A 41,025-nucleotide genomic window follows, 5' to 3' on the forward strand; every position below is an offset into this window, starting at 1 on the left:
TCGGCAAGGCCGTCCTCCGCCATGTGGAACACGGAAGGACAGGTTCCTTCACACAGGCCGCAGGAAATACAGCCGCCTCGTTCGATTGTAATGTGCATACCGATACACTCCTTTCGGAGATTCAGTTTGCCCCGTTTCCGATGATTTATGCGTTCCTGCGCGCGAGACAGCGATGGCGGATACCGCCGAAGCCTCCTGCAGCTACGGCGCAGTCCTTCACGGTGATGGTCTGTCCCGGCCGGGCAAACTGCTCCACCCGATATACCTTATCTATATTCAGCGAACCGAAATTGATGATACGCATAGCTTCGCTCTCCTTCTCTTTTTCTGTCAGTATAGCATATCCATCCTCCAGCTGCCACTGCAAGCAGCTTTTATTGGTATTTTCTCCAAAATCACTGAGTTGCAATTGACTTATCCGCCCAAAAGTTCTATTATTTTTTATATGTTTTTACAAGAAAGGGAGGGGACTTTTTTGAGTCGTTTATCCATTGAAACGCCGGGCAAGGCTGAGACCGTCATTGCCGGCTTGTACCGCGATATCGAGCGGCGCATCAGCGCCAGTCCTCCGGGTCTGTGTCCGGTGGATATGTCGCTGTCGTTCCTGCGTCTGTGCCATGCACAGACCTGCGGCAAATGTGTTCCGTGCCGCATCGGTCTGGGACAGCTGACCACTCTGCTCGAGCAGGTGCTGGACTCCACCGCAACACCGGAGACCATTGACCTGATCGAGAAAACCGCCCGTGTCATTCAGGATACGGCGGACTGCGCCATCGGCTATGAGGCTGCCCGCATGGTTCTGCAGGGCGTGCAGGGCTTCCGCGATGACTACCTCTCCCATGTGGAAAGCGGCCGCTGTCTGTTCGGCTGGGATCATCCGGTACCGTGTGTAGCACTGTGCCCTGCCGGTGTGGATATTCCGGGCTACATTGCACTCGTGCGTGCCGGCCGCTACAACGACGCCGTGCGCCTGATCCGCAAGGACAACCCCTTCCCGACCGTATGCGGCTATGTCTGCGAGCACCCGTGCGAAGCACACTGCCGCCGCAGCATGGTGGACGATGCGGTCAACATCTGCGGCATCAAGCGCTTCGCGTGCGACCACGCGGACAACACCACGCCGCCGGATTCCGCACCCTCGACCGGCAAGCGAATCGGCATCATCGGCGGCGGACCGGGTGGTCTGTCGGCAGCGTATTTCCTGTCGCTGATGGGTCATCAGGTCGTAGTCTATGACCAGCGTCCCAAGCTCGGCGGTATGCTGCGCTACGGCATTCCGGATTATCGTCTGCCGCAGGACAAGCTGGATGCGGATATCGACTTCATCCTGTCCACCGGCATTGAGGTGCACACCGGCGTTTCCATCGGCCGCGATATTTCGTTCGCTGAGATTGAGAACCAGTACGACGCGGTTTACATCTCCATCGGTGCGCATAACGACAAGAAGATCGGCATTCCCGGCGAGGACGCAGTCGGCGTACACTCCGCGGTGCAGCTGCTCCGCGACATCGGCGAGGGCCGCGTGCCGGACTTCAAGGGCAAGCGCGTCTGCGTCATCGGCGGCGGCAACGTGTCGATGGATGCAACCCGAACCGCAATCCGTCTCGGTGCCTCCGCAGTAACGTGCGTCTACCGCCGACGCGTGACCGATATGACCGCACTCGCAGAGGAGATCGAAGAAGCACAGAGCGAAGGCTGCCAGATTCTCTCACTGCAGGCGCCCGATCACATTGAGACCGATGAAACGGGCCGCGTTACCGCTCTGTGGACACGTCCGCAGGTCATCGGTGCCTACGGCAAGGACGGTCGTCCGCGTCCCTATGATGCCGATCAGCCGCTGCTCCGCACACCGTGCGATGTCGTTATCGTAGCCATCGGCCAGTCCATCGACGCAAAGCCGTTCGAGCAGATCGCTCCGGTCGTGCGCGGCAAGATTCAGGCCGAATCCGACGCATTTGTGCCGAACACCCCGCATGTATTCGCGGGCGGCGATGCCGTTACCGGTCCGGCGACCGTTATCCGCGCGGTAGCCGCCGGCAAGGTGGCTGCAGCCAACATTGACGCGCACCTCGGCTTCCGTCACGTTATCAAGAGCAATGTTGAGATTCCGGCACCGCATCTGACCAATATGCCGGCCTGCGGCCGCATCGAGCTGCGCAGCAGACCCGCCGAGGAGTGCGTCGGCAACTTTGATCTGGTAAAGTGCGGCATGACCGAGCAGGAGGTTCATCAGGAGACCTCCCGCTGTCTGCGCTGTGATCACTTCGGCTACGGTATTTTCAAGGGAGGGCGTTCTTCTAAATGGTAAATCTGACGATCAATTCTATTCCGGTGACTGTACCGGAAGGCACCACCATTCTGGATGCCGCCGCCTCTGTCGATATCGAAATCCCCAGCCTGTGCTACTTAAAAGAGCTGAACGAAATCTCCGCCTGCCGCGTCTGCTGTGTTGAGGTAGAGGGCGAGGGCAAGCTGGTTCCCTCGTGCAACAACGTTGTGCGTGAAGGCATGGTCATCCACACCAATTCTCCGCGTGCACTTGAGGCGCGCCGTGTCAATATGGAGCTTATCCTCTCGCAGCACGACAACAAGTGCGCGACCTGCATCCGCTCGGGCACCTGCCAGCTGCAGAAGATCGCAAACGATATGGGCATTCTGGGTGTTTCCTACCCCACCGACCTCGCACACGGCAAAAAGGCCGACTGGACGACCACGTTCCCGCTCTACCGCGATGTAAATAAGTGCATCAAGTGCATGCGCTGCATTCAGGTATGCGACAAGGTGCAGTCGCTGTCCGTCTGGGATATCAGCGGCTCTGGTGCGCGCACCACCATTGATGTTTCGGAAAACCGCGTAATCAAGCAGGCGGACTGCTCGCTGTGCGGTCAGTGCATTACGCACTGCCCGACCGGCGCTCTGCGCGAGCGCGATGACACGCAGAAGGCGTATGCTGCGCTCGGTGATCCGGACCGCGTGACCATTGTGCAGATTGCTCCGGCCGTGCGTGCTGCATGGGGCGAAGCCTTCGGCATGCCGACCGGCAAGGCAACTGTCGGTCAGCTGGTGTCCGTTCTGCGCAAGCTGGGCGCGGATTATGTGTTCGACACCACGTTTTCCGCCGATCTGACCATCATGGAGGAGGGCACCGAGCTGCTCCAGCGTCTGCAGGCGGGCGATCTGGACAATCAGCCCATGTTTACCTCGTGCTGTCCGGGCTGGGTGCGCTTTTTGAAGTCGCAGTTCCCGGAAATGACCGGTCGCCTGTCCACCGCCAAGTCGCCGCAGCAGATGTTCGGCGCGGTCGGCAAGACCTGGCTGGCACACAACCTCGGCGTGGATGCGGACAAAATTTACAGCATCTCCATCATGCCGTGCATCGCAAAAAAGGCCGAGCGCGAGCTGCCGAGCATGGATTCGGCCGGTCACGGCAGCGATGTCGATCTGGTCATCACCACCCGAGAGCTGGCGCGCATGGCGCGTGCCGAGCACCTTGATGTGGAAAACATCGCGGAATCCGCGTTTGATTCTCCGCTGGGTGACGGCACCGGCGCAGGCGTTATTTTCGGCGCGACCGGCGGCGTCATGGAGGCTGCGCTGCGTTCGGCGTACTTCCTCACCACCGGCGAAAATCCGTCGCCGGATGCGTTCCGCGAGGTACGTGACGACGGCACGATCTCTCCGCTGCCGTGGCGCGAAGCGACGTTCGAGCTGGCAGGCCGGACTGTGCGCTGCGCGGTAGCGAGCGGACTGGGCAACGCACGTCAGCTTCTGCGCTCGCTGCAGCGCCGTGAGGTACACTATGAGTTTGTGGAGATCATGGCATGCCCGGGCGGCTGTGCCGGCGGCGGCGGTCAGCCGGTGGACGGCACCGACCGCGAAAAGGCCGCCGACCGCGGCAAGGTTCTGTTCCGACTCGATCAGAATGCACCGCTGCGTTTTTCGCATGAAAATCCGGCGGTTCAGGCACTGTACCGCGAGTATCTGGATGAGCCGTGCTCGCACAGAGCGGAGGAGCTGCTGCATTGCGACCATTTCGCCTGGCAGATGCCGCAGAATCCGCGATAAAAGCCGGTTCTGCAATCCCGTAGGGCGGACTGCCCTCAGCCCGCCTCATTTGGCGGAGTTCTTATCGCATAACGACAAAAACACCCCGAACAAGCAAAAAAGACGCTGTATCAGCTTGATACAGCGTCTTTTTTGCGTTATTCGATATTCTGTGCGCAGATAATGGAAATTTCCGACCCCTTATTACTGTTTTCCGGCTGAATATTCTTCTGCAGCAGGTCTGCGAGCAGACGCAGCGGCTGGCTGCCCTGCCGGAACATATCCTGTGTGATGGTCAGATCAAGCGAGCCGTCGAGCAGCATTTGCTTGCGGCGCAACGACATATCATGTGCGATCACACGCACCTGCTGATCCATGCCTGCAGCTTTGAGCGCGTCCACGCAGCCGGTAACGCTGCGGTTTGCCATATAGATGGCCGCCGGCGGATTGTCCGACTGCAGTGCTGCCGTGACGCGGTTATAGGTCAAACGGTAGTCGTTATAGGTCTCCTCAATCTCGATCTGCGAGGAAGAGAAGCCCTTTTTCTTCAGATGCTCGCAGAAGCCGTCTAAACGGGTGCGGTGGCCGTCGTACTCCAGATTGCCCGCCATCGCCAGCACACGCGCGTTTTTCGGCACGCACTTGCTGAGCAGCTCGGCGGCGATACGGCCGCTTTGTGCGTAATTTTGACCCACAAAGCACAAACGGCGGCTGTTCGGCAGATCCGAGTTGAACGTGATGCACGGAATGCCCTGTTCGGCCAATTCTCCGATGCGTGCTTCGATCGAAATATCATTTAATGCACACAGTGCGATGCCCTGCGCGCCCCAGTTTACCAGCTCGTCCAACAGTTCGATGGTCTCGCGCGGAATATCTGTATCACAAGTGCACACACGCACCTCAACATCGCGCTTTTCCAGCTCAGAACGCGCAGCCTGAATGCCTCTCGGGACGTCCTCGTGGAACGGTCCGCTCCAGTTTGGCAAAAGCACACCCAAACGCACAGGTTTGAGCGGCAGCTTTGCCTCTGCGGCCTGCCGATGCGCCTCCTTCGGAGAAAGATAACCGGTCTCCTGAATGGCATTCAGCACGCGCGCACGCACATCCGCGCGCACATACGAACGATTATTTAATACACGGTCTACCGTGCCGCGGGAGACGCCCGCAAGCTCGGCAACCGTTTGAATGGTTGGTCTTTTGTTCATAATCCTTCACCTTTTCGTAATTGCTCTTTATACTATCCTGCATCTCTCTGCGATGTTTCTTTTCTCTGTGCTTATTATACCATATTTCTGTGCTTTGTGAAGACGCAATCTGTGCTTTCCTTCTTTCTGTGCATTTGCACATACAGTTTTCGGTACGAATTTCCCGATATATCCGGTGTTTTATGCTCTATTTTTCATTTTTTCAAAACCATGTGCGATATTCTGTGTTTTTCACAGAATGTGTGCTTTGTGCGACATATACAATTGCACACACCAAACCTTGTGACCACCCTCGCTTTCCACATATTTGTTTTGTATTTCTCAGTTTATACGCATTTACACGCATTTTATCCATTTATTTTGACGTTATTTCCATTTTAACGATTTTCACACCGGCAAATTACCTGTTGACACTCCCGTACCCGCTCGCTATAATAAGCACATAAACAGCACAGAGCACACAATCGCACAGTGCTGAAAGAGAGGCAAGAGAAGAAAAACGAGAAAAGAAAGGGAGACACACTATGAAAAAGAGACTGTTAGCAGCCCTGCTCACCAGCGCCCTCGCACTCAGCCTGACCGCTTGCGGCGGCGGCACCGATTCTTCCGCAGCCGACGGCGGCGACACCGCCTCCACCCATGACGGCCCGTACAAGATCAGCATGGTGCTCAAGACCAACGCTGCCGAGTTCTGGAACATTGTTCAGGCAGGCGCTGAGGCATATGAGGATGAGCACCCGGATCAGGTCAGCCTGGACATCAAGGGCCCTCCGGCTGAGACCTACTACGAGGAGCAGCTCAACACCATCCAGACCGACCTTGCGGTTGAGTCCTACGATGGCTACCTGATCGCTCCGCTGCAGTCCGAGGCTGTTGCAACCGCTATCGCAAACACCGACAAGCCGGTCGTAGCATACGATACCCGCATTGATTCCGATAAGTGCCTCGCATTCGTCGGCACCGGCAACAAGGAAGCAGCCAAGGAAGGCGGCAAGGCCGCTGTTGAAGCTGCAAAGGCAGCCGGCTGGACCGATATCAAGTGCATCGAGATCGCAGGCGTTCAGGGTGACGCAACCAACACCGCCCGCATGGAAGGCTACCGCGAAGGCGTAAACGAAGCTGGCGGCGAGTTCCTTGATAACGAAACCCAGTACGCTAACGCAACCGCTGACCTCGCTGTAACCGCGATGGAAGGCATCATGAGCAAGTATCCGGAAGGCGTTGCCATCATCTGCTCCAACAACGACGATATGGCGCTGGCAGCTGCCCGTACCGCAAAGGACAATCCGAACTATGCAAAAACCATCTTCCTCGGCTTTGACGGCCAGAAGTCCGCAGTAGAAGCCGTTCTGAACGGCGAGCTGACCATGACCGCTGCACAGAACAACTTCGACATCGGCTACAAGGCAGTTGAGACCATCGTGAAGATCCTGAACGGCGAGGAGTACGGCGACGTAGACACCGGCACCGAGATCATCACCAAGGACAACGCACAGGCTCGTCTGGACAACTTCGCAAACTGGCTGAAATAATTCCTTGAAATGCACGCATTTCAAGGAGATGGGAAACACCGCGGCTTTGCCGCGGATGATTCCCGGGCGAAAATCAGCGCGTCGCACAGCGGCACACCGATTTTCTTACTTGTAAAAAAACGCAGATACATGCTCCGCGTTTTTTTGTGAAGGCAACGCCTTCACGATTTAATACCGCCTGCGGCGGAAACTATGTATGGAAACGCGCTCCAACGCTTCATACAAACCTCTCTTTTTATTCCAAATGTTCATTTAAGGAGGAACACCCATGAAAGTAGGTATTATCGGTGCGGGTCGTATCGGTAAGGTACACGCAAAGAACATTTCCATGTTCGTACCGGAGATGGAGATCAAGACCATCGCTGACCCGTTTATGAATGAGCAGACCGAGGCATTTGCCAAGTCCTGCGGCATTCCGAACACCACCAAGGACGCAAACGACATTCTGAACGATCCCGAGATCGAGGCAGTGCTCATCTGCTCCTCTACCGACACCCATTCCAAGTACATCATCGAGGCTGCTCACGCAGGCAAGAACATCTTCTGCGAGAAGCCGATTGATTATGATCTGGAGAAGGTTCACGCTGCCATCAACGCAGCCAAGGAATCCGGCGTAAAGCTGCAGATCGGTTTCTGCCGCCGCTTCGACCACAACCACCGCGCAGTTTACGACATGGTTCGTGACGGCAAGGTCGGCAAGGTCAACATCATCAAGATCTCCTCCCGCGATCCGGAGCCGCCTCCGGTATCCTATGTCAAGGTTTCCGGCGGTATCTTCTACGATATGATGATCCATGACTTCGATATGGCCCGCTTCCTCGCAGGCAGCGAAGTTACCGAGGTAAATGCAGTTGGTTCCGTTCTGGTCGATCCGGGCATCGGTGAGGCCGGCGACGTTGATACCGCGCTCGTTACCCTCAAGTTCGCAAACGGCGCGATCGGCGTGATCGACAACAGCCGCAAGGCAGTTTACGGTTACGACCAGCGCGTTGAGGTATTCGGCTCCGAAGGCTGTGCCGAGGACCAGAACGACACCCCGAACACCGCTGTTCTGTCCACCGCAGACGGCGCGGTACACGGCGTAGCCTACAAGGTAATGTGGGACCGCTACACCGGCGCATTCGTTGCAGAAATGCAGGCATTCGCAGATGCCGTTATCAATGACAAGGAGACTCCGGTTACCGGCGAGGACGGTCTGTATCCGGTACTGATGGCAGCTGCTGCTACCAAGTCTCTGCATGAGGGCCGTCCGGTCAAGATCTCCGAGATCGAGGCTTAATCACAGCTTCATTTTCACACCACGCACACAGTCTAAGCAATGTGCTAAAACCGTTGGTGCGCTATGCACCAACGGTTTTTTTCTACAAATTGAGGGAGTTAGAACAGAGAAAATGATATTCACTTGCGTAACCTTTGTATTTTTTACGATTTTAGTTGCGGTCATCTCCTACGTCAAGACCAAGGGCGATGACCAGACCACCGCCGACGGCTATTTTCTGGCAGGACGCGGTCTACCGGGCATTGTCATTGCAGGCTCGCTGCTGCTGACCAACCTCTCCGCAGAGCAGCTTGTCGGTACGAACGGACAGACCTGGGCGATCGGCATGAGCCCGATGGCATTCGAGGTCATGGCAGCCACCGCGCTGATCGTGCTGGCGCTGTTTGCCGCGCCGCGCTATCTCAAAAGCGGCATCACCACCATCCCGCAGCTGCTCGGCGAGCGCTACGACCGACCCACCAAGCTGTGGTTCTCCATCGCGTACATTATTCTGTACCTGTTCGTGCAGATTCCGGTCATTCTGTACTCCGGTTCGCTGGTATTTGAAAACATTTTCAACCTGTCCGGCACGCTCGGCATTACTAAGTTCCAGTCTATTGTTATTCTCTGCATTCTGATCACCATCATCGGTTCGATCTACGCCATCTTCGGCGGTTTGAAAGCGGTTGCGGTATCGGATACCATCAACGGCGTCGGTCTGCTGATCGGCGGACTGATGATCCCGTTCCTCGCGCTCAACGTGCTCGGTCATGCCTCCGGCAGCGACAGCGGCGTTGCCATCATGGACGGCGTGCGCTACCTGATCCACAACCACGCCGATATGCTCAACTCCATCGCACCCGCGCAGAGCGAAGCACCGGCGGTTCCGTGGCCGACCGTGTTCCTCGGTCTGGTATTCCTCGGCTTCCAGTCCTGGTGCACGCATCAGTCGTTCATCCAGCGCGTGCTCGCTGCTGAAAACCTCAAGGAAGCGCAGAAGGGCGCACTCTACTGCGCATTCCTGAAAATCCTCGGCTTTATGTTCCTCGCTCTGCCGGGTGTTATCGCTTACGCGATCTTCAACATCGAGGGCACGCAGGTTTCCATGATGGACGACGCATATCCGGCACTGATCACCCGCGTTGTACCGCAGCCGATCATGGGCTTCTTCGCCGCTGTTATGTTCGGCGCGATCCTGTCCTCGTTCAACTCGGTGCTCAACTCGGTAAACACCATGTTCACGATGGACATCTACAAGGAATTCATCAACAAGAACGCCAGCGATAAAAAGCTGGTCTCGGTCGGCAAGAATATCGGCATTGTGTTCGCAATCTTCTCGATGATCGTCGGTCCGATGGTCTACTTCTTCCCTGCCGGACTCAAGACCTTCCTCGATTCGTTCGTTATGCTGGTCGGTCTGCCGGTCCTGTCCGGTGTATTCGGCGGCTTCTTCTTCAACTGCCTGCCGAAGTACAGCGCACGCTTCATCATGGTATTCCACATCATCTGCTATGGCGGCTTCATGCTCCTGTCTCCCAGCTATTCGCTGTTCGGCGGCAACGAGGGCACCGTGCACTATCTGTACGCTGTATCCGTTCTGTGGCCGCTTGAAATGCTGATCATGTACCTCATGCACCGTCACAATAAACGCAAGGGTGCTGAGGTTTGGGTACAGGAGGACGTCGGCGCGGTAGACCTGACGCCGTGGAAGTACCGCAATATCGTCAGCGTGATCGTTATCGTGTGCGTTGTGCTGGTTTATCTGGCATTCTCGCCGCTCGGAATCGGCGCGTAACCCGTTTTAATTTTTACAGAACAGCGTATTGCATATCCGATACGCTTGATGTATCATCAAATCACAAGAGTATAGCAATTCAGATAAATAATGCGACAAAAGTAGCGGATGCAGCGCGTAAAGGGTAAGGAAGTTTTGCGCAGCTATGCTGTCGCATAGCAAGCGAAAGTGACGATGCTATTTGCGTGCTGTGTGCGCGCACTTGTTGCAGTATTTGTCTGAATTGCTATGATTGAAACAAGAAAATTTGGAGGTAATTTATTATGGCACTGAGAAAATGCGCTTGCATCGATACCCTTTACACCGAGCTGGACTGGCTCGACCGTTTCCAGGCTGCAAAGAACGACGGCTTTGAGGCCGTAGAGTTCTGGGACTGGCGTATCCGCGATCTGGATGCGACCCGCGAGGCTGCTGAGAAGGCCGGCATTGCAATTTCCGGCTTCAACGGTGATGCGGACTACTCGCTCGTAGACCCGACCCACAAGCAGAAGTATCTGGACTACCTGAAGGAGTCCATCGCGGCGGCTAAGAAGGTTGGCGCAGCCAGCGTTACCATCCACTCCAACGCACTGGGTGATGGCGGCATTGTAGTAAACCACTACGATAACCTTTCCCACACCGTAAAGCTGTGCTCGATGTACGACACGCTGCTCGCCTGCGCTGAGCTGGCCGAGAAGGAAGAGATCAACCTCAACCTCGAGGCGCTGAACATCACCACCGACCACGTCGGCAACTTCCTCGCTACCACCCAGATGGGCGCTGAAATCGTTCGTCTGATCGGCTCTCCGCGTCTCAAGCTGCTGTATGATGTATACCACATGCAGATCAACGAGGGCTGCATCTGCGATACCATCTCCAACTACGGCGACACCTTCGGCCACATTCACGTTGCTGATGCTCCGGGCCGTCATGAGCCGGGCACCGGTGAGATCAACTATAAGAAGGTTATCCGTCACCTCGAGGAGTGCGGCTACACCGGCCGTGTCGGCTATGAGCTGTTCCCGCTGACCGATACCGCAGCTGCCGTTAAGGCCATCATGGAAAACGCCTAAATCTCTCTTTCCTTCAAGTCCCTGTGCTGTATGGTACAGGGACTTCTGTTATACTATGAGGCAGGCATATCGAACCCGCAAATCAAAATCTTCAACCGCATCCTGCATTTCCATGCTATAATAAAACTGCAAAGATAAAAACGCAACATGCACTCCGTGCACCAGAGCCGGTAGGTAGCCCGGCCGTCCTGCTTTTGCAGGGTAAGTAACCTGCCCCTCCGGGTTGTCCATTCTTTGTTCATTTATTTTTCAGGAGGGAAAAACAATGGACAAAGTAATTGGCAAACTGACCGTATTTTTTGAGGACCCGTTCTGGGTCGGTGTATTCGAGCGGATCGAAAACGGCAGGTTATCCGCGGCAAAGGTAACCTTCGGCGCAGAGCCAAAGGAGCCGGAGCTGCTGATTTACCTGCTGCGGCACTACTACCGATTGCAATTCAGTCCGGCTGTTGAGACTGCCATAAAGCCTGCACACCGCAATCCCAAACGGGCACAGCGGGAAGCCGGACGGCAGACCGCGCCAATCGGCATCGGCACCAAATCGCAGCAGGCGCTGCAGCTCCAGCAGGAGCAGAACAAGCAGGCGCGCAAGCGCCGAAGCCGTGCGCGCAAACAAGCCGAGGCCAAACGGCTTTATACACTCAAACAGCAGCAAAAACGCGAAAAGCACAAAGGACATTAGTCCTTTGTGCTTTTTCATTCCGCTTAGAGAAAACCAAGCAAATGCTGCATTGCAATGCTGACGCACGCAATAGCGACCCAGCAGCAGAAGCCCATGAAAATCGGCTTGCCGCCGGTCTTGACCAGCTTTACGATATTGGTATTCATGCCGATAGCCGCCATTGCCATGACGATAAAGAACTTGGACAGCGTCTTGAGCGGCGTAAACACGCCTGCCGGTACGCCGACCGTGGTGCACACCGTGGTGATGATGGACGCGAGCACGAAGTACAGGATAAACATCGGGAACGCGCGCTTGAGCGAGAAGGCTTCGCCGCCCCTGCTCTGCTCGGTCTTGGCCTTGTGGGTGCGCCACAGCGCCAGCACGAGCGTGATCGGGATGATCGCCAGCGTGCGCGTCAGCTTGACGATGGTGGCAATTTCCAGCGTATTGCTGCCGTGAATGCCGTCCCACGCGGAAGCGGCTGCCGTTACGGACGAGGTATCGTTGACCGCCGTGCCCGCAAACAGGCCGAAACCGTGGTCGGTCATGCCGAGCATGCCGCCGAGCGTCGGGAAGGTCAGCGCCGCGATGACGTTGAACAGAAAAATGACCGAGATGGCCTGTGCGATCTCCTCATCGTCCGCGCCGATGACCGGAGCGGTTGCCGCGATTGCCGAGCCGCCGCAGATGGACGAGCCGACACCGACCAGCGTCGAGATGTTGGACGGTACCTTCATTGCCTTGCACAGCACGAACGACACGATCAGCGAGGTGCCGATCGTCGAAACGATGATGGGCAGCGACTGTGCGCCGACCTTGGCAATCTCGGACAGGTTAAGACCGAAGCCGAGCAGGATAACCGCGTACTGCAGCACCTTTTTCGAGGTAAAGCCGATGCCCGGCTGCACCTTGGTCTTGTCCTTCCAGAACAGTGTGAGCACCATGCCGATCAGGATGGAGAATACCGGTCCGCCGACAACCGGCACCGCCTGTCCCAGCAGCCATGCCGGAATCGCAATGCACAGGCACAGCAGCAGTCCGGCGCCGTTTTTCTTGATGAAATCCATTGTTTGACCCCCTTATTAAACCGAATATCAGTATACACTATCTCGGCGGCGCAGTTCAATACTTAGTTCGGCAAAGTGCAAAAGAAATCAGCCTGTACGCTGTGTATAGGCTGATTCAGAGGGTTTCAGCAGATTTTAGAATTCATACGGCGGATTTCCGGAGAAATCAGCGATACTGCCGTGTGCATCCTCGAGATAGAACACCTCGAAGATCGGGTTGGTCGCCTCGCCGTACTGGCTCTTGACGATCGGATTTGCGATGCACATCTCCTTGGCAGCCATGTTGTTCTCGAAAACAGCCTTGCCGTGCAGGCGAATCCATGCGTACTTCGGGCTGGAAACCGAGATTTCGATCTCCGGGTTGCTCTGCATATCCTTGTAAACGTCCTTAGTGTTGTTCGTGCAGAACCACAGCTTGCCGTCCATCTCACCCGAAAACATGAACGGGCGGCACTTTGCCTTGCCGTCACGGCCTACGGTTGCCAGATACTGTACCGGATTCGCCTGCAGAAATTCTACGACCTTGCTCATGATAAATACCTCCATGAAAATTTTATTTTCTTTTTCTATATTGGGATTGCTTTTCCCTTTCGGTGATTCTATAATAAAGCCGTAGTGCCAATCTGTAAAGTAAGCACAATATTGTGGTGTAGTTACCCAAAAGATACTATTGGCGCAAATCGCGTTAACAAGGAGGTTTTTCTCATGGAACTGACCGAATCGACCGCAAAAAAGGAGCTGCCCGCCTGCCCTGTCGAGACCACACTGACGCTCATCAGCGATAAATGGAAGGTGCTCATCCTGCGTGACCTGATGAACGGCACCCTGCGTTTCGGCGAACTGAAAAAGTCCATCGGGCACGTCACACAGAAGGTTCTGACCGCACAGCTGCGCCAGATGGAGCAGAGCGGCCTGCTGACGCGCAAGGTCTACGCCGAGGTGCCGCCGCGCGTGGAATACACGCTGACCGAACTCGGGTACAGCCTGAAACCCGTGATGGACGCCCTGTGGAAATGGGGAGAAAATTATCAGGCGCAGTGCCGTTAATCCGGCTTTCTATCCGTAAAAACAACTTTCAGGAGGAAAATCATGCCTCATATTTTAATGATCGCCACCGGCGGCACGATTGCGTGCTGCGAGACCGCACACGGTCTTTCCCCCGCTCTGGACAGCGCCGCACTGCTCGGCGCACTGCCTGAACTGTCTGCGCTGTGCACAGTCGAAACGCTCGATCTCATGCAGCTGGACTCGACCGACGTGACCGCCGCCGACCGTCAGCGCATGGCCCAGGCGGTCTGGCAAAACCGCGAGAAATTCGACGGCTTTGTGCTCACGCACGGCACGGATACGCTCGCATACACCGCTGCGCTGCTCACCCACCTGCTGCCGCATTTCGATAAGCCGCTCGTGCTGACCGGCTCCATGCTGCCGATGGGCGTGCCGGACTCGGATGCGCCGCGCAATCTGCTGGATGCATTCCGCACTGCGGCAGACGGACGCGCAGGCGTGTACGCCGTGATGAACGGTCAAATTCTGCACGGCAGCCACGTTTTCAAGCAGCATTCGACTGAGATTGACGCATTTCTCTCGGCAAATGCCGCACCGGCAGGCGAAATCCGTGAGAGTGAAGTACACTGGAACACACCTGCGCCTGTACCCTCCGGTGAACCGAAACTCGTAGAACAAATCGACACCCACATCCTTCCGGTGCGCCTGACCCCCGATCTCGACCCGTCATTCTTCTCCGTGCTGCTCGGCTACCCCAAGGTCGTACTCGAAGCCTTCGGTGCAGGCGGCGTACCCGCCCGTCTGGAATCCGCCGTGCGCGACCTGATCCAAAGCGGTACGCGCGTGTATATCACCACGCAGTGCCCGGAAGGCGGCGTGCACCTGCACAAATACGAGGTTGGACGCCGTGCCGAAGCACTCGGTGCGATTTCTCTCGGCAGCCGTACCTTCGAGGACGCGCTCGGCGCACTCATGTGCGGTGAATTGTAAGATGTTCTGCCCGCAAAGTACAATAGAGTCAGAATAGCCAGCCGTATAGAAGGACTTCGCCTGTCTAACGGGGCAGCCTGTCCGAAATCACACAAAAATCCCGCCTTCTCACGCGAGAAAGCGGGATTTTTCTTTACTGTGCATTCTCCTTACTGAACGGCAGAATGTGCATCCGATACTTATGCTTATCGACCAGCAGCGTGCGGTCAGCGATCGGCATGATATCCGAAACCTTATCCGGCGGGGTGCAGATGATCGCCTGCAGACCCATTTTGCGCAGCAGACGCACGCTTTCGATGATGCGTTCGCTGTCCATTTTGTTGAACGCCTCATCGAACACGACCAAACGCACGGTGTTGCCAAAGCTGGACGTATCGCTCACGCGATACAGCTGTGCAAACGACGCCAGAACCGCGATATAGAACGGCGTCTGCGTCTCGCCGCCCGACTTAGTGTTGAGCGTCTGCGACAGCAGCTGCTTGGAGCCGTTCTGATCGGTGGTCTCCAGATCGAACTTCAGATAGGTGCGGAAGTCGGTGTACCGCTCGATGTTCTCCTGCAGCTCACTCTGCTTGCGGGCGTTGAGCTGGGTATCGTCTGCCATGGTGATCTGGCTGAACAGCTTGTCGATCAGCGGACCGTATTTCTCCTGAAACTGTGCGGAAAACAGCGTAATATCGCCTTCCATCAGCTCCGGCGCCATAATCATGTCGTAATATTCGGCGTAATCCGGATTGCGGTCCACGCGGAACTGGTAGCTGTCCGTGCCGAACTGCGCCTGCCGCAGTGCCCGATTGAGGTTCTTGACCTGATCCTGCACCTGCTCGATGCTGCTTTTCAGCCTGGACAGGAAGTCGTTCTGGAACTGCTCCATCGCACTCTCGCGTGCGGCACGGATTTTGGTGCGGTACTGCGGCAGCTCGCTTTCCTCGAGCACACGGCGTTCCGCATCGAACTCCGCATTGTCATCTGCCTCCACGCGGAACGAGCACGGCCCAAACCTCTCGACATATTCTCGGCGCGCCCGCAGGAGTGCCGCGCGGGCGTTCTCCATCTCGTTGACAACCTGTGCATGGTGGCTGCTGAAATTGCGGTACACGATATCCGGCCGGTGCAGACGCTCCAGCTCCTGCCGGTAGCGCGGCAGACCGATATCGTCGCGGTAGGTCTCCGAGAAGGTTTCCGCCAGCCTGCGCTCCATTTCGGTGCGGCTGCGGTACTGCTCGGGCAGGATTTCCTCGTCCAGCTGACGAATACGCTCCTCCAGCCTTGCCTTGTGTGCGATCTGCACCTCGCGCTGATGACTCAGCGCCGCAATCTCGTCGCTGATCTCGACAATCAGCTGCTTCTGCTGATCCAGCCACAGCAGGTCGAGATGGGAAACCTGCTCGTCGATCGCGTTGATCTCCTCCTCCAGTTCCGCGCGGTACAGAAAATCCGCCTGCCGCTGCGGTACGATGTTTCGCACATAATATGGTGTCAGCATGGGCGCTTTCTGCTGAGAAACTGCCTGCCAGATGGGTTTCCGGTGCGAAATCTCGGTCTGCAGGCCAGCGGCCTCCTCCTCCAGACGAGCGATACGCAGCGTGACCGCATGACGGCCGATGAACGCATCCTCCATACGGTCTCTGCGAAGCGCACGCGCCACATAGCCCTGATACAGCATACCCTCATCTGTGATAGCGGTTCGATGCCCGCGCAGCTGCTCAACCGTGTCACAGCACATCACGCGTCCGAGCAGATAATCCATGTAGGTTCGCGCAAGTGCGTTCCCAGTCTCCACCTTTTCCGCGAGACTGCCGCTCTGCGGGTCGATATGCTCACGCTCGCGCAGCGTGCCGATATCGACCAGACCGTAGGCGTTCAGGCTCTTTTCCCACTTGAGTTTGTTGTAAATACGCAAAGCCTGCTCGTAATATGCCGGTTCAACCAGAAAATAAAACTTCTGGTTGTTGAGATAGCCTTCCACGGCACCGCGCCAGCGCTCATCTTCAATTTCCAGCACATCCGCGAGAATATCTACCGCAACCGGCGCTCCCGCCTGCTGCTCCAGTTCCTCCGCCAACTTGGCACGGAACGGCAACAGTCCGCGCGGATAGTCCTTGATGTTCCTGCGCAGATCGGCAAGTGCAGTCTGCTTTTCGGTCAGCTGATGCTGCAGCTCTGCAACCTTATCGCCAAGCTGATGCGCCGCCTTCGCCAGCGCGTCCGACAGGGCCGCTGCCGCCTGCCGGGCGTCCTCGAATACGGTCTGCTCCTGACCGAAGATCGCGCATTCGCCGCTCGACAGCCGTGCGTAGGTGCGCTGCACCTGCTCTGCCGCCTGCTGCACCGGAACGAGCACATCCTCGGCGTCCCATGCAAGCGCGGTCTCGCACAGGTGCGTCAGCCGCAGCGCCTCCCGCTTGATCTCGAGTGCGTCGCGCTCCATCTCCTGCACCAGCTTGCTCTGCTCGGTCAGCAGCGACTGCTTCTGGTTGCCCAGCCGCTCGCGCTCCTGATAGGTGTCGCTCTGCGCATAATCGCGGTCCAGCTGACGGCGGCGTTCCTCCTTCGCCTGCACCTGCCCGGCCAAATCCTCTATCGCGGTGTCCGCCGCGGTCAGCTCGGACAGGCAGTTTCGCTTTTCCTGCTCGCGGCTGTCGATCTGCGCCTGCATGTCCTCCTTCTGCGCCCACTGCACAAGGAAGGACTGCACGCGCCAGCGGTCCACCGAGCGCGTCATTTCGCGGTACAGAGTGCTGATCTCCTGCAGCGCGGTCAGCTTTTCCTCCTGCTGCTGCGCCAGCTGCTCGTGCCGCTTGTAGTTGCGGATGTTCTGCTGCATGGCTTCGATGTCCGGCTTATCCGGAATATCGCAGATATTTTCGGTGATAAACTGCTGAATATCCACGATTGGACGGAACGACACCGCCTTTTTCATCATGCGGAGCACCTGCTCGTTGTGCACGTTCCACCGCGAGAGCATATTGCGGCGGTACTCCCACTGGGTATCGTACACCTCGGCGCGGGAGAAATTCTGCTTGAGGAATTTGCGCAGATCGTGAATATCCATCGCCTCGCCGTCCTCGACAAAGCAGTTTTCCGGCAGTTTTCCGACATAGATAAAGAAATGATCGTGGCGGCTGCCGTCACTGCGGCAGTCGAACATCACGCCGCACACGAAACTATTGTGTTCCACATCGTCCTCAAACTCGCAGACAATATAGGTCGAAAAGTCCTTGCCTCGGCGGGAATACGGGTTATTCTCGTCCATATCGGCACGCAGATAGCCGTCCAGCGTGCGCTGTGAGCGCTCATTCGCCGCCAGATTGAAGTTGCGCGCATTGGTCTCACCAAGCAGAACGATCTGCAGCGCATCAATTACCGTGGACTTGCCGGCGCCGTTTTTGCCGGTCAGGAAGTTCACGTCACCGACCTCGATGACCTCCTTGCTGAAATACAGCCAGTTAATCAGCAGAATCTTCTTCAGTTTCTTCATCGGCGGTCTCCTCCTTTCGCAGCACGGCTGCGACCTCATTCAATCGTTCGCTCGAAACGGCAGTCTGAATGGTCGGCAGGATGGCAAATCTGCAGTCAGCCTGATTAAATTTTCCCTCGATGCGCTGCAGAATCGAGTGGTTTTCAAACACGGTCAGCGCCCGCTTGACCTCCTCCATATTCGGCTTAGCCGGCAGGATGGCGTAGTCGGTTACGACCTTTTCGAGCACCTCGCGCACGGTGCAGAGCGCGTCCTGCTCGAGTCCCAGGCGCTCCTGGCTTTCGTCGTACAGCATGCGCAGGGCAAGCAGAATCGCGGTTTCGCGCTTGGACAGGATGCACCTGTTGGCTTCATCCGTGTTCAGTACATAAAAGTAGCCGTTTATGTCGTCGCGCCGCAAATCCCAGTCGAGCAGGCTGAGATACTCGCGCACGGACTCATAATGAATGGATAAAAAAGTGTAGTCCGGGTTGCTCACCCGTCCCCTGCCCGGACGGTACAGCGTGCGCACCACATAGGTGCGGCTGAGCAGCTGATTGCACACCGCTTTGAACTGCTCCAGCTCCTTTGCGGTAGCGGTATTCAGAAATTCCAAATTCATTCGTTGTTCTCCTTCCGGCTGATCTGCAGTTCCGGAATAGCATAGCCGTTTTCCCGGCGTTCGCCGTCCAGCTCCTGCACCGTGAAATCCGCCGAGCGGTCGCTGCCGGTCAGCACCGCCAGCAGGCTCATCACATAGTCCTTATCATTCTTGAGCGGAATATCCTCCGAGCGGCACACATCGCTTTCACCGAGCCAGCCCTGCACATACGCCGCGATGGCGCCGCGGCCATACTCCGAGCGCAAAAGTGCAGCCGCCTTTGCGGCGGCTGCCGTATCCGCTTCGGTTTCCTGCACGAGCACAGGCGCGGCCTTTGTCCGCTTGCCCGGACGCTTGCGGTACCACAGGCTGCTCTCGGACAGGCAGGTCTGCTCATACAGCCGGAACACCGGCTGAATCGTGTCCACCAGATCGGCGGCACGCCGGTTGCGCGACAGCGCGGTCAGCACCGTGTGCAGATTGCCGCGGATATTCTGATCTCGGTTGGTCAGGTTTTCGATCTTCTGCGTAGCCGCACGCGTGTAGCGGCGCACCTGTGCATCGATCTCATCCAGATAATCGCGCTCGAGATTGTCGTAGCACTCCTGTATCCAGTAAATTTTGCGAAGAAGATCGGCGCGGCAGTTCTCCGGCGTGTCCCCTCGGCGGTCAGCCAAAGCGGCATTCGCCATGGCGATGAGCAGATCATCGTTCTCCGCCCAGTCTGTCAGCACATTTTGTATCGGCACACGGTATTTCGGCACGGAATCCTTGATCTTGAGCGGACGGATGTACGCCTCCATCACCTTCTGCCCGAAATCATCAAAGTGCGATGCGAGCACTTCCCCGATATTGTGCATGTCGATCTGCATCTGAAAATAATGCTTGACGTTGTGATATACCATCTGCAGCAGGTTGATAAGCGCGCGCGTGTTGTCATATGCGCCGTAGACAGCAGCCATTTTGTCATACACGCTGTCCGACTCATGCGCGACCTTGAGCGTGGAATAAGTGCCGAACACATATGAATAGCCGCGTGCAGGCGTGTCCTCGCGCAGCGCGTGGAACAGCTCGAGCAGACGGCTGCTGTAGCCCGGAACCGTAATGTATTCCCGAAAATCTGTGCCGCGCTCCTTTTCAAACCAGCCCTTGCTGCCCAGCTTGCGGATGAGGAAACGGGCACGGCCGGAAATATCGCGCAGCTCATCCTCGTCGATGTCCTCGCCCTCGAAAGTAGCCTCGGCCAGCTGCTGCTCCAGTCTGCTCCGCAGCATGGAATACAGCATATCCTCGGGCAGCTTCAGCTTTTCGCGGTACGCCGTGTACAGCACATCGAGCGCATCCGCGTACAGCGCACGGTTCGGTGACGCCAGCGGTGAAAACAGCTCGTCCGGCACGGCTTCAAAAAATTTCATGTCCTCTATCCTCCTCTGCGGCGCAAAACGATAGATTCGGCACGCAAATTGCTTTTCTATACAAAAATATTATACAATTTTCGAGGAAAAATTACAATGATGAAATCCGTTTCCCGCGTATTGCACCGCTGTCCGCCGCATGATAAGATAATGCCGTAGCTCTCATGCAAGGAGAATCATCGTTTCATGGCACAGACCAAACACAAGGGCGGTCTGGCGGACAAGCTGATTTTATTCGCGCTGCCGCTTGGTGTGGCCGGTGTGCCGATTGCGACCGTTATCTCCAATGTGCTGAGCACAGGCATGGTTCTCACTCACCTTGCCCGCCGGAATGACGATTTTGCGTTACAATTAAGGCAACACCCGACAGGAATATCCTATCGGGTGTTTTTCTATGTCTAAGAGAGATTTTATCGCGGGTTTGGTGCTGAACACGCGGATATCCATCCGTTCACCTTTCGGGGCAGCGCGCCAAGTCTGAGACGCCCCCTTCTTCTCAACGGCAGCACTGCGAATCGGCTTGTCTACGTTCTTTTCTCCGAAAGTCATGGTAAATTTTTCTCTGCCGTTCCCTATATGGAAGCGGTCGCCGGTCTCTGACCTGCGCCAGACTAAGAAATAAAGGGTGGAAACCTTGGTATCCACCCTTGTGCCCCTGCCGGGCAGGCAAGAGACCGCGATACCTTATCGCATAATAAGATACACCGTATAGACAGCATACATTGCCACCATGGCGATACCCGGCACACGTCCGAGCTTGCCCTTGCGCGCCGGCAGATAAAATACCGCGCTGATGGCAATCAGGAACAGACAGTCAACGATAGAGGTCGCCTGTACCGGAATCGGCGTGATAACCGACGAAACGCCGAGAATCAGGAAAATATTAAACAGGTTTGAGCCGATAACATTGCCCATTGCAATGTCGTTCTGTCCCTTGCGTGCAGCCACGATGGAAGTAACAAGCTCAGGCAGACTGGTGCCCATGGCCACAATGGTCAGACCGATGAGCGTTTCACTCAGGCCGAACATACGAGCAATGCCGGTCGCGCCGTTTACGGCCAGCTGACCGCCGATCACGATGCACGCCAGACCGAGCAGGATATTCACCCAGATCATCGCAGCGGACATGGGTGCTTCCGCTTCCTCGACCTCAGCTTCTGCAGCTGCGGCAGCAAGCTGCTCGCGGTTCTGCAGTGCGGTGCGGATCTGGTGCGTCAGAATGAATGCGAATATAATCAGCAGTACAACGCCTTCCCAACGGGCGATGGTCAGGTCGGGTGCGATGGCGCCCAACAGCAGCACAGACGCGAGAATGGACAGCGGCCAGTCACGGCGGAGCAGCGTCTTATCCATCACAAGCGGACAGACAGCGGCGGACAGACCGGCCACCACCAGCAGATTAAAAATGTTCGAGCCGACAACATTGCCGACCGCAATCTCGTTTGCACCGCGCAGGGCTGCGGTGACACTGACCGCCAGCTCCGGCATGGACGTGCCGAACGCAACGATGGTCAGGCCGATCAGCAGCGGTGATACGCCCAGCTTGCGCGCCAGTGCGGATGCACCCGCAACAAACTTATCCGCACCCCAGATCATAAGTGCAAAGCCGATCACCAGAAATACAAATGACAGCATACCGTTTCCTCCTTCGTTTCCGGAAAATCTCGGGCAGCACCGCTCTATTACGGCAATGCCCTTATCCCCAACAGTGTACATGCTTACGCGGGAGTTTTCGCTCGATTTCCGGCTGCAGAGCACAAAAAAAGACTTTTACCGCATACTGCGGTAAAAGTCTTGCTGCTTACGGCTCGGTACGGATTGACTTTTCGTCAATCGGGCTTGTCGGCACCGACCACGCGCTCTCGCGTGAGCTACTCCCTTTTACAGTAACTATCATATGGGAAAAAAAGCGATTAGTCAAGCCGAACTTGTGGAAATGTACACAATCTTTACGGGACAACCCCTTATAGCAGTTCAGACAAATACTGCAACAAGTGCGCGCATACAGCACGCAAATAGCATCGTCAATTTCATTCGCCATGCGCCCAGCATGGCTTCATAAAATTTCCTTGCTCTTTGCGCGCTTTATACGCTACTTTTGCCGCATTATTTATCTAAACTGCTATAATTCACGAAAAAATCTTTACAAGTCCCTCGTGAACCTATATACTATAAGGTACTGAAATTTTGAACAATCTGAAAGTGAAGGAGCATTTTCATGCTGGAATTTGAGGAATACAAGGTCAAGCTGAACAACCTCAAGCCCGAGCTTGAGGAGCTGTACACCTCGCTCGGTCTGGAGCAGGCGAAGCGTGAGGTAGAGGAGCTGGAGATCAAGTCCTCTCAGCCGGGTTTCTGGGATAATCCGGAGGAGAGCCAGAAGATCGTCTCCCGCATGGGCTCGCTCAAGGGCAAGGTTGAAGCGTACAACAAGATGACCGAGCTGTGCGATGACCTGCTCACCATCTGCGAAATGGCGATTGAAGAAAACGACGAATCCATGCTTGAGGAGCTGGAAAGCGGCTACAAGGAGCTGGAAGACGGCATTGCCGAGCAGAAGCTGCGCACGCTGCTGACCGGCGAGTACGACAGCCACAACGCGCTCGTATCCTTCCACGCCGGTGCCGGCGGCACCGAGGCACAGGACTGGTGCGCGATGCTGTACCGCATGTACACCCGCTGGGCAGAGCGTCACGGCTTTACCTATAAGATCATGGACTACCAGGATGGCGATACCGCGGGTATCAAGTCCGCCGATATTCTCATTGAGGGTGAAAACGCCTACGGCTTCCTCAAGGGTGAAAACGGCGTACATCGTCTGGTCCGTATCTCTCCGTTTGATGCATCCGGCCGCCGTCAGACCTCGTTCTCGGCGGTAGAGGTCGTTCCGGATATTCCGGATACCTCCACGGACTTTGAGATCAAGCCGGATGATTACGAAATGCAGGTTTACCGTTCGTCCGGTGCAGGCGGTCAGCACATCAATAAGACCTCGTCTGCGGTTCGACTGATTCACAAGGCGACCGGTATTGTTGTAGCCTGCCAGACCGAGCGAAGCCAGCTGCAGAACAAGGAAAACTGTCTGCGCATGCTGCGTTCCAAGCTGGTTGAGATCAAGGAGCGCGAGCATCTTGAGAAAATCTCGGACATCAAGGGCGTTCAGCAGAAGATTGAATGGGGCAGCCAGATTCGCTCCTACGTTTTCATGCCGTATACGCTCGCCAAGGATACGCGTACCGGCTTTGAAAATGCCAATATCAACGCTGTAATGGATGGCGATATTGACGGTTTTATCAACGCATACCTGTCTGCACTCGCTACCGGCGTGTGGGAAGGCAGTAAGGGCGGCAGCATGTAATTTGCCGCACTTCGCGTTACCACCGTACCCACGGCGGTGGGCACAAGGATGGACACCAAGGTTTCCACCCTTGTGAATCCCGTTTCCTTTATTTCTTAGTCTGGCGCAGGTCAGAGACCGGCGACCGCTTCGAAAAAGAGGAACGGCAGAGGATTTTTCCGGTCGTACGGACGGACCACCTATGGGGTCCGTCCTTTTCTTTTACCTATTCGCAGTTCAGTTACTGTACTGCTACACATACGGTTCAGTCTACGCTGAGTGCGGCATAACAGTGCCGCACGATTCGTTAGCGCGTTATAACAGACAGCACCTGCGAAGATAAATTATACTGAACGTCTAAATTCGCAGGTGCCTTCCGGTATAACGCGTTCAAGTGTTGCGCGGCACGGTCATCCCCCAGAGGACCCTCTCTTGCCCTTCGGGCAATTCACCTTGTGCCGCGCCTGCGTAGACTCAACCGTCTGTGTAGCAGTACGCTGTCTGTGAACTGCGAAAAGGCGGAGAAAGACACGCAGCGGTAACCCGACTGCCATTCCCCTATTTCGGAGCGGTCGCCGTTCTCTGGTCTGCGCCGGACTACGAAATAAAAGGAAGTGGGAGTTAAGAGGGTAGAAACCTTGGTGTCTACCCTCTTGCCCCGCCGCGGGGCGCGGCACGTTCCCGCCGCGGCGGCGGTGAATCCCCCCGCTGAGGTTCAGCGAAAAACTCCCCGCCCGTTAGGATCGAACACGCTTACGCAGTTCGTGTACCCCGCTGGGTCGCTGCAGAAAAACAGGTGCCGCCCAGACAGAGCGTATTGCTGACACAATCCGTGTACCCTGTAAAATCCCGCTTGCTGAAATTTCCATTTTGACAAATCCCGCGCCTTCCGCGTGATACAATAACACTCCGCGGCACCGGCATGGAACCATTCGATTATCCACAAGTCTGTGGATAAATCCGTGCAAAATCACGCCGCAACGGAGGAGTTTTTACGCAGACAGCAGTTTTCACCGCAGCGGCTAAAATAAACGCGCTTCCGCTGCGATTTTACCCGTTGCGCAACAATATCGCGCTGTGCACGCTTGGTGCGGACGAACGGCCGCTGACCGGTCACGACGAAGTCACCTCGGTGGACCGCAGTCTGGTGCTGAGCAGCACCGCCGTCCATCTCGGTGAACACGGCAGCATCCACGACCTCGCCGAAAGCGAAATCTACCGCTGGGCCAACGTGCGCGGCTACGTTGCACTGCACCGCACCCAGCCCATCTATCTTAGCGAAAACCGCTGCATGATGCACCTGCGGCTGACCGGTGTGCGGCTCGGCATGGAGCAGGTGGTAGTCTACACCCGGCTTTCCGGCGGCATGGCGCGTGTTGACCGCCTGTGGCATCCCCTGTCCGAACGGGAAAACGACCCGTCCGCCGCCGTGTTTGCCGCCACAGCCGCCGCTTTAACAGCTTTATAATATCAGCAATTTGCTTATTCACAAAAAATTTATTTATATCCTGTCCACTTTATGCTATAATATTATCGTATATGTAACAAATGGGGCTATTGCGCCCTTTTGAAAGGCTGAAGAAAAGTAATGGCTAATTTTTTGACCAAAATTTTCGGCACGCACTCGTCGCACGAGCTGAAAAAGATCTACCCCATTGCGGATAAAGTGGACGCACTCGAAGAGCAGTTCAAAAAGCTGACCGACGACGAGCTGCGCGCCAAGACAGACGAATTCAAGCAGCGCTACCAGAACGGCGAAACGCTCGACCAGCTTTTGCCGGAGGCATTTGCCACCTGCCGTGAAGCAGCATGGCGCGTACTCGGTATGCGTCATTACCGTGTACAGATCATCGGCGGTATCGTCCTGCATCAGGGCCGTATCGCAGAGATGAAGACCGGTGAAGGCAAGACCCTTGTGGCTACCCTTCCCGCTTATCTGAACGCACTGACCGGCAAGGGCGTACACATTGTCACCGTCAACGACTACCTCGCCAAGCGAGACAGTGAGTGGATGGGCAAGGTATACCGCTTCCTCGGTCTCAAGGTCGGTCTTGTCATTCATGAGGTTCCACCGCAGGCCCGCAAGGCGATGTACGCCGCTGATATCACCTACGGCACGAACAATGAGTTCGGTTTCGACTACCTGCGCGACAACATGGCAATCTACAAAAATGCAATGGTTCAGCGTGACCATGCGTTCGCCATCGTCGATGAGGTTGACTCCATCCTGATTGATGAGGCGCGTACCCCGCTGATCATCTCCGGTCAGGGCGAGAAGTCCTCTCAGCTGTACGAGATTGCGGACCGCTTTGCCGCTCAGCTTTCCTGCCTGCGCGTCAAGGAAGTGGATGCCAAGGAGGAGCAGGACGACATCGATGCCGATTACATCGTCGATGAAAAGGCAAAGACCGCGACGCTGACCCCCCACGGTCAGAAGCGCGCCGAGGCTTACTTTAAGGTAGAAAACCTGTCCGACCCCGCGAATACCACGCTGCAGCACCACATCAACCAGGCCATCAAGGCACGCGGCGTTATGCAGCGCGATGTAGACTACGTTGTCCGTGACGGTCAGGTCATCATTGTTGATGAGTTTACCGGTCGTCTGATGTTCGGCCGCCGCTACAACGAGGGTCTGCATCAGGCGATCGAGGCCAAGGAAGGCGTAAAGGTCGAGCACGAGAGCAAGACGCTGGCAACCATCACCTTCCAGAACTACTTCCGTCTGTACGGCAAGCTGTCCGGCATGACCGGTACCGCGCTGACCGAGGAGGAGGAGTTCCGCCACACCTATCAGCTGGACGTTATCGAAATCCCGACCAACAAGCCGATCGCCCGTAAGGACAATCCGGATGCGGTTTACAAGAACGAGCGCGGCAAGATCATGGCGACCATTGCCCGCATTGAGCAGTGCCACGCAAAGGGTCAGCCGATTCTGGTCGGCACGGTTTCCATCGAAAAGTCTGAGGAACTGAGCAAGATCCTGAAGGCCAAGGGCATCAAGCACACCATCCTGAACGCAAAGTATCACGAGCGCGAGGCAGAGATCGTTGCACAGGCCGGCAAACCGGGCGCAGTTACCATTGCAACCAACATGGCAGGCCGTGGTACCGATATCATGCTCGGCGGCAACGCCGAGACCATGGCGCTGGATGAAATTAAGAAGTATCTCCGTCACGAGGTCGAGGACCGTGTGCAGAAGGGCGAGATGGACGAGCGCGTTGCACACGACTACATCGACCATATGATCTACGAGGCAAACGGCCATGCCGATACTGACGACCAGGAGGTTCTGGCTATCCGCGCCAAGTTTGAGGAGCTGTACCGCAAGTTCAAGACCGAGACCGACGCGGCAGCCGAAAAGGTTCGTGCGGCAGGCGGTCTGTATATCCTCGGCACCGAGCGCCATGAATCCCGCCGAATCGACAACCAGCTGCGCGGCCGTGCCGGCCGTCAGGGCGACCCCGGCGAATCCAGCTTCTACATTTCGCTGGAGGATGACCTCATGCGTCTGTTCGGCTCCGAGCGTATCCAGAACATGATGGACACCCTCGGCATTGCCGATGATGAGCCGATCGATCAGAAGATTCTATCCGGCGCGATCGAAAATGCCCAGAAGAAGATCGAATCCCGCAACTTCGGCGTTCGTAAGCACGTCCTTGAGTATGACGATGTGCTGAACACCCAGCGTCAGACCATCTACGCACAGCGTCTGCAGGTGCTCGAGGGCAAGGACGTTAAGGACAACATCGTCAAGATGATCGACGAGACCATCGCCCATGCGGTTCATGCCGCCATCGGCGAGCATAACCTGATTTCGACCGAGATGGTTGAGCAGGCGCGCCGTCCGTTCATCGGCGTATTCCTGCGTCCGGAGGACTGCACCTTCACGCCCGAGGAGTGCGACGATCTGACCGCTGACCAACTGACCAACATTCTGGCAGATCAGGCGCATAAGGTTTATGACGCTAAGGAGCAGGCCCTCGGCTCGCCCATCATGCGTGAGCTGGAGCGCGTTGTACTGCTCAAGAACGTAGACAGCAAGTGGATGGACCACATCGACGCTATGACCGAGCTGCGCAACGGCATCGGCCTGCGTGCATACGGTCAGTACGATCCGGTGGTCGAGTATAAGCGCGAGGGCTTTGATATGTTCGACGCGATGATCGATTCCATCCGCGAGGATACCGTCCGCATGATCTTCCTTGCACAGGTTCGCACCCGTGAGGAACCCAAGCGTGAGCAGGTAGCCAAGGAGACCGGCGCAGCAGGCGCAACCGACGGCTCTGTCAAGGCAGAGCCCAAGCGTGCCGGCAAGAAGCCGGGCCCGAATGATCCGTGCCCGTGCGGCAGCGGCAAGAAGTATAAGAAATGCTGCTACCTCAAGCCGGACGACCCGTATAAATAACTGTCGCGAAACCGGACTTTATTGACAGACTGAAACAGGAGAGAACCAAGGTTCTCTCCTGTTTTTAATTTAGTTGAACGCTTCATCATTTTGTTCGGCGAACATGCGCTGCACACGGTCGAGCAGGATGGGATATCCGGCGAGTGTTGGGTCGGCGGCCAGCAGCGCTTCCGCTTCCTCGCGGGCGTTCTGCATGAGCGCAAGGTCAGCCGCCAAATCCGCAACGTGCAGTGCGGGCAGGCCGTGCTGCCGCTGACCGAAAAAGTCACCCGGACCGCGCTGTGCGAGGTCTGCGCGTGCGACCTCGAAGCCATCGCCGGTTTTGCAGAGGATGCGCAGGCGCTCCCGCGCGACCTGTCCCTTATCCGCGCCGAAGAACACGCAGTACGACTGCCGTGTACCGCGGCCGACACGTCCGCGCAGCTGATGCAGCTGCGACAGACCGAACCGGTCTGCGTCCTCGACCACCATCAGATTGGCGTTCGGCACGTCCACACCGACCTCGATAACCGTTGTTGCGACCAGAATATCGTATTTCTGCGCTGCAAAATTGCGCATAATCTGATCCTTTTCCGCGTTTTTCATCCGTCCGTGCAGCACAGCCACACGTCGGTGCGGAAGCAGCTTCTGCAGGTCTTTTGCGTGCTGTTCCGCACTTTTCAGCTTGGTTTCTGCATTTTCGCTGTCCTCGATGAGTGGACACACGACGTAAGCCTGCCCACCGAGACCGACCTGCTTGTCGATGAAGGCAGTAATACGTTTGCGCATGTTTTCGCCCACGGCGTAGGTCTCAACCGGACTTCTTCCGGGCGGGATCTCGTCCAGCACGGATACATCCAGATCGCCGTACATAATGAGTGCGAGCGTGCGCGGAATCGGCGTAGCCGACATGACGAGCACATGCGGCGAGCCGCCCTTCGCGGACAGCGCGGCACGCTGCGCCACACCGAACCGGTGCTGCTCATCCGCGATAACGGCACCCAGCCGATGGAACTGCACACCCTGTTGAATGAGCGCGTGTGTGCCCACGACAACCTGCGCCGCACCGGTCTCGATGGCGGCCAGTGCCGCACGTTTCTGCGCGGCAGTCATCGAGCCGGTGAGCAGCGTGCACGAGATGCCCAGTTCATCCAGCATGGGTGCAAGCGTCTCCGCGTGCTGCGCGGCGAGGATTTCGGTCGGCGCCATGAAAGCCGCCTGCCAGCCGTTCTGCGCGGCCAGCGCACACAATCCGGCCGCTACCACTGTCTTGCCCGAGCCGACATCGCCCTGCACCAGCCGGTTCATCGGCCGTCCGGAGGCACAGTCTGCCGCGATCTCCATAATCGCACGCCGCTGTGCACCGGTCGGCGTAAACGGCAGGGCTTCAAAGAACGAATCCAATCCATTCGAGGTGAAAACAATGCCGGAATCCGCCTTTCGACGCTCCTTCAGCTGCTGCAGGCCGCAGCAGAGCAAAAACAACTCCTCGAATACCATGCGTCGGCGCGCCTGCGCCACATCGTCCTTGGTTTTCGGCCGGTGAATTGCAGAAAGCGCATCTACTGCGTCCGGCAGGCGGTATTTCGCCCGCAAAAGTTCGGGCAGCGGATCGGACCATTCACCGGTCAGCGTGTCGAGCGCGACAGCGGTTACACGCTCAAGATCGCGCTGGGTCAGTCCCGCCGTCAGCGGATAGACCGGCACGATGCGTCCCGGGTGGTCAGCGTCCGGTGCGACCTTCTCCGACTGCGGGGAAACCATCGTGCGGCCGCGCCCATAGCCCTGCACCTTGCCGTAGAACACATACTCCTGTCCGACGCGCAGCTGTGCCGCAGCATACGGATTGTTGAAATAGGTGACGTTCAGCGTGCCGGTTTCATCGTAAATCGTGCACTTGACCAGCGTCAGGCCCTTGCGGATACGGTTGACCCTGGGTTCGGTGCCGACCACAGCGCGCACAGCATACTTGTCCTCCATGCCGATTTCCGCAATCGGCGTGATGTGAGTGCGATCCTCGTAGTCGCGCGGGTAGGTCTCGAGCGCGTCACGAAGCGTGCGGATATGCAGTTTTTCGAGCAGCTTCGCCTTTTTCGGGCCGATGCCCTTGACGAACTGGATGCTGTCATCAACCGATGGCATGAGGATTCTCCTTTGGGAATTTTGATTTGCAAGGCACCCGCTTTACGGGGCGCACGAACCGCGCAGGCGGTTCGCCCATTCTGGGCGGCGCCCTTTTTTCTGCACCAATTGACCGGGGCGCACGAACCGCGCAGACGGTTCGCCCTAACGGGCGGAGCGTTTTTCGCTGAAGTTCAGCGGGAGTTCGCCTACGCGGCGGGCGCATAAGAGGGATGGACACCAAAGGTTTCCACCCCTCTTATGAATCTCCCCGTTTCCTCTTAGCACGGCGAAATTTGCAGAACTGAGACTATAAAGGAACGGCAGAGGATTTTTTCTTCCGCAGGACGACTGATAGCCGTCCATGTATCCGCGTATTCGCAGGGTCAGATACCTTTCTGCTACACATACGGGCAACTCTACGCTGGGTGCGGCATAACAGTGCCGCACCCTGTGTAGCAGCAATCTATCTGTGAACTGCGAACAGGTTGCGAAAGATACGCTGTGGTAACCCGACTGCCGTTCCCCTTTTCGAAGCGGTCGCCGCTCTCTGGTCTGCGCCAGACTAACAAACAAAGGGAAACGGGAGTTAAGAGGGTAGAAACCGTAGGTGTCTACCCTCTTGCCCTCGCTGCGGGAGCGGCGAAGTCCCCGCTTGATTTCAAGCGAAAAACCTCCCGCCCGTTAGGGGCGAACACGCCTGCGGCAGTTCGCGTCCCCCGCTCAGCCGATGCTGAAAAAGGCTGCTCTTAATACTCGCGGTAAACCGCCTTCACCACGCCTAAAATCTGGCACCCGGTGCCGTTGATCGGCGGATACGCCGGATTCTCCGGCATGAGCCATACACCGTCCGGCGTGATGTTGAGCGTCTTGCAGGTGGCCTCATCCTCGAGCAGCGCGATCACGATGTCGCCGTTGCGCGCCTGCACATCCTGCCGGATAATGACCAGATCATCATCCATAATGCCCACGCCGATCATCGAATCGCCGCGAATGCGCAGCGCGTAATACTCGCCGCCTCCCGCTGCCGGTTCGAACGGCACATAGCCGATATGCTCCTCCACCGCGAGGATCGGCATACCGGCGGTGACGCGGCCCAGAATCGGCACGCGCGGCACCATGGAAGGGCCGCTGACCGGCGTCAGCGCACGCGATTTATGCTCATTCGGCTCCAGATAACCGGCCTCCTGCAGCTTTTTCAGGTGCGCATGCACGGTGGACGGCGACCGCAGTCCCATCTCTGCACCAATCTCGCGCACCGAAGGCGGATAGCCGTGTTCAAGGGAATAACTGCTTATATAATCCAGTATCTGCTGTTGTTTGGCGGAAATCTTCTTCATTTTCGGCACTCCTCGCTGTTTCCGTCGGAACATACGTTCGTAATTTTATCCTTATTATACCGCAATCCGCTGCAATAAGCAAACATTTGTTTGTATTAACCTGTACGAATTTTCCGCGTTATTCGACACTATCCTTCAATTTATCCATTTTCTGCCGCTGTGTTGAAAAATAACGCAGTTTCATCACCGCATTGCTTGTATTTTACATGATTTTGTTATATCATATAAGCAGCAAAAGTATTGATTATTGCAAGGGGACCCGCATTCTGCACCCCTAACTCGCAGGGAGGTTTTTATATGACCATCAAGACCGATCTCGGATATATCGACATTACCAACGAGGTGCTGGCCGGCATTGCCGGTTACGCAGCATCCTCCTGCTTCGGTGTCAAAGGCATGACCATCCGCTCCATGTCGGACGGACTGGCGCACCTGCTCGGACTGGAAAACCAGTCGCGCGGCGTAAAGGTCACCGAGGCTGTGGACGGCGGTGTCAACATCGACCTGCACATTGCAGTCGAGCACGGTGTGAATATTGCCACCGTCTGCCGCTCTATCATCGGCGAGGTACGCTACAACGTTGAGCGTCTGACCGGTGTGGACGTGAAGAACGTCGATATCTATGTAGAGAGCATTAAGGCGGACTGACCTATAGGGGACTTCGCAAGTCCCCTATATACGGAAGTCAGTTCCGGAGAAACTGACTTCCGATACCCGAACGTCGCCGTCCAGGACGGCTGAGTCGGGGTAACAAAACCCACGCACATGTCGCGGGTTTTGTTGCGGCGAAATACGCCGCTGATTGCATGCCGCGGCGTAACCGCGGACGTCTGCGGACGGGACCAATGGCTCGGATTGCCCTAAGGAAATCCTGCCATGCGGTTACGGTTTGCAAGTAAACCGAAATCTTATTACGCGCAACTGCGCGGTTACTTTTTTAGGGAGAGATTAAATTAAATGGCAGATCAGAAAATCAACGGTGCGCTGTACCGGTCCATGGTGATCGAGGGCGCACTCGCCATTGCAGAAAAGAAGGAACAGGCAAACGAACTGAACGTATTCCCGGTGCCGGACGGCGATACCGGCACGAATATGTCCATGACGATGGGTTCCGCGATGGCTGAGATGGAAAAGCTCGCTGAGCCGACCCTCGCCAAAGCGGCGGATGCGACCGCTTCCGCGCTGCTGCGCGGCGCGCGCGGCAACTCGGGCGTTATCCTGTCGCTGCTGTTCCGCGGCATGGCGAAAAAGCTGCGCGAGACCGAGGAGGCTGATGGCCGCACACTCGCGCTTGCGCTGCGCGAAGGCGTAGACACCGCCTACAAGGCGGTTATGAAGCCCGCTGAGGGCACCATTCTGACCGTATCGCGCGTTGCGGCACAGCACGCGGTCGAGCTGTGTCAGGCCGAGCCGACGCTCACCGCAGAGCAGGTTCTGGCAGCGATCCTCGAGCAGGGCCACACCGCACTCGAGGAGACCGTTCACCAGAATCCGGTGCTTGAAAAGGCAGGCGTGGTTGACGCCGGCGGCTTCGGCTTTATCACCATCTTCGAGGGCATGCTGGACGCGCTGCGCGGCATCCACAAGGAACGTGCTGTTGCGGCAGAGCCGACCAAGTCCACCGCAGACTTCGCTGCGATCAACGACGAGGACATCACCTTCACCTACTGCACCGAGTTCATCGCATCCCGCAAGGACAAGGCACGCAATGTTGCCCGTCTGCGCTCTATCCTGAACGAAATCGGCGATTCGCTGGTTGTTGTCGAGGATGATGATATCGTCAAGGTACACGTTCACACCGACCAGCCGAACAAGGCGCTCGAGGAGGGTCTGAAATTCGGTCCGCTGCTGACCGTTAAGATCGAAAACATGCGCGAGCAGCACACCGCCAAGGTAATCGAGGGCACGGCAGACGCGCCCAAAGAGCGCGTGATCGTTCCGGCAGAGAAGAAGTTTGGCTTTGTAGCCGTTGCTGCCGGTGAGGGTCTCAAAACCCTGTTTACCGACCTCGGCGCGGACGTTGTCGTACAGGGCGGTCAGACCATGAACCCGTCCACCGACGATATTCTGCACGCTGTCGATGCCGTTCCGGCAGAGATCGTTTTCGTGCTGCCGAACAACAAGAACATCATCATGGCTGCCGAGCAGGCGGTTCATCTCTCCGAGGAGAAAAAGGTGATCGTCGTGCCGACCAAGACCATCCCGCAGGGTATTTCGGCCATGCTGGCGGTCGATCCGGAAGCCGAGCAGGACAGCGAGCTGGCGCTTGCTATGCTGGACGCGGCAAAGCACGTCCGCAGCGGTCAGGTGACGTATGCGGCCCGCGACAGCGAGTTTGACGGCAAGAAGATCAAGCAGGGTGAGTATCTGTCGCTGTGCGAGGGTAAGCTGTGCGCCAACGGCAAGGAAACCTCGGTCATCAAGAAGCTGGCGCGCGAGATGGTATCCGACGACAGCGCGTTTGCAACCGTTATCTTCGGCGAAGGCGTTACCGAGGAGCAGGCCGCTGAGGTCGAGAACCTGCTTCACAAGGAAAATAAGGAGATGGAGATCAACGTCATCGACGGCGGTCAGCCGGTTTACTACTACATCATTTCGGTAGAGTAAACCGTCCGGAAAGCATAAAAAAGCATCGGAAACTGCGTTTCCGATGCTTTTTTCGTGAAATTTCGTCTGCTGTGATTTACTTTACAAGCTCAGCTGCCATATCGAACATGGTCTGTGCATCCAGACCGGTATCATAGCCGCTGATGAGGTACGTTGCGCCGTCCTGCTCCCAGAGTACGGACTGGAACATCTTATCCTCCACCTCGTCCGAGCCATAATAGCTGATAACGAGTTCGCCGTTCTTCTCCTGCTGCTTTTCCTCGTCGGACTTCTCGTAGTCGTCCGGTACGAAGCGGTAGTGCGCATCGCGATAGGTCAGCGTAACGCCGTTTACCTCGGCAGTCGTTGCCGGAACCGGATTCTCCATCTCGTCCTCGGTGAACACGGTGTAGCTCTTGTGCGCGGACAGATTCAGCTCCGCGCCATTCTTCGTGTAGGTTGCGTCCACCTCGGCGATTTTCTCCGTTTCACCCACATCATTCCGTGCGGTGGTAGCCACATCAGAGCCGTAGCTGAACGTATACTCGCCAATCTTGTCCGGCAGCGTGAGCGCTACACCGGCATCAGCCAGATGCGCCTGCGTGCTCGACAGATCCAACCGCTGGTCAGACCAGCCCTCACTGAAAATGCCGCCCATGCCGCCTGCCGCAAATGCGCCGGTCACCGCAATCGCAGCGACAGCGGCAACCGCCACAAAGCGTTTGCTCCACAGATGACGCTTGCGTGCCGGTGCATTGTTCAGTGCGAATTTGACGCGCGCCTGCATCGAATCCGGTGCATGCAGCTCATCTGCACACTGATGCAGCATTTCCTTGATTTCACGTTCCATTTTGATTTCATCCATGATTTGCAGCCTCCTTCGGCTTCCGTTCTTCGGTCAGCGCCTGCCGCAGATGACGGCGAGCGGAAAAAAGGCGGGATTTCACCGTTCCCTCGGTCACGCCGGTCGCCTGCGCGATCTCGCGCACCGAGCGATCATCGAAGTAATACAGCACCACGGTCACGCGGCGTTTTTCGTCCAGCGTATCGAGTGCAGCATACAGGCGGCGCTGCTCATCCGTCCGCAGCACGGCGGACAGTGCGCTTTCGCTCTCACCTGCATCGAAAAACTCTGAGACCGGCGTTTCCCGTTTGGCTTTGCGGCAGTACTTCCATGCCGCGCGGGACAGCGTTCTGAGCAGCCACGGCCGGAATTTGCTGCCGTCCCGCAGCGATTTGATGGACTGCGCACAGGTGACAAAGGCCTCCTGCGCCAGATCCTCGCCGTCCGTCCTGCTGCCGGTGATCAGGCACGCAAGGCGGTATGCATCGTCCTTGTAGCGCTCGTACAGCTCATCGAACGCCTGCATATCGCCGTGCTGCATGCGGCTGACAAGCTCTTTATCGTTCATAACTTTCTATCCTTTCCCTGGGTGCGTCTGTATATAAGAGCAGCCAGTTTGGACTCGGTTCATTTTATTTTTGGTGAAATCCGCGTCCTTCGACGCACCCGAGTATAAGAGCCGCGAAGCGGCGGGTCGGTTCATTTTTATTTAACGGACACTTTGTACAGTTTTGACGGTTGCGTTTAACGTGGATGTATTCTATACTGGATGTATGAATATGCCAGTGCCGCTGACTCCAGCGATGGTGTCGCCTACCCGGCGGGGGCACAAGAAGGAGACAACCTGCGGTTTTCTCCTTCTTGTGAATCTTCCTCTTTCCCTTAGAGGGCACGGCGAAAATCGGAGAGACGAGACCGCTCCGAAAAGGGGAACGGCAGAGGATTTTTTCTTCCGTTGGGGAGCACAGTGTGCTCCCATTCCCCTGCCTATACGCAGTGCCAGATACTCTGCTGCTACACATGCGGTTCCGTCTCCGCAGGCGCGACATACCCGTGTCGCGCAACCCTTTGGCACGTTGTAACGGAAGGCACCTGCGAATTTAGGTATTCGGTACAATTTATCTTCGTAGGCCCTGTCTATCATAACACGCTAACGAATTGTGCGGCACTGTTATCCCCCAGGGGACCTTCTCTTGCCCTACGGGCAATTCACCTTGTGCCGCACCCAGCGTAGATTTAACCGCATGTGTAGCAGTAATCTATCCGACACTGCGAATATGCGGATACATGGACGCGCAAAGCACGTCCTGCGGTAGAGAAAATCCTCTGTCGCGTCCTTATAGTCTCAGTTCACTAATTTTCGCCGTGCTATCCCCAAGGGAAACGGGAGTCCCAAGAGGGTAGAAACCGTAGGTGTCTACCCTTTTGGTTTCCCCGGCGAAACCGCCGCAGTTCTTTCGCTTCACAAGCGACCATCCCCCGTTAGGGGAAAAAGAAAGGAAGTGCTTCCATGAATCAGCACCAATTCTTCGCAGGCGAAATTTTCGACGCCTACCGCTGGTTTGGCGCTCACATAGAGCAAAACGCTGTCGTTTTCCGTACATTTGCGCCCAATGCCAGCCGCATTACGCTGACCGGCGCGTGCAACGGCTGGACCGAGACCGATCTGATGCAGGACGGCCGCAGCGGCTTCTGGTCGGTCTCTGTGCCAGACGCCCGCGCAGGCCAGTTTTACAAATACCGCATCTACGGCCCGGACGGCTCTGTCACCGAGCACTGCGATCCCTACGGCTTTGCCATGGAACTGCGGCCTGCCTGCTGCTCGATCATCACCGACCTCGAGGAGTACCGCTTCACAGACGAAGCGTGGATGAACAGCCGCACGGCTTCGCCGGACGCACCGCTTAATATCTACGAGATGCACCTCGGCTCGTGGATGCGAAATCCGGACGACGCAAACGGCTGGTACACCTACGATGAAATCGCCCGCCGGTTGATTCCCTATCTGCAGGAAAACGGCTACACGCATGTGGAGTTTCTGCCACTGTCCGAGCACCCGTTTGACGGCTCCTGGGGCTACCAGAACACCGGATTTTTTGCCCCGACCTCGCGCTACGGCACGCCGGCACAGCTGAAAATGCTGATTGACAAGCTGCATCATGCCGGTATCGGTGCGATCATGGATTTTGTACCGGTACACTTTGCCGTGGACTCCTACGGTCTGGCGAAATACGACGGCACGCACCTGTACGAGTACCCGCACAGCGCGGTCGGTGAAAGTGAATGGGGCAGCTACAATTTCATTCATTCCAGACGGGAAGTACGCTGTTTTCTGCAGTCTGCAGCCGATTACTGGCTCACTGAGTTTCATTTTGACGGTCTGCGCATGGATGCGGTCTCGCGCCTGATCTACTGGCAGGGCGATCCCGCGCGCGGCGTCAACGGCGACACGCTCGAATTCCTCAAAAATATGAACCGCGGTCTGAAAGCCCGCCATCCCTCGGCTCTGCTCATCGCTGAGGACTCGACTGCCTATCCCGGTGTCACCCGTCCGGTGGACGAGGGCGGCTTGGGCTTCGACTACAAGTGGGATCTCGGCTGGATGCACGACACGCTCGAGTTCTGCCAGACCCAGCCGGATCTGCGTCCGCGCGACCATGGCAAGCTGCTCTGGTCGATGCACTATTTTTCCAACGAGCACTACCTGCTGCCGCTCTCGCACGACGAGGTTGTGCACGGCAAGGCGGCAATCGTGCAGAAAATGTGGGGCGCGGACGAATGCGACAAGTATGCGCAGGCGCGTGTGATGTATCTGTATATGTTCACACATCCGGGTAAAAAGCTGAATTTCATGGGTAACGAGCTGGGTCAGCTGTACGAATGGAGCGAAGCCGGTACGCTGGACTGGGCACTGGCCGAGCGTCCGTTCCACCGTTTTTTCCACAGCCTGTGCAAAACTTATGTGGAGAATCCCGCGCTGCACGCAGATTATGCGCCGGATAATTTCCGGTGGGCGGAAAATCATGCGGATGCGCCCTGCGTATTCGGCATGGAGCGCCGTGCAAACGGAGAAACGCTGCTCGCCCTGTGCAATTTTGCGGACAGCGAACAGAAATTCACCGCTTCCCTGCCGAAGTTTACGATTCTGCTTGACAGCAATGCCGCGGAGTTCGGCGGCACCGGAGAGACACTTGCCGTCTCCCGCAAGGATAGTCTGTGTACGGTTGCGCTGCCGCGATACAGTGCGGTTCTGCTCAAGCTGTAAAATCAAAAAGCGCTCTGCCAAAAACAGAGCGCTTTTCCTATTTATTCGACCGAAATCGGCTTTATCATCTGATAATGCAGTCCGTTCTCATCGCGGTACTCGCCGCGCTGCAGAAAACCGAATTTATGATAAAAACCCTGTGCACGCATGTTTTTCTCGGCGACACGAGCACACAGCTCGCGCTTGCCGAGCGCACGGTACACGCTGATGGCCTGACCGAGAATCTGTCCGCTCAGACCGCAGCCGCGGTAGTCACCGGCAATGCAGAAGCCGCCGACCAGACCAATCTCCGGCTGCTCCTCCCACCAGGTTTTCAGGTAAACGAGCGCGGCCTCTTCCCCGCCTTCCAGACAACCGAAGGTACACGCCCGCGGCGAAACCTTCTGTGCCCGCTCTACATCGCGGATGAGCGCATCCGGATCGAGGTTTGCATCCGTGCCGTAGGCATTCTTGTGCAGCTCGCGCATGAATCCCACGATTTTATCCACATCCTGTGGATTCTTTGGGTCAGCACGGCGGAACCAGATCTGCGGCGACGCCGGAATGCCCTTGGTATTTGTCCATCCAATGGACGCAAACGTGGAGTATTCCTGCGGCAAATGTGAGGCATCATTCTCGTAAACCACGTCGATATTGCCGTTTTCGTCAAATTCCAGCTTGGCAACACAGGTGTTGTCACCCCAGCCGATTTCGCCCATCTGTTCGGGTGCAAAGCCGTGTGCAATCGTCAGCATGCCGCGAATCGCACTGCCGTGCGTCACTACTGCGACCTCTTTGCCCTCATTTTCGCGCACAATCGCGCGCACGCCGTCCAGCATGCGCTGACCGGCCTGCATGACCGTCTCGCCGTGCGGCGGCGCTGCTTCCCACGGACGGGCACACCACAGCGCGTACTGCTCAGGCCATGTGTGCGGCAGCTCGGCCCACGGAATGTCCTCCCAGTCTCCCATATCAATCTCGCGCAGCACCGGTCGAGTCTCTACCGAGAGATGGTGCGGCTCTGCCACAGCCTGCGCCGTTACGCGTGCGCGGAACAGGTCGGACGAGTAAACCGCCGCGAGCGGCACATTCTCAAACCGCTTTGCCAGATACGGCAGCTGCTTGTATGCCCGCGTGGTCAGCAGCGCGTTGTACTGACCATGACACCGGCGGTATACATTGCCCTCTGCCTCAGCGTGACGGATGATGTAGACCGTGGTTCTCATTAGCCTACCTCAACCGCGCCGGACAGCTCAGTGACAGACTTCACGCCGTGTGCATCCAGCCACTCGTTCAGCTCGGCAAGCGCCTTGACCGGAGCGGTCGGGTCGTTGAACATCACCGTACCCATGGCAACCGCGTCTGCGCCCGCAAGCATCATTTCGACAATATCACGTCCGGTTCGGATGCCGCCCATGCCGAGAATCGGCACGGAAACCGCCTTACGCACCTGATATACCATGCGAACCGCAACCGGGAACACCGCCGGACCGGACAAGCCGCCCATTACGTTGGACAGGATCGGCTTGCGCTTTTCGATATCAATGCGCATACCGAGCAGTGTATTGATGAGCGAAAGCGCGTCCGCACCTGCGGACTCCGCCGCGCGTGCAATCTCCGCAATATCGGTGACATTCGGGGACAGCTTGACGATCAGCGGCTTCTTCGCCTTGGCCTTGGCTGCCGAAACGACCTCCTCGACCATCTTCGGCTGGGTGCCGAATGCCATGCCGCCGCATTTTACGTTCGGACAGGAGATGTTCATCTCGATGAGGTCAACATCCGCGTCCGAAATCTTCTCGACCATGCCCTCGTACTCCTCGACCGTGTTGCCGGAGACGTTGGCGATAATTTTGGTGTCGTACTGGCGCAGGAACGGAATCTGCTCCTCGATGAAACGATCAATGCCCGGGTTCTGCAGACCGACACAGTTGAGAATACCCTGCGGGGTCTCCGCGATGCGCGGCGCCGGATTGCCGAGACGCTCGGTCGGTGTCAGACCCTTCACGCCGATGCCGCCAAGCTGGGACAGGTCAAAAAATTCGCCGTACTCATGGCCGAAACCAAAGGTGCCGGATGCGGTCGTGATCGGGTTTTTCAGCTCAACACCGCAAAAGTTCACTCTTAAATCTGCCATTACCACTCGACCTCCTCAGCATTGAACACCGGACCGTCCTTGCAGACATGACCGTAACGGGTTTCGCCATTTTCCGACTTGAGTGCGCACGCACACACCAGACAGGCACCGATGCCGCAGCCCATACGCTCCTCCATCGAAACCTGACAGGGCACGCCGGCTTCCTTTGCAATCGCCGCAATCGCCTTCAGCATGGGCTTGGGACCGCAGGCGGCAACGCCGGTCGCACCTGCCACCTGCTCCTTCAGCACATCGGTGACAAAGCCGTGACGCGCATAGGTGCCATCGTCGGTGGTGACAAAGGTCTCGCATTCATCACGGAAGTCGCCCTCCAGGATCACCGCACCCTTGTTGCGGAAACCGAGGATTGCGGCAGGCTGTGCACCCTTTTCTACTGCCGTGCGAACACAGCCAAGCATCGGCGGTACGCCAATGCCGCCGCCGATAAAGATCGGACGATCCCCCAGTGCCTGTACGTCAAAGCCGTGTCCAAGCGGTCCAAGCACGTCGAGCACATCGCCAACCTTGCGTTCGCTCAGCCACTTCGTGCCATCGCCCTTCACCTGAAAAACAATGCGCAGATGACTGCCCTGCCAGGTGCAGATCGAAATCGGGCGGCGCAGCAGATGGCCCTCACCGCATGCAATGTGGACGAACTGACCGCACTGCGTCAGTTTAACAATTTCCGGTGCGTCCAGCACCATCAGATACAGACCCTCGCCCAGCCGTGTATTTTCTACAACACGGCAGTTTTCCTGAATCGACATAACATTTCTCCCTCCGTTGATCGGTCTGCCGACGAAACAGTGGATTTTTCGACAGCAGGCGAAAAATTTTTCGATAGTTCTATTGTACAGGAAAATCGGGAAAAAGAAAAGATTCTCCTGCATTTTATGCAAAAGAAAAAGCAGCAACTTTCGTTGCTGCTTAGATGTAGGCGT

General features: G+C 56.8%; 32 protein-coding genes (1 of these 32 only partly in view). 16 read left to right on the plus strand and 16 right to left on the minus strand.

Going from position 1 to position 41,025, the window contains the following annotated elements:
• Together PGS25_RS04895 and PGS25_RS04900 are read right to left on the minus strand one after the other, a co-directional pair.
• On the minus strand, window positions 1-98 hold the 5' portion of the coding sequence (locus PGS25_RS04895) for a ferredoxin (protein WP_270417864.1). The gene continues 91 nt to the left of window position 1, outside the view; 98 of the gene's 189 nt are visible here — the first part of the coding sequence; the start codon lies at window positions 96-98; its stop codon lies beyond the left edge, outside the window.
• Between the two features lie 47 nt (window positions 99-145).
• Window positions 146-304, minus strand: coding sequence for a hypothetical protein (locus PGS25_RS04900; RefSeq protein ID WP_270417865.1), 159 nt, complete (start codon window positions 302-304; stop codon window positions 146-148).
• Window positions 305-475: 171 nt separating this feature from the next.
• Here PGS25_RS04900 and PGS25_RS04905 point away from each other — a divergent pair, with 171 nt between their 5' ends.
• Both PGS25_RS04905 and PGS25_RS04910 read left to right on the plus strand, forming a co-directional pair.
• Window positions 476-2,308, plus strand: coding sequence for an NAD(P)-binding protein (locus PGS25_RS04905; RefSeq protein ID WP_270417866.1), 1,833 nt, complete (start codon window positions 476-478; stop codon window positions 2,306-2,308).
• Window positions 2,302-4,065: a [FeFe] hydrogenase, group A gene (locus PGS25_RS04910; protein ID WP_118477943.1), complete on the plus strand. Its 1,764-nt coding sequence runs from the start codon at window positions 2,302-2,304 to the stop codon at window positions 4,063-4,065. Before PGS25_RS04905 ends, PGS25_RS04910 begins: the two co-directional genes overlap by 7 nt.
• Window positions 4,066-4,202: 137 nt before the next feature.
• Here the strand turns inward: PGS25_RS04910 and PGS25_RS04915 are convergent, their stop codons facing one another.
• A complete protein-coding gene (locus tag PGS25_RS04915; protein ID WP_118753455.1) occupies window positions 4,203-5,249 on the minus strand; it encodes a LacI family DNA-binding transcriptional regulator in 1,047 nt (348 codons plus the stop codon).
• A gap of 524 nt (window positions 5,250-5,773) precedes the next feature.
• Between PGS25_RS04915 and PGS25_RS04920 the strand changes: the two genes are divergently transcribed.
• The 5 genes from PGS25_RS04920 (at window position 5,774) to PGS25_RS04940 (ending at window position 11,568) form a co-directional block, all read left to right on the plus strand.
• Window positions 5,774-6,781 (plus strand): sugar ABC transporter substrate-binding protein, encoded by a 1,008-nt coding sequence (locus PGS25_RS04920; protein WP_270417867.1) that lies wholly within the window; start codon window positions 5,774-5,776, stop codon window positions 6,779-6,781.
• 268 nt (window positions 6,782-7,049) lie between these two features.
• The gene (gene iolG / locus PGS25_RS04925; protein ID WP_270417868.1) at window positions 7,050-8,060 is read left to right on the plus strand and encodes an inositol 2-dehydrogenase; all 1,011 of its coding nucleotides are present in this window, start codon (window positions 7,050-7,052) and stop codon (window positions 8,058-8,060) included.
• Between the two features lie 112 nt (window positions 8,061-8,172).
• Complete coding sequence (locus PGS25_RS04930; RefSeq protein ID WP_270417869.1) at window positions 8,173-9,834, plus strand: solute:sodium symporter family transporter; 1,662 nt, start codon at window positions 8,173-8,175, stop codon at window positions 9,832-9,834.
• Between the two features lie 263 nt (window positions 9,835-10,097).
• Window positions 10,098-10,886, plus strand: a complete 789-nt coding sequence (locus PGS25_RS04935) for a TIM barrel protein (RefSeq protein ID WP_118645790.1) — start codon at window positions 10,098-10,100, stop codon at window positions 10,884-10,886.
• A gap of 265 nt (window positions 10,887-11,151) precedes the next feature.
• A complete protein-coding gene (locus PGS25_RS04940; RefSeq protein ID WP_270417870.1) occupies window positions 11,152-11,568 on the plus strand; it encodes a YjdF family protein in 417 nt (138 codons plus the stop codon).
• A gap of 23 nt (window positions 11,569-11,591) precedes the next feature.
• On the opposite strand, the gene PGS25_RS04945 is transcribed toward PGS25_RS04940, so the two are convergent.
• Entirely contained in the window at window positions 11,592-12,617 is a 1,026-nt protein-coding gene (locus PGS25_RS04945; protein ID WP_118728736.1) for a YeiH family protein, read from the minus strand.
• A 135-nt stretch (window positions 12,618-12,752) separates the two neighbouring features.
• Window positions 12,753-13,148: a pyridoxamine 5'-phosphate oxidase family protein gene (locus tag PGS25_RS04950; RefSeq protein WP_270417871.1), complete on the minus strand. Its 396-nt coding sequence runs from the start codon at window positions 13,146-13,148 to the stop codon at window positions 12,753-12,755.
• A gap of 174 nt (window positions 13,149-13,322) precedes the next feature.
• On the opposite strand from PGS25_RS04950, the gene PGS25_RS04955 reads away from it, so the two are divergent.
• Together PGS25_RS04955 and PGS25_RS04960 are read left to right on the plus strand one after the other, a co-directional pair.
• Complete coding sequence (locus PGS25_RS04955; RefSeq protein WP_270417872.1) at window positions 13,323-13,664, plus strand: winged helix-turn-helix transcriptional regulator; 342 nt, start codon at window positions 13,323-13,325, stop codon at window positions 13,662-13,664.
• Between the two features lie 42 nt (window positions 13,665-13,706).
• Entirely contained in the window at window positions 13,707-14,615 is a 909-nt protein-coding gene (locus PGS25_RS04960; RefSeq protein WP_270417873.1) for an asparaginase, read from the plus strand.
• Between the two features lie 133 nt (window positions 14,616-14,748).
• Here PGS25_RS04960 and PGS25_RS04965 read toward each other — a convergent pair whose 3' ends face one another.
• The 3 genes from PGS25_RS04965 to PGS25_RS04975 are packed head-to-tail and all read right to left on the minus strand — an operon-like array spanning window position 14,749 to window position 20,091.
• A complete protein-coding gene (locus PGS25_RS04965) occupies window positions 14,749-18,096 on the minus strand; it encodes an ATP-binding protein (RefSeq protein ID WP_270417874.1) in 3,348 nt (1,115 codons plus the stop codon).
• Window positions 18,065-18,697 carry a DUF4194 domain-containing protein gene (locus tag PGS25_RS04970; protein ID WP_118360088.1) on the minus strand — a complete coding sequence of 211 codons (633 nt, stop codon included), beginning with the start codon at window positions 18,695-18,697 and terminating at the stop codon, window positions 18,065-18,067. The genes PGS25_RS04965 and PGS25_RS04970 overlap by 32 nt, the downstream gene beginning before the upstream one ends.
• Complete coding sequence (locus PGS25_RS04975) at window positions 18,694-20,091, minus strand: Wadjet anti-phage system protein JetA family protein (protein WP_270417875.1); 1,398 nt, start codon at window positions 20,089-20,091, stop codon at window positions 18,694-18,696. Before PGS25_RS04975 ends, PGS25_RS04970 begins: the two co-directional genes overlap by 4 nt.
• Window positions 20,092-20,277: 186 nt before the next feature.
• Between PGS25_RS04975 and PGS25_RS04980 the strand changes: the two genes are divergently transcribed.
• Window positions 20,278-20,493, plus strand: a complete 216-nt coding sequence (locus PGS25_RS04980; protein ID WP_270417876.1) for a hypothetical protein — start codon at window positions 20,278-20,280, stop codon at window positions 20,491-20,493.
• Window positions 20,494-20,775: 282 nt separating this feature from the next.
• Here the strand turns inward: PGS25_RS04980 and PGS25_RS04985 are convergent, their stop codons facing one another.
• Window positions 20,776-21,726, minus strand: a complete 951-nt coding sequence (locus PGS25_RS04985) for a calcium/sodium antiporter (RefSeq protein WP_270417877.1) — start codon at window positions 21,724-21,726, stop codon at window positions 20,776-20,778.
• A gap of 583 nt (window positions 21,727-22,309) precedes the next feature.
• Here PGS25_RS04985 and prfB point away from each other — a divergent pair.
• The 3 genes from prfB to secA all read left to right on the plus strand — a co-directional run bounded on the left by prfB (window position 22,310) and on the right by secA (window position 27,833).
• Window positions 22,310-23,449, plus strand: a complete 1,140-nt coding sequence (gene prfB / locus PGS25_RS04990) for a peptide chain release factor 2 (protein WP_117491877.1) — start codon at window positions 22,310-22,312, stop codon at window positions 23,447-23,449.
• Window positions 23,450-24,485: 1,036 nt separating this feature from the next.
• The gene (locus tag PGS25_RS04995; RefSeq protein WP_133241561.1) at window positions 24,486-24,896 is read left to right on the plus strand and encodes a hypothetical protein; all 411 of its coding nucleotides are present in this window, start codon (window positions 24,486-24,488) and stop codon (window positions 24,894-24,896) included.
• Window positions 24,897-25,016: 120 nt separating this feature from the next.
• Window positions 25,017-27,833 (plus strand): preprotein translocase subunit SecA, encoded by a 2,817-nt coding sequence (secA, locus tag PGS25_RS05000; protein ID WP_270417878.1) that lies wholly within the window; start codon window positions 25,017-25,019, stop codon window positions 27,831-27,833.
• Window positions 27,834-27,902: 69 nt separating this feature from the next.
• On the opposite strand, the gene recG is transcribed toward secA, so the two are convergent.
• Window positions 27,903-29,954: an ATP-dependent DNA helicase RecG gene (gene recG / locus PGS25_RS05005; RefSeq protein ID WP_270417879.1), complete on the minus strand. Its 2,052-nt coding sequence runs from the start codon at window positions 29,952-29,954 to the stop codon at window positions 27,903-27,905.
• A 728-nt stretch (window positions 29,955-30,682) separates the two neighbouring features.
• Window positions 30,683-31,273, minus strand: coding sequence for a transcriptional repressor LexA (gene lexA, locus PGS25_RS05010; protein ID WP_161275320.1), 591 nt, complete (start codon window positions 31,271-31,273; stop codon window positions 30,683-30,685).
• Window positions 31,274-31,570: 297 nt separating this feature from the next.
• On the opposite strand from lexA, the gene PGS25_RS05015 reads away from it, so the two are divergent.
• Both PGS25_RS05015 and PGS25_RS05020 read left to right on the plus strand, forming a co-directional pair.
• Window positions 31,571-31,921, plus strand: a complete 351-nt coding sequence (locus PGS25_RS05015; RefSeq protein WP_118360094.1) for an Asp23/Gls24 family envelope stress response protein — start codon at window positions 31,571-31,573, stop codon at window positions 31,919-31,921.
• A gap of 309 nt (window positions 31,922-32,230) precedes the next feature.
• Complete coding sequence (locus PGS25_RS05020; RefSeq protein WP_270417880.1) at window positions 32,231-33,880, plus strand: DAK2 domain-containing protein; 1,650 nt, start codon at window positions 32,231-32,233, stop codon at window positions 33,878-33,880.
• 76 nt (window positions 33,881-33,956) lie between these two features.
• Here PGS25_RS05020 and PGS25_RS05025 read toward each other — a convergent pair whose 3' ends face one another.
• Window positions 33,957-34,724, minus strand: a complete 768-nt coding sequence (locus PGS25_RS05025) for a hypothetical protein (protein ID WP_270417881.1) — start codon at window positions 34,722-34,724, stop codon at window positions 33,957-33,959.
• On the minus strand, window positions 34,717-35,271 hold the full coding sequence (locus tag PGS25_RS05030; protein WP_116704761.1) for an RNA polymerase sigma factor: 555 nt from the start codon (window positions 35,269-35,271) through the stop codon (window positions 34,717-34,719). Before PGS25_RS05030 ends, PGS25_RS05025 begins: the two co-directional genes overlap by 8 nt.
• Before the next feature lie 942 nt (window positions 35,272-36,213).
• Here PGS25_RS05030 and glgB point away from each other — a divergent pair.
• On the plus strand, window positions 36,214-37,968 hold the full coding sequence (glgB, locus tag PGS25_RS05035) for a 1,4-alpha-glucan branching protein GlgB (protein WP_270417882.1): 1,755 nt from the start codon (window positions 36,214-36,216) through the stop codon (window positions 37,966-37,968).
• Between the two features lie 41 nt (window positions 37,969-38,009).
• Here the strand turns inward: glgB and PGS25_RS05040 are convergent, their stop codons facing one another.
• Genes PGS25_RS05040 through PGS25_RS05050 form a run of 3 tightly spaced genes read right to left on the minus strand, consistent with a single transcriptional unit; the run spans window position 38,010 to window position 40,851 of the window.
• A complete protein-coding gene (locus PGS25_RS05040; protein WP_118360098.1) occupies window positions 38,010-39,173 on the minus strand; it encodes a bifunctional histidine phosphatase family protein/GNAT family N-acetyltransferase in 1,164 nt (387 codons plus the stop codon).
• Complete coding sequence (locus PGS25_RS05045) at window positions 39,173-40,084, minus strand: dihydroorotate dehydrogenase (RefSeq protein ID WP_116704764.1); 912 nt, start codon at window positions 40,082-40,084, stop codon at window positions 39,173-39,175. Before PGS25_RS05045 ends, PGS25_RS05040 begins: the two co-directional genes overlap by 1 nt.
• Window positions 40,084-40,851, minus strand: coding sequence for a dihydroorotate dehydrogenase electron transfer subunit (locus tag PGS25_RS05050; protein ID WP_118360099.1), 768 nt, complete (start codon window positions 40,849-40,851; stop codon window positions 40,084-40,086). Before PGS25_RS05050 ends, PGS25_RS05045 begins: the two co-directional genes overlap by 1 nt.
• Window positions 40,852-41,025: the final 174 nt, after the last annotated feature.

Source organism: Butyricicoccus sp. AM78-15b2TA, assembly GCF_027665985.1.
GTDB classification, from domain to species: Bacteria; Bacillota; Clostridia; order Oscillospirales; family Butyricicoccaceae; genus Agathobaculum; species Agathobaculum butyriciproducens.

What these genes read in the sequence shown, in the direction of transcription:
- PGS25_RS04900 (WP_270417865.1), bottom strand. Translation starts at nt 304, where the DNA reads ATGCGTATCATCAATTTCGGTTCGCTGAATATAGATAAGGTATATCGG.
- PGS25_RS04910 (WP_118477943.1), top strand. Translation starts at nt 2,302, where the DNA reads ATGGTAAATCTGACGATCAATTCTATTCCGGTGACTGTACCGGAAGGC.
- PGS25_RS04915 (WP_118753455.1), bottom strand. Translation starts at nt 5,249, where the DNA reads ATGAACAAAAGACCAACCATTCAAACGGTTGCCGAGCTTGCGGGCGTC.
- PGS25_RS04920 (WP_270417867.1), top strand. Translation starts at nt 5,774, where the DNA reads ATGAAAAAGAGACTGTTAGCAGCCCTGCTCACCAGCGCCCTCGCACTC.
- iolG (WP_270417868.1), top strand. Translation starts at nt 7,050, where the DNA reads ATGAAAGTAGGTATTATCGGTGCGGGTCGTATCGGTAAGGTACACGCA.
- PGS25_RS04930 (WP_270417869.1), top strand. Translation starts at nt 8,173, where the DNA reads ATGATATTCACTTGCGTAACCTTTGTATTTTTTACGATTTTAGTTGCG.
- PGS25_RS04935 (WP_118645790.1), top strand. Translation starts at nt 10,098, where the DNA reads ATGGCACTGAGAAAATGCGCTTGCATCGATACCCTTTACACCGAGCTG.
- PGS25_RS04940 (WP_270417870.1), top strand. Translation starts at nt 11,152, where the DNA reads ATGGACAAAGTAATTGGCAAACTGACCGTATTTTTTGAGGACCCGTTC.
- PGS25_RS04945 (WP_118728736.1), bottom strand. Translation starts at nt 12,617, where the DNA reads ATGGATTTCATCAAGAAAAACGGCGCCGGACTGCTGCTGTGCCTGTGC.
- PGS25_RS04950 (WP_270417871.1), bottom strand. Translation starts at nt 13,148, where the DNA reads ATGAGCAAGGTCGTAGAATTTCTGCAGGCGAATCCGGTACAGTATCTG.
- PGS25_RS04955 (WP_270417872.1), top strand. Translation starts at nt 13,323, where the DNA reads ATGGAACTGACCGAATCGACCGCAAAAAAGGAGCTGCCCGCCTGCCCT.
- PGS25_RS04960 (WP_270417873.1), top strand. Translation starts at nt 13,707, where the DNA reads ATGCCTCATATTTTAATGATCGCCACCGGCGGCACGATTGCGTGCTGC.
- PGS25_RS04965 (WP_270417874.1), bottom strand. Translation starts at nt 18,096, where the DNA reads ATGAAGAAACTGAAGAAGATTCTGCTGATTAACTGGCTGTATTTCAGC.
- PGS25_RS04970 (WP_118360088.1), bottom strand. Translation starts at nt 18,697, where the DNA reads ATGAATTTGGAATTTCTGAATACCGCTACCGCAAAGGAGCTGGAGCAG.
- PGS25_RS04975 (WP_270417875.1), bottom strand. Translation starts at nt 20,091, where the DNA reads ATGAAATTTTTTGAAGCCGTGCCGGACGAGCTGTTTTCACCGCTGGCG.
- PGS25_RS04980 (WP_270417876.1), top strand. Translation starts at nt 20,278, where the DNA reads ATGGCACAGACCAAACACAAGGGCGGTCTGGCGGACAAGCTGATTTTA.
- PGS25_RS04985 (WP_270417877.1), bottom strand. Translation starts at nt 21,726, where the DNA reads ATGCTGTCATTTGTATTTCTGGTGATCGGCTTTGCACTTATGATCTGG.
- prfB (WP_117491877.1), top strand. Translation starts at nt 22,310, where the DNA reads ATGCTGGAATTTGAGGAATACAAGGTCAAGCTGAACAACCTCAAGCCC.
- secA (WP_270417878.1), top strand. Translation starts at nt 25,017, where the DNA reads ATGGCTAATTTTTTGACCAAAATTTTCGGCACGCACTCGTCGCACGAG.
- recG (WP_270417879.1), bottom strand. Translation starts at nt 29,954, where the DNA reads ATGCCATCGGTTGATGACAGCATCCAGTTCGTCAAGGGCATCGGCCCG.
- lexA (WP_161275320.1), bottom strand. Translation starts at nt 31,273, where the DNA reads ATGAAGAAGATTTCCGCCAAACAACAGCAGATACTGGATTATATAAGC.
- PGS25_RS05015 (WP_118360094.1), top strand. Translation starts at nt 31,571, where the DNA reads ATGACCATCAAGACCGATCTCGGATATATCGACATTACCAACGAGGTG.
- PGS25_RS05020 (WP_270417880.1), top strand. Translation starts at nt 32,231, where the DNA reads ATGGCAGATCAGAAAATCAACGGTGCGCTGTACCGGTCCATGGTGATC.
- PGS25_RS05025 (WP_270417881.1), bottom strand. Translation starts at nt 34,724, where the DNA reads ATGGATGAAATCAAAATGGAACGTGAAATCAAGGAAATGCTGCATCAG.
- PGS25_RS05030 (WP_116704761.1), bottom strand. Translation starts at nt 35,271, where the DNA reads ATGAACGATAAAGAGCTTGTCAGCCGCATGCAGCACGGCGATATGCAG.
- glgB (WP_270417882.1), top strand. Translation starts at nt 36,214, where the DNA reads ATGAATCAGCACCAATTCTTCGCAGGCGAAATTTTCGACGCCTACCGC.
- PGS25_RS05040 (WP_118360098.1), bottom strand. Translation starts at nt 39,173, where the DNA reads ATGAGAACCACGGTCTACATCATCCGTCACGCTGAGGCAGAGGGCAAT.
- PGS25_RS05045 (WP_116704764.1), bottom strand. Translation starts at nt 40,084, where the DNA reads ATGGCAGATTTAAGAGTGAACTTTTGCGGTGTTGAGCTGAAAAACCCG.
- PGS25_RS05050 (WP_118360099.1), bottom strand. Translation starts at nt 40,851, where the DNA reads ATGTCGATTCAGGAAAACTGCCGTGTTGTAGAAAATACACGGCTGGGC.